We start from the raw sequence: 45875 nt of genomic DNA, 5'->3' as shown, positions 1-45875 counted from the left end.
CAGCGCCACCGCAGGGCGGGAAGGAGCCCCGCTCCTTCCCGCCCTCCCGCCACGCGGAGGCGTGGGGTCACCTGCCCTGACCGGCCTCCGGGCCCTCGCCGGCTCCCGCTCCTCCCTCGTCCTCGATCCCCGTGTCGACATGCATCGCGGCCTCCTCGGCCGCGGCCGCTCCGCCGTCGATGCCGACGTCCCGGGCGACGACGCCGACGTTCCGCCGGGGTGACGGCTCGTCCACCGGAGCCAGCCGGCCGGCGCGCGTCGCGCCCGACTCCTGGTCCACGGGTTCGCCGTCGCCGCCCGGAAGATCGCCGATTCCGTCGCCGGGCGGTGGCGCGGTGTCGGGGACCTCCTGCGCGAGGCGCTCGTCGAGCGACTCTCCCTCGCTCTGTTCCCGGCCGGTCGTACCGTGCCGGGTCACGGCGTGGGGGCGGTCGGGCGGCGCGTAGCCCTGGTCCAGCATGTCGTCGAGCTCGTCCGCGCCGATGGCGTTCTCGAGATCGAGTTCGTCGTCGGGGCGGTTGCCGACATCGGCGTTGACCGGCTGGTACACGTCGTCGCCACGTGCCTCGTCGTCCGGCACGGCCGCGTCGGCGGCAGCCTGGTCATGGGCGTCCTGGGGCATGGTCGGCTCCTTTCCTCGCACCGCCCCTCCTCGACCCGTGTCGGCGACATCACCCGGCGCCGGAGGCGTCGCCGTTCCCCGCGCGGGGCGTCGGTCGTGTCGTCCGAGCGGTGCGGTGCGGTGGGTGCGGTGGGTGCGCTACGTGGCGCGGCTGTCGTCTTTGGTGTCCGGCGGCGGTGGTCCCTGTCCGAACCGCGCGGCACCGCGGCGCAGCCGCCGGGCCGCCTCTCCCATCTCCCGGAGGAGCCGGGACGCCACCTCGTCCATGGAGTCCCGGGGTTCGGTACGGTCGCGGTCATGCTCGTGATGTACATCGTGCTCCGGAGTCACGACGCGCGCATACCCGCAAACCTCCCCGGCAGTCCTCCCGCCCCCGGGCCCGATCCCGGGGGGCCGAGCCCCCCGTCCGCCGGCGCGGCGCGGCCGCACAGGGGGCCTGACACAGACGTGCCCCGCGCCGGTCGCGCGGGGCGGGGAGGGTTCGGAGCGGGTGGGGGGACTCAGGCGGGGGTGACGTGTTCGGCCTGGGGGCCCTTGGGGCCCTGGACGACGTCGAAGGCGACCTTCTGTCCCTCGTCGAGCTCTCGGTATCCCGCGGCGTCGATGGCCGAGTAGTGGACGAAGACGTCCGGGCCACCTCCGTCCTGAGCGATGAAGCCGAAGCCCTTCTCCGCGTTGAACCACTTGACGGTGCCGGTAGCCATGTCCAAATCTCCTTCATGGGCGCGGAAGCATGTCCCACGTCGGGCGTCTTCCCGAAAATGCCCGCTCCATGACTGCGATCCCCGAGGAAGCGACCGCGAGGATGGAAGGCGGTCGACGACCGGCGGTCACCGTCCGTCGCGCGGGGTGTCAGCCGATGCGGCAGGGGTACGCGCCGCAGGACACCGGCACCTACAGCGAAGAGAAGGGCAGAGGTATCTCATGGGGACCCCACCGAACGATCCCGTACCGCCCACCCCCACTCCGGCGCCGGGCCCGGGGCCCGGGCCGCAGCCGGGGCCTGTGCCCGGGCCGGTTCCCGCGCCGGGCGGACCCGACCCGGTGCCTCCGGCGCCGCCGCAGCCCGAACCCGACCCGCAGCCGGCCCCCGCTCCCTCCCCCGAGCCGCACCCGGAGCCCGGCCCGCTGCCCGGTCCCGTGCCGGCCCCTGCACCCGTGACCTGACCACGAGAGTGCGGCGCCGGGCTCGGATCAGCGCGAAGGGGCGGCCGGCGCCGCCGTGGCCCGTACACCCGCCAACCAGTCGTCCACCAGCCGGATCTGACGCTCCGGCGGGTACTCCGCCGGAGCGAAGAGCGCCTGCACGACCAGCCCGAGGACGAAGCTCTGGGCCGCCGCGGCCAGATCCTCGGGCGCGGTGCCGGCGGGCAGTTCGCCGCGCCGCTGGGCGTCGACGACCTGGGCGGTCAGCCTGGCCCGTGACCGGCGGTAGCGCTCGGCGTGCTCGGCGGCGAGGTCGGGATCCGCCAGCGCGACGTCCCAGGAGGCCACCCAGATCCGGTTGGTCGCGGCGGCCTCGGGCGTGAGCGGCAGCACGTCGAGCATCAGGGTCCGCAGGGCGGCGGCGCCCTGCGTGGGCGCGCTGTGGCGCGGCCGCTGATCCGTCCGCTCGGCGAGCACCTCGAGGGCGGTGCGGACCAGGGCGCGCTTGTTCGGGAAGTAGTGGGTGAGCAGGCCGGTGGTCGCGCCCATCTCGCCCGCCACGGCGCGCAGGGTCAAGCCGCCGAAACCGTGTGCGGCAAGGATGCGCCAGACGGCCTCGGAGACATCGCGTCGGCGTGCCTCATGATCTCCGCGTGCGGGGGGCATGTGAGTATCCTACATAGCAAGCGTTTGGTACGTACGCGCCGCCCGCCGACTCCCGGAGCCGCCCCGATGTTCGCGATACGCCTCTCCGACACCCTCGACGCCGAACTCCGCCCGCTGGAGCCCTGGCAGGCCGAGGAGTTCCTGGACCACATGGACCGCGCCCGCGCCAACCTCGACGCGTTCATCCCCTTCGCCTCCCGCTCCACCGACCTGCCCTCGGCACGCGCCACGCTGCAGAGGTACGCCGACCAGGCGGCCGCGGACACCGCCCGGATCTACGGCATCTGGCTGGACGGCACGCTGGTCGGCGGCGCGATGTTCGCGCGCTTCGACGCCCGGACCGGCAACTGCGAGGTCGGCGTCTGGGCCGAGCCCGCGGGCGAGGGACTCGGACTGATCTCCGCGGCCGTACGCCACCTCATCGAGTACGCGGTCGTCGAACGCGGTATGCACCGCGTCGAGTGGCTCACCAGCTCCGGCAACGCGCGCAGCCGTGCGGTCGCGCAACGGGCGGGCATGCGCCTGGACGGGGTGCTCCGCTCGAAGTATCCGCACAACGGGATCCGCCACGACACGGAGGTCTGGTCCCTTCTGGCCGACGAATGGTCGGCGTCACCGGAGCGTTCCGGTGCGGACGCGGGGCGCCGGCCTCATGGACAAACGGCTCCCGTCGGCGGCTGATCGCCGGGAAGCTGGGTAGCCGCCAGCGGAACGACGCCGAGTGAGCGACGACCGCCCGGGGCGACCGGAGCCCCGGGCACTCGGCCTCGCGAAGGAGGCGAAGTGCCATGGCCGGGACTCGTGGCATGGCCCGGGGCGCGCGCACCGCGGTGCAACAGGCCGCCCTGCTGATCGGAGCCGTGTTCCTCCTGGTGGGAATCCTGGGCTTCGTCCCGGGAGTGACCACCGACTACGACGCGCTCGAGTTCGCCGAGCACCACTCGGGAGCGAAACTGCTCGGCATCTTCCAGGTGTCGATCCTCCACAACCTGGTGCACCTGCTCTTCGGCATCGCCGGAGTGCTCATGGCCCGCACGGCCCCCGGCGCCCGGCGGTATCTGATCGGCGGCGGCGTCATCTACCTGGCCCTGTGGATCTACGGCCTCGTCATCGACCTCGACAGCAAGGCGAACTTCGTCCCCGTCAACGAGGCCGACAACTGGCTCCACCTGGCCCTCGGAGTCGCCATGGTGGCGCTCGGCGTCCTGCTGACCCGTCGGCGCGGCGTCGTGTGACCCGCCGTCGTCACCCTGGCGCCCTACCGCCCCCGCCGACACCTGCCGCACCGCCGGGCGCGCGGCCCGTCAGTCCAGGCCGACGCCACCGGGCGGTCGGCAGATGTGGGCGAACAGACGGCGCAGCAAGGACTCGAGGACGAGTCGCTCGGCCGCCGAGAGAGGGGCGAGGAGGTCGTCGTCCACGGCGGTGAGTTCCGCGCTGATCCCGGTCAGGGCCGATCGGCCCTCCGGGGTCAGCGCGACCTCGATCAGCCGCCGGTCCTCGGGGCGCTGGGCGCACGTCACATAGCCCGCCTTCGCCAGGTCGCCGACGACCCGGGCGAGGTCGGTGGTGTGGATGTCGAGGCGTGCCGCCAACTCGCCCTTCACCTGCGCCCCGTACGTGTCCAGCGCCGACAGGACCGTCGCGTGCCACAGGCGCAGACCGCGCCGGGCGAGGCGCTCCGCGAGCCGCGCCCGGGCGTCCTTGCCGGTGCGCGACAGGACGTACGTACTGAGGGTCAGAAGCGTTCCGGACGTGGGGCTCATACGCTCGGGAACATCTCCGGCGTGCCCCCGGCACCCCAGTCCGCCGTGTCCTCGTCCAGGCTCCCCAGGCCGAACGCGGCCCGCAGCGCCCGCACCGCCGCGGGGACGTCCGCGGCCCGGATCACCGCCGTGACCCCGGCCGCCGTCGAGGAGATCGCCAGGATGCGGGCGTCGGCCCCGGACAGCGCCTCGGCGAAGGCAGCCGTCACGGCGGGCGCCGTGCGCAGGCCCGTACCCGTGAGCGAGACGCGCGCCACCGTCTCGTCGCACTCCAGCACGGCCCGCCCGGCACCCACGCTCAGCACGTCGAGCGCGCGGGCCGCGTCACGGCGGGCAAGGACGAAGGAGACGTCGGTGAGGCCCGGCGCACCGCGCGAAGGCCCAAGCCGCAGCATCTCGGGACGTACTCCCACCTGCCCGAGCCGCTGGACCAGACCGGCGATGTCGACCGGCTTGCCCGGGAAGCCGGTGACGGTGAGGTGAGCCAAGGACGTGTCGTACCTGATCTCCGAGACGATCGGGCGCTCCACGGCTCCCCCTTCCCTCGCACCACGGTGGACGGCCCGGCGGCGCGGCGCCCCCGGACGACCGGTCAGGCGGTTCGCCAGGAGCTCCGGCTGACGGCTCATGAGACGGCGGGCACCTTCCCGTTCGCCGCCACGGGCAGCTTCCGCGCCCGGGCGACCAGCCCCGTCGCCAGACAGCAGGTGACGACCGCGACCGCCACCGGCGCCCACGGCCCCCAGCGGTCGAGCGCCGCCCCGGCCAGCGGGTTGGCGGCCGCCGACGCCGCCGTCGTGGCGGTGGCGATCCAGCCGAACGCCTCACCGCGACGGGCCGGTCCCGCGCTGTCCGCGACATGGTCGTAGAGGGCGGCGAGAGCGGGCGGGATCACCATGCCGCCCACGGCGAGCGCCGCGGCCACCGCCCAGGGACTGCCGCCGGTCAGCGGCGTGGCCAGAGCGGGCAGGAGCAGGGCCACCCCGGCGGCCACGAGCAGCAGCCGCCGGCGCAGGTTCACCGCGCCGTCGGGCCAGAGCGTGGCGGCGAGGCCGCCCGCCGCCGACCCGGCCGCCCAGACACCGGTGAGGACACCGCCGAGGGCCGGGCTGCCGCGCTGGTGCGACCAGGAGACCAGGACGAAGTCGATGATCGCGAAGCCCGCGATGAGCGCGGTCACGGCGGCGACGGAACGCAGCACCGCCGGGTCTCGGAGCAGCGAACCCCCCGACGCGCCCGCCTCGGCCGGGTCGGCCGCGGCCGGTGCGTCGACACCCGCCCGGCGCACGGCCGCGGCCAGGCCGAACCCGCCCACGGCGGCGAGCGCCCCGCAGACGGCGACCGCGCCGCGGGCCCCCACGCCCGCGATGGCGAGGGACGCGGCGCCGGGGCCGGTGACCAGGACCAGCTCGTTGACCGTGGCCTGCAGCGTGAACGCCCGCCGCCGCAGCCCGCCTCGGGCGAGCTGGGCGACCTTGGCCCGGGAGACCTGGGTGGACGGCGGACAGGCCAGGCCGACGAGGAACGCGGCACCGGCGAGCAGTTCCCAGCCCGCCCGCGCCGGCACGGCCGCGAGCGCGGCCACACCGGCCCCGTACACCACCGACGTCCACATCAGCAGGCGGGCGGCGGGCCGCCGGTCGACGGTCCGGCCCCGGAGCGGCGCGGTGAGCCCCTGGCCGAGGACGAGCGCGCCGGAGACCAGCCCCGCGGTGGCGTACGAGCCGGTGATGTCGGCCGCCACGACCAGGAGCGCCACCAGGGTCGCGGAGAGATGGAGGCGGCCGACCAGGCTCCAGCCGAGCAGCGACAGCAGACCGGGGGCCGCGGCGAGCTCCTTGAGGGAGTTCGCCGCGGCCGGTGCGCCCGTGGTCGGGGCGCTCATGACCGCAGGGCTCCGCGGCGGCGCTGCCAGTCGGTGACACCGTCGCACCAGGCGTCCAGTTCGGCCTGGAAGAGAGCCGCGTAGTGGTCGACCAGCTCCTGCCCGAGAAGGCGGGCGGGGAGCTTCGACGTGGTGAACCGCTCCAGTGCCTGCCAGGGCGTGGTCGCAAGGCCGCCGGTCCGCTCGCCCGCCTCGGGCAGCGGAAGACCGTCCTCGATGCCGGACAGGCCGGCGGAGAGGAGCGCCGCCACGGCGAGGTGGGGCTGTGCGTCGGCACCGGGGAAACGGCATTCGAGCCGCAGCGACGGCCCGCTGCCGGCCAGCCGTACGGAGGCGGTCCGGTCGTCCACGCCCCACCGGACCTCGGTGGGGGCGAAGTCGCCAGTCCGCAGCCGTACGTACGAGTTGACCGTCGGCGCCCACACCGGGGTCAGATCGCCGGCCGCCCGCAGCACCCCGGCGAGGAAGGAGGCGAGCAGGGGGCCCGGCCGGCGCGGATCCCCCTCCTCCGCGCCGAGGTTGCGGCCCTCGGCGTCGTTGAGGGAGAGATGGACATGGCACGAACTGCCCTGCCCCGGGCCCTCGGCGGCCAGATAGGACGCCGTGACGCCGTGCCGGGCCGCCGTCTGCCGGACGAGGGTCTGCTGCACCATGGCGTCGTCGCAGGCGGCCAGCGCGTCACGGTGACGCAGCACCACCTCGTACTGGCCTGGGTGGCACTCGGCCCGCGCCGACTCCACGCCCAGCGCCGCCTCGTGGAGGGTGGCGCGCAGGTCGCGCAGGAGCGGGGCGAGCGGCTCCGTACCGCCCAGGGCGTAGTCGATGCCGTGGGAGGTGAGCGGGGCGCCTCCGGCGTCGTAGAAGGTGACCTCGTGCTCCAGGCCCACGGACGGCACGATGCCGAGCTCCTCGGCGGCGGCCAGCCGCTCCCGCAGCACGGTCCGGGGCGCGACCGGCACCGGGGCACCGTCCGGCCAGACCGCGTCGCAGACCACGTACCAACTGCCGTCCTCGCCGGGCTGCGGCAGCAGCGTCGCCGCGTCGGGACGCAGCACGAGGTCGGAGAAGGTGTCGTAGTAGCGCTGGAGCTCGGGCGCGGTGGACGTCGCGCGGTCCACCGTCCAGGCGTAGAGGTAGGTGCAGGCGCCGTATCCGTCGTCGAGCACCGACCCGAGGGCGAAGTCGCCGTCCAGGTCGACGGCCGCGAAGCGGGCGTGCGGGTCGGGCGCGAGCAGCGTGAGCCGGCGCGGGCCCCGGGCGGCGAGCTCCGCCCGGAGCCGGGAGCCGGCCTCCGCACGGGCCGCGAGGGTACGCGGCCCGGCGGGGCGCTTCCAGAAGGCGTCGGAGGTCACCGGGGTCACCAGGCGCCTTCCGGGTCGGGCGCGTGCAGGGGGTTGGGGACGCGGCCGAAGCGGACGTCGAACTCCTCGTCCCGGTCGACCCGTTCGAAGCCCTCACCCGCGAGGTGCTCGCGGTTGAGGCAGACCCGCTCGACGTCCGGGGCGAACAGGTCCAGGTCCGGGTAGCGCTTGGCGTCCTCGGGGAAGCGGTCGGCGTGGGCGCGGATGATGCCCCGGACCTGCTCCCACATCGCGGCGCGCGGATAGCCGAAGTCGTCGTGGGCGATCTCCGCGAGGAAACGGATCTGACCGGAGAAGACGGACGAGAACAGCGACTGCGCCATGAGCGGCGCGGGCCAGCGCAGCATGTCCTTGCGCGCCTCCTCGCCGAGCGTGTCGTGGATCGGGAGGTCGCTGTCGACGAGGTCGACGCCCTGCGCGAAGTCCTTGATCATCACACGGAGCGGACGGCCGTCCGGGTCGGTGATGAGGATGAGGTTCTGGCTGTGCGGGCAGAACGCGACCCCGTACCGGTAGAGCCAGTGCAGCAGCGGCGTGAGGATGAGGTCGTAGAGCTTGCCGAACCACGCCTCCGGCGTCATGCCGGACGTACGGATCAGATGGGCGACGACGCTCTCGCCCTCCTGGTCGCGGTAGGGGAGCGTGGCCAGCGAGATCGCCCGCTCGTCCGCGCCGACGCGGGTGCGCAGCGGCTCGCGCCACAGCACGCCGAGCGTCTCGTGGAAGCGGTACGGCAGATCGGGGAGCGAGCCGAAGAGCGGGTGGCGCACCGAGACCGCGGCCACCTCGCCGAGGAGGTCGAAGCGGTACTCGTCGCGCAGCAGCTCGTCGTTCTCGTGGATCGACAGCAGCCACTCGGTGACGGCGGGGCCGGCCAGCGTGGCGGCGGAGTTGAGACCGCGGTAGACGAGCGTGTTCCGCACCGAACAGGCCGTCTTCACGTCCCGCCGCGTGGGGTGGGTGACGTTCGCGAGCGTACGGACGGTCTGGTGCGGCACGTACGAGTCGGCCGAGTCGCCGAGCAGGACGATACGGCCGGTGGCGATCTCGGCGGCGTAGAGGGTGCCGATGATCTCGTCCCACTGCCAGGGGTGGATCGGCATCCACACGTAGTCGGCCGGGTCGCCGCCGGTCGCGGTGACGCGCTCGGTGAACGCCTCGCGCGTCTCCTCGTCGAGCTCCTCGGCGAGCAGCGTGTTCTCGTCCAGGCCGGGTACCGAGCGGAAGCTGGCGAGATCACGGTGGACGGCCGCCCAGCGCACCGGGAAGGGGGTGCGGGCCTCGGGGGCGAGCCGCTCCCGGTCGGCGGCGGAGAAGCCCACCCGCCCCTTGTTGACGACGATGCGCGGGTGGCCGGTGAGATGGCCGTCGGCGCGGTCGTAGGGGAGGGCGGCCAGCTCGGCGGCGCTGATCGGGGTGGCCAGGCGCAGCGCCTCGTTGGAGACGGTCGCGGTCAGCTCGCTCAGGACGTCCGCGAGCCGCATCCCGGCGAGGCCGAGCACGGCGCGGGCGTCGGTGACGAGGATCCGAGGGTCGTCGGCCGGCGCGGAGGCGCCGTCGGCGGTGTGGCGGGTGGCGGTGCCGGGGGTGACGACCCAGCAGCGGAACGCGCCGTGGCGGGCGCGGAAACGATACGTCACGCCATCGGCGAGATCGAGGCGCCAGGCCGGCTCGACGCCCTCCGAGACGGGCTCGGGGTCGGCGACCGGCTCGAAGAGGTACTCGTAGGAGAGTTCGCCGAGCATCTTCTCGGTGATCAGGGTGCCGGCCCGTCGCCAGGCAAGCGCGCGGTCCCGCGGGGATATCTGCTCGGTCACGAACGTCCTCCGGTGCTGGTGGTGGTGAGTTCGGCATCGTGGCCCGGTGCGGCGAGACCGCCGAGGCCGAAGGTGGTGAAGGCGGTGCGCTCGGGCAGGAGATAGGTCTCCTCGCCGGTGAGCGAGTTGAGGATCACGGCGGACCGCCAGGCCGCGAGCCCGAGATCGGGGGTGCCGACGCCGTGCGTGTGCCGCTCGGCGTTCTGGACGTAGACCGCTCCGCCGATCTCCGGGGCGAGCCGCAGCCGCTGCTGCTCGTCGACCTCCGGCCGGCCGGCCGCGTCGCGCACGATGTACGGCCGCAGGGCGGCGAGCAGACCGTCGACGGGCCGCTCGCGATAGCCGGTGGCGAGGACGACGGCGTCCGTGACGAGCCGGCCGCGCGCCTGCTGGTCGCCGTGCTCGACGTCCAGCTCGATCCGGTCGCCGACGCGGGTGGCCCGCTGGACGGCCACTCCGGGGGTGAGGGTGACGTCGGGCCAGGTGCCGTCCAGGCCCCGGCGGTACAGCTCGTCGTGGATCTCACCGAGCGTGTCGCCGCTGACGCCCTTGTACAGCTGCCACTGACTGGGCAGCAGCCGGTCGCGGGTGGCCTCGGGCAGGCTGTGGAAGTAGCGGGTGTAGTCCGGCGTGAACTGCTCCAGACCGATCTTGCTGTACTCCATCGGCGCGAACGCCGGGGTGCGCGCGAGCCAGGTCAGGCCCTCCTGGCCCTCCGGGCGGGCGCGCAGCAGGTCGAGCAGGACCTCCGCTCCGGACTGTCCGGAGCCGACGACCGTGACATGGCGGGCGGCGAGCAGCCGGTCCCGGTGGGCCAGGTAGTCGGCCGAGTGCAGGACGAGCGTGCCCGGGTCGTCGGCGAGCGCCCGCAGCGGCTCCGGCACGTGTGGGGCGGTACCGATGCCGAGCGCGAGGTTCCGGGCGTACGTACGGCCCACGGCCTGCGCGTCGCCGTCCGCGTCGAGACGGGTGAAGTCCACGGCGAACGCGTCCTGTCCGGCGTCCCAGCGGACGGTGTCGACCTGGTGGCCGAAGTGGACGGAGGGCAGCTCGCGGCTGGCCCAGCGGCAGTAGTGGTCGTACTCGGCGCGGTGGATGTGGAACTGCTCGGCGAAGTAGAACGGGAACAGGCGCCGCCGCGTCTTGATGTAGTTCAGGAACGACCAGCGGCTCGTCGGCTCGACCAGGCTCACCAGGTCGGCGAGGAAGGGGACCTGGAGGGTGGCGCCCTCGATCAGCAGGCCGGGGTGCCAGTGGAACGAGGGGCGCTGCTCGTAGAACGCGGTGCGCAGTCCCGGTACGCCGTCGGCCAGGGCGGCGAGCGACAGGTTGAACGGTCCTGTGCCCACCCCCAGGAGATCCAGGGGCTCTTCGGCTGGTGCGGGCGTCATCGGGGTCCTCCGGTGGGGCGGGCGTCGGCAGCGAGCGTGACGGTGCCGGAGCCGGTGGCGCCGGCGGCTGCCGCGGTCTCGGTTTCGGTCTCGGCCTGGGGCTCGGTCTGGGTCGGGGTGTGGGGGCGGTGGGCGTCCGTGCCGGAGGCGTCGGCGGTGGTGTGGCGGTGGTGGCCGGCGGTCTCGGTGACGAGTTCGAGCAGGCCGGCGAGGTCGGCGGCGCGGCTGCGCGGGTGCAGGAGGGTGGCCTTGAGCCACAGGCGCGGGGTGCCGTCCGCGTCCGCCGCCCTGGCGCGGCCGAGCACGGCCCGGCCGGCGGCCAGCAGGTCCCGCCGGACCGCCGCGACGAGCGCGTCGCCCTCGTCGTCGGGGAGCGCGTCGGCGGCCGTCGGCCGGAACAGTACGGTGCTGATGCCGATGTCCCCGGGGCGCCTGCGCAGGGCGGGATGGGCGTCCACGGCCGCCGCGAACTCCTCCGCCGTACGGACGCAGTGCTCGACGAGCGCGCCGATCCCCTGGCGGCCGAGCGACTGGAGCGTCGCCGCGATCTTGAGGGCGTCGGGGCGGCGGGAGGTACGGATCGAGCGGCCGAGCAGGTCGGGCAGCCCGGCCTCGGTGTCGTCGTCGGCGTTCAGATAGTCGGCGCGCAGGGAGAGCGCGTCGAGGGCGGCGGTGTCGGCGACGGCGAGGACTCCGGCGGCCACCGGCTGCCACCCCAGCTTGTGCAGGTCGAAGGTGACGGAGACGGCGGCGCCGAGGCCCGCCAGGCGCGGGGCGAGCCGGTCGCTGAAGAGCAGGGGGCCGCCGTAGGCGGCGTCCACATGGAGTTCGGCGCCGTGGCAGGCCGCGACCTGGGAGAGCTCCGGAAGCGGGTCGATGAGTCCTTCGTCGGTGGTGCCGGCGGTGGCGACGACCAGGGCGGGGCCCCGGCCGAGTTCGGTCAGGGCGCGGTCGAGCGCGGCCGGCACCATACGGCCCGCGCGGCACTCGACGACCACCGGAGTGGGAAGCCCCAGCATCCAGGCGGCCCGGTGGACGCTGTGGTGGGCGTTGGCTCCGGTGAGGACCTGGAGCGGACGGGCGCCGAGGGCCCGCGCCCGCTCCCGGGCGAGCAGCAGGGCGACGAGATTGGACTCCGTACCCCCGCTGGTGATCAGCGCGTCGGGTGCCGGGGCGCCCGGGTAGACCAGCGCGGCCAGGGCCTCGGTGGTGCGCTGTTCGATGACCGCGGCGGCGGGCGCCTGGTCCCAGGAGTCCATCGACGGGTTGAGCGCGGAGGCGGCGAGGTCCGCCGCGACCGCGACGGCGAGCGGCGGGCAGTGCAGATGGGCGACGCAGGACGGGTCGGACGGGTCGGCTGCGCCGGCGGCGACCGCGCGGACCAGGCCGCCGAGCGCGGCCTCGGCGCCGATCCCCTCCTCGGGCAGGACCGGCCCGCAGGCCGCGGCCATGGCGTCGGCGACCGCGTCGGGCCCGCCCGCGGGCAGCGGGCCGCTGCGGGCGGTCGCGCCCTCGGCGAGAGCGCCGAGCACGGTCCACGTCAACGAGCGCAGGACATGCGGTCCTTCGTGCCCGCCGGCGACGGCGGTCTCGATGCCCCGGGGCTGCCGGGAGTCGGGGGCGCCACCGGTGCCCCCGGTCGAACGGAGGAGCGTCACGCCGCACGCTCCACGGTCTCCACCGCCGCGCCCAGCCGGCCGAGGACGGAGTCGGCCTGGTCGTCGGTGAGGACGAGCGGCGGCAGCAGCCGCACGACGGTGTCCTCCCGGCCCCCGAGCTCCAGCATCAGGCCGTTGTCCAGGCACGCGGCGCGCAGGGCGCGGGCGAACGCGGGGTCGGCGGGCAGGGAGCCGAGGCGGTCGGGCCGGCCGTCCGGGTCGACGATCTCGACCCCGATCATCAGTCCCCGGCCCCGGACCTCGCCGAGGGCCGGGTGGGCGCAGGCGATCTCGCGCAGTCCGTGGCGGATCCGCTCGCCCAGCTTCTCCGCCCGTTCGGCGAGCTGCTGTTCGGCGACGGTGCGCAGGGTGATCTCGCCGGCGATCATGGCGAGGGTGTTGCCCCGGAAGGTGCCGGTGTGGTCACCCGGCCGCCAGGTGTCGAGGTCGGGGCGGTAGGCGATGAGGGCGAGGGGCAGTCCGCCGCCGACCGCCTTGGAGGTGACGAGGATGTCCGGGGTGACCCCGGCCCGCTCGCATGCCCAGAAGTGGCCGGTGCGGCCGATCCCGGTCTGGATCTCGTCGATGATCAGCACGACGCCGTGCTCGGCGGTGATCCGGCGGACCTCCCGGAGCCAGTGGTCCGGCCCCTCGACGACGCCGCCCTCGCCCTGGACGACCTCGAGGATGGCGGCGGCCGGCGTGGCCACGCCGCTGCTCGGGTCGGTGAGGTAGCTCTCCAGAAGACGGGCGGACAGCTCCCCGGCCTGCTCGGCTCCCACGCCGAACGGGCAGCGGTAGCCGTACGGGTAGGGCAGCCGGGTGACCGGGAGCGAATCGGCGGGCCCGGGGGTCCGCATCCGGGCGGGCCCGGAGACGGCCGAGGCGCCGAGCGTCATGCCGTGGTAGGCGCCGGTGAAGGCGATGATCCCGTGCCGTCCCGTGGCGTGCTGGGCGAGCTTGAGGGCGGCCTCGACGGCGTCGGTGCCGGCCGGGCTGCAGAAGTGCAGACGGGCGTCGTCGCGCAGGGTACCGGGCAGCCTGCGCAGCAACTCCGCGCTGAACTCGTCCTTCTGAGGGGTGATCATGTCCAGCGTGTGGAGCGGTGCGCCTGAGGTGAGGGCGGACTGGAGAGCGGCGACGACCTCGGGGTGGTTGTGGCCCAGGGCGAGCGTTCCCGCACCGGAGAGGCAGTCGAGATAAGTGCGGCCGTCCGCACCGGTGACGACCGCTCCGTCGGCGGCAACGGGTGCCACGGGCAGATTGCGGGCATAGGTGCGGGCGGAGGACTCGCGAAGCGCCTGACGTTCCAGGAGCTGAGCACGCAGCATGGCGAAGTGCCCTTCGGTCGTGGTGCCTTGGGTCGTACGTGTGACGGCATGGCGGACGCCGGCCAGTGGTGATCTCTGGTCGGTCAACGGTTAGGTTAGCCTAACCTTGCACGCTCGCAAAGGGTGTTCTCGGGCGTGACCGAAAACGGCAGCTCCGGAGAACTGCCGTTTCGGCCCTGCTGGTTGAATCTTGAAAAACCCTGAGGGTGTCAGGCGTCGGCGGACGCCGTCCTCCGGTGGTGCCGCCCCAGCGGTACGACGAGGGGAGCGCCGCACTCCTCGTCGTACCGCACCCTCGCCTCCAGGTCGAAGACCTCGCGCAGCAGGTCCTCCGACAGCACGTCCATCGGCGCGCCCTGCGCCACTATCCGGCCGTCCTTCATCGCGACGAGGCGGTCGGCGTAGCGCGCGGCGAGGGAGAGCTCGTGCAGCACCATCACCACCGTCCGGCCGGTGTCCTGGTGCAACTCCCGCACCAGGTCCAGGACATCGATCTGATGGGCCAGGTCCAGGTGGTTGGTCGGCTCGTCGAGCAGCAGGATCTCCGTGTTCTGCGCCAGGGCCATGGCGATCCAGGCCCGCTGCCGCTGACCGCCGGAGAGCTCGTCCAGGGTGCGCTCGGCCAGGTCGTACGTCCCGGTGCTGCGCAGGGCCTGCTCCACGGCGGCCTCGTCGTCGGAGGACCAGCGGCGGTACCAGCTCTGATGCGGATGCCGGCCACGCGCCACCAGGTCGGCCACCGTGATGCCCTCCGGCGCCTCGGGCGACTGGGGCAACAGGCCGACGGTTCCCGCGACACGGCGGGTCGGCAGGGTGTGGACGGGGCTTCCGTCCAGCAGGACGTGCCCGCTCCTGGGGCGCAGCAGCCGTCCGAAGGAGCGCAACAGGGTCGATTTGCCGCAGCCGTTCGGCCCGATCACGGCGGTCACCGAACCGTCCGGGATGTCCAGGTCCAGGTCATGGACGACCGTCCGCTCCCCGTAGGCCAGGCACAGCTTCTCGGCCCGCAGCCGCACGCCGGCCGTCGACGCCGTGGGCGTCGTGGTCGCCGTCGCGGTCGATGGCCGGTCCGTGTGAACCGGCCGGCTCGCGTGGCCGATCTGACCGACCTGACCGGCCTGGCTCGTCTGGCTCGTCTCCGTCATGACTTCCGGGCCTTTCCGCTCCGAACGAGCAGGTAGAGCAGGTAGGGGGCGCCGAGGGCGGCGGTGAGGATGCCCACGGGAAGCTCGATCCTCCCGAAGGCGGTACGTCCAAGGACGTCCGCCCAGACGGTGACGGCGGCGCCGAGCACGGTCGAGGCGAGCAGGGGAGGCGTGCCGGTGCGCACCAGCCGGACCGCGAGCTGGGGGCAGGCGAGGGCCACGAACGCCACCGGTCCCGCGGCGGCGGTCGCGGTCGCGGTGAGCAGGACCGCGACGAGCAGCAGGGTGGCGCGGCTGGTGTTCATCCGTACCCCCAGACCGCGCGCCGTGTCCTCGTCGAAGTTCAGCGCCCCGAAGGAGAAGGAGAGGACGAGGGCGACGGGCAGCAGGAGCGCCAGCGCCCAGCCGACGGCCCGCGCGTTGTCCCACGTACTGGCGTTGAGGCTGCCGGTGAGCCAGAGGATCGCCCGGCCCGCGTCCACGATCGAGGCCTTGACGAGCAGCCAGGAGATCACACTGGACAGGACGGCCTGCACGCCCACGCCCACCAGCAGCATCCGGTAGCCGGAGAGCCCCCGCCGCACGGCCAGGAGGTAGACGATCGCCGCGGCGAGGAGCCCGCCGCCGACGGACGCGGCGGGGACGCCGATCTCGGCGAGCGGGCCGCTGACGCTGCCGTACTCACCGCCGAGGACGATCACGGCCACCGCGCCCGCGCCCGCGCCCGCCGTCACACCCAGGATGTCCGGGCTGGCGAGCGGGTTGCGGGCGACGCCCTGCACCAGGGCGCCGGCGAGCCCGAGGGCCGCCCCCACGAACGCGCCCGTGGCGGCCCGGGGGAGACGGAAGTCGAGGACGACCAGGCGGTCCGCGTCGCCGCCGCCGCCGAACAGCACCCGGACCACGTCCGGCAGCGGGATGGCGAAGTCGCCGCGGGCCGTGCTGACGACGACGGCCGCGAAGAGCGCGACGGCCGCGGCCAGCGGTACGACGACCGTACGCGGCCGCCACACGCCGGAGGCCGGGCCGACCCGGAACGGCCTGCGCCCCGGCACCACCGGCCCGCGCCTCGCGGTGGGCATCCCGGGCGCGGTGTCCTCGCCGCTCGCCCGGGTGTTCGCTGTCGATTCCACTGTCACAGTCGCACCGGCTTTCTGCGGCGTACGAGCGAGATGAAGAGCGGTGCGCCGATGAAGGCGAGCATGATGCCGACGGGGAGCTCGCCAGGCCGGGCCACCAGGCGGCCCAGGATGTCCGCGCCCAGCATCAGGATCGCTCCGAGCAGCGCCGCGTACCCCAGTACCCAGCGGTAGTCGGGGCCGGTGAAGGACCTGCCGATATGAGTCGCCATCAGCCCGACGAAGCCGATCGGCCCGCACGCGGCGACGGCCACACCGGTGAGGAGGGTGATCGCCGCCATGCCGGTGAACCGGGTCAGACCGATGCGTACGCCGAGCGCCCTGGCCACGTCCTCGCCGAGGGAGAGGGCGTTCAGACCGGGGGCGTTGACGGCGGCGAGCAGCAGACCGACCGCGAGGAACGGCAGCATCTGGAAGGTGAGTTCCAGGGTCCGGCCGCTCACCGAGCCCACGGTCCAGAACCGGTAGACGTCCAGCGCCTGTTGATCGAAGATGACGACGCCCGCCGTCAGCGCGGTGAAGAGCGCGTGGACGGCGGCGCCCGCCAGAGCCAGGGTCACCGGGGTCGCGCCGCCCTTGGAGAAGGTGCTGACCAGGTAGACGACGACGCTGGCGAGCATCGCCCCCAGGAAGCCGAACCACACGTACCCGTACAGGGTGCTGACACCGAGCAGGAAGATGCCGGCGGTCACGAACAGGCCCGCGCCTGCGCTGACACCGAGAAGGACGGGATCGGCGATCGGGTTGCGGGTGTGGCCCTGCATCAAGGCTCCGGCGACGCCGAGCGCGACACCGGCGGCGACGGCGAGCGCCGTGCGGGGCAGCCGCAGGTTGCGCACGATGACATCGCCCTCGGTCCCGGAGGGGCTCCACACGCCGTGCCAGACCTGCGCCAGGGTCAGTGACTTCGTACCGAACACGATGCTCAGGACGGCGACGACCACGAGCAGTGCCGCCAGGACGAGAAGGCCCGTCCAGCGTCTGCGCGCGCGTTCCGCCTTCGCGGCCGGCTGCCGCGCGGCCGTCTGCCGAGGTGGCGCTGATAGCGCTTGGGTCACGATCTCCTCCGAACTGCCCCGCCATAAGTTAGGCGAGCCTATCCTTACAGCTGCACCCCCCGTGAGAGAAGGGAACCACCTGATGAGAGCCCGTTGGCTCAGCCGCTTCCGCCGCACCGTCGGAGCCGCCGCCGTCACCGCAGGACTGCTCGCCACCGCCGCCTGCGGTACCGGCTCCGAGCCGAAGGACGAGACGAAGGCCGGTGAGACCCCCGCCGCCTCGGACTCCGCTTTCCCCCGCACCGTCGAACACGCCATGGGCAAGGCCGAGGTGAAGAAGGCGCCCAAGCGTATCGTCGCCCTCGACATGACGTTCGTCGACGCCACCCTCGCGCTCAAGGGCGAGGTGGTCGGTTACACCACCATCGCGAGCAGCGGCGCGTCCCTTCCTTCCTACTTCGGTGCCGACGCCAAGACGTACGCCCCGAACGCCAAGCCGGTCGGCACCCTGGAGGAGCCGAGCCTGGAGAAGATCATCCAGCTCAAGCCGGACCTCATCCTCTCCGCGAAGGTGCGCCACGAGAAGCTGTACAAGCAGCTGAGCGCCATCGCCCCGACCGTCTTCTCCGAGACCACCGGCGGCACGTGGAAGGACAACCTGCGCCTCGTCGGCAAGGCGATGGGCCAGGAGAAGGCCGCCGACGAGCGGATCGCCGCCTTCGAGAAGCGCGCCAAGACCATCGGCGACAGCGTGCGCAAGGCCAAGGGTGCCAACCCCACGGTCTCCGTGGTGCGTTTCGTCGACGGTCCGACGCGCATCTACAAGGAGGACACCTACATCGGCGTGATCGTCAAGGACCTCGGCTTCGGCAAGCCCGCCGCGGCCACCGGCACCGGCTTCAACACCGAGGTGTCGGACGAGGAGATCGCCAAGATGGACGCCGACGACATCTTCATCACGCTCTACGCCGACGAGGCCGGACTCTCCAAGCAGACCAAGGAGAAGTTCGAGGCCAACCCGCTGTGGAAGCAGCTGAAGGGTGCCAAGCACGAGGTCGACGACAAGATCTGGATGAGCGCGGTGGGCCTGTACGGCGCCAACTCCGTGCTCGACGACGTCGCCAAGACCTACAAGGTCGACCCCGCGAAGGCGTGACCGCTCGACGGTGAGGGGGCCGGACACCGGAAGGTGCCCGGCCCCCTTTCAGCGCTTCCTGGGGCAGGTGGCGCAGAGCTCGTCCGGCCGGATCGTGTAGTACAGACAGCAGTTGGTACGGGTCCGCGTCGGCTCGCCGTCCAGGTCGGGCGACGGCCGGAACCCGGCGGCTCCCACGTACGGCGGTGTGGAGCCGGGCAGCAGCGCGTCGGCGGCCGCGGTCGCGGCGCCCGCGTCGCCCAGCGCCCGGCCCAGATGCCAGACGCCGCCCGCGAGTTGATCGGTGACCATGCCCCACAGGGCGTGATGCCTGCGCCGGACGTGCGGCTGGAAGGCGTCGAGGACCGGGGCGAGATGCTCGGCGACGGCGGACCGCAACTCGGCCCGCAGGGCCTCCGGCCCGGCGGCGGTGCGCACTCCGGGCAGCCCCTCCAGCGGGTCGCCCGGCAGGCATGTCATCGCCTCGGCGCCGACGGTCATCTCCCGCTCCCGCCAGCCGTACGCGACCAGCTCCAGCGGCACGCGCGGAACCCGCCGTTCGAGGTACCAGGGCCCGCTCATGGCGAGACAGGCGGTGAACGCGTACCGCTGGAACGCCCAGGTGGCCGCGACATCGCGCCGGGGAGCCTTTCCGTACGCCTTCTCGATGCGCCCGGACTCGGCGGCGACCAGGCGCTCGACGGCCTCGGGCTCCCGCCCGAGCCGCCGCCCCTCGACCCACTCGGCCGCCGCCTCCCGAGGGGCGGGGCCGGCCTGGATCCTCACCAGGGGGGAGATCTCGCCGAGCCGCCGGTAGACACCCGAGAGCGGCTCGACGGACGCGACGGACGCGACGGAGGGGGCCGAGGTGGCGGGGGCGGTCGAGAGCGGCACGTTACTTCCCGTCTTCCACACGAGTCACACGAGAGAGGTAAGGCTTACCTTATAACTCCTCTCGCTGAAACGCACGGTGTATCACGCGCGTGTCCGCCACATGAGCGACGAACTGGCATTCGGTGCAGGGGGTACCAGCTCGCCTTCGATAAACCGTTCGATACCGTGTCGCCTTTCCGCCTGGAACCGGACGCGCCTGAAAGGCGAGGCCCTGGAGGGATTCCCCTCCAGGGCCTCACGTGTTCCGAACCGGGGTGCTCACCCGAGTCCTCACGCGGCCCGATAAGCCGCCGTCAGCTTGCCGACGGCGCCGGTGAGATCGCCCGTCAGGAGCAGATGATCCGCCTCGGCGAACGGCTTGGCCGTCGCCTCGGTGATGTCCTGGCCGATCCGCCGCTGCACGATCATCCGGGCCTCGGCGACCAGCTTCCTGCCTTCCGCCGACGTTCCGCGACCGGTCGCCTCCAGCACCCGGGCCGCGAAGGCGATGGCCTTCAGGGCGGGTTCCCCGCCGGCGGGTGCCTTGGACAGGGTGGTCAGGCCCCACCCGTACGGGAACTGCGGGTCGTAGGCGGCGTCACCGACGTTGATCGGCAGCTGCGCCTCCGACTTGGGCCAGGTCACCGGGAGCTGCCCGGTGAAGGGGCGCTTGCCGTAGAGGACGTCGGCGACGCCGTCACCCTCGGTGCCGGGGAGCCAGGACGCGACCAGGGCGTCGATGCCGCCGAGCCGGTCCCCGATGAGCTGGGGGCGGCCGGAGACGACCAGGACCGCGCACCTCATCGCGGCGCAGACCTTGTCGACGGCCGCCTTGTCGGCCGCGCTCAGTTCGAGGTCATGGCCGTTGCCCACGTCCCCGAAGCCCTCGGCGTAGGGCGTCTCACCGACGACGACCACGCCGACGTCGTAGCCGTCGGTGGCGGCGGAGGCGTCCTTGGAGTAGGAGATCTCGGCGTCGGGGGCGGCCTTCCTCATCCCTTCGAGGATCGTGGTGCCCGTCGTCGTCCGGCCGGACGAGCCCTGCCAGCTGATGGTCCAGCCGCCGGCCTGGTTGCCGAGGTCGTCGGCGTTGGAACCGGCGACGTACACCTTCTGCGACGTCTTCAGCGGCAGCACATCGCCGTCGTTCTTCAGCAGCACCTGGGACTTGGCCACCGCCTCGCGCGCCACGGCGCGGTGCTCGGCGGAGCCGACCGTTCCGAGGTGGGTGGTGTCCGCGTACGGCCGCTCGAACAGGCCGAGCCTGAACTTCTGCGTCAGGATCCGGGACACCGCGTCGTCGACGCGCGCCCGGCCGACCCGCCCGGCCGCCACCTCGTCCGCCAGGATCCGGGTGAAGTCCTGGTAGTTCGTCGGCACCATGATCATGTCGAGGCCGGCGTTGACCGACGTACGGACATCGCTCGGATAGTCCCCGGGGATCTGGTCGATGGCCTGCCAGTCGCTGATGACGAAGCCGTCGAAGCCCATCCGGTCCTTGAGGACGCCGCTGATCATCTCGGCGTTGGCGTGCATTTTCACCGGCCCCCGGTCGTCGCCCAGGACGTCCAGCGAGGAGTACGAGGGCATGACCGTGCCCGCGCCGCGCTCGACGGCCTCGGCGAACGGCGCGAGATGCACCGCCTCCAGCTCCTCGCGGGTGACCTCGGTGACGCCCTGGTCGATCGTGTACGAGCCGGTGGTCGAGGAGCCGAACGTGGTACCGCCGTCGCCCACGAAGTGCTTGGCGCTGGTGAGCACCTTGTCGTTGCGGTCGAGGTCCTTCCCGTTCGGCGCGCCCTGCATGCCGTTGATCACGGTCTCCATCGCGGTCACCAGGGCGGGATCCTCGCCGAACGCCTCGTACGAGCGGCCCCAGCGTTCGTCGCGGGTGACGCAGAGGCAGGGCGCGAAGTCCCACGGGATGCCGGTGGCCCGCACCTCCTTCGCGGTGACGGCGCCCGTCCTCTCGGCGACCTTCGGGTCCCGGCCGGCGCCGATGCCGATGTTGTGCGGCATGATCGTCGACCCGATGACGTTGTTGTGGCCGTGCACCGCGTCCACCCCGTAGATCAGCGGGATCTGGAAGCGGGTGGCCCGGGTGCGCAGTTGGTACGCGTCGACCATCTTCGCCCACGCCTCGGGCGCGTTGGGCGTGGGCACCGAGCCGCCGCCGGAGAGCAGCGAGCCCAGGTCGTAGGAGGCGATGTCTCCTGGGGACTTGAGCGCGTTCCGCTCGGCCTGCGTCATCTGGCCGGCCTTCTCGGCGAGCGACATCCGTGCGAGGAGGTCGGCCACCCGCTTCTTCACCGGGAGCCGCTTGTCGAGGTAGGGCAGGCCGTGGGCGTCCACCACCACCTGGGGTGTCTCCGCGGGGGCCTTGGCCCCGGTGACGGTCAGCGTGAGCGGTATCGTCTCGGCGGACTCGGCGGCGCCGTCCTTCGTCGTCGCCACCGCGATCGAACGGGACGTGCCGGAGGCCGTGCCGGCCGGGAAGGTGACGCTGCCGGTGACCGGCGTGTAGTCCTCGCCGGCCTCGGCGCCGCCGCCCGCACCGCCCTCGGTCGTGTACGCGACCGTCACCGGCTCGTCGATCGGCCCGGAGCCCGTGGTGGCGACCGAGAGCCGCACCCGCGCGGTGCCGCCCTCCCGGACCGGGTACACGGCGGCGTCGGTGACGACCTTGGTGTTCAGGGCCGGTTCGGCCTTGCCGTACAGCTCCAGGCCGTCGAGGGCGAAGGAGCCGGGCGAGCCCGGCGGCAGGGTGAGGGCGTAGCCCCACATCTCGTTCAGGCCGAGGATCTGGTCGATGCCGCCGACGGGCTGGTAGTCCGCGCGGTACTGGAAGTCGGAGAACGGGATCTCGACGAGATGCCAGCCCTCCCAGTCGTCGGTGAACGACGTCGTCCACAGCTCGGACGCCTCGCCGTTCGCGCCACCGTCCTTGATCTCGAAGTGGACGCGCTTGCCCGAACCGGGCGGCAGCGGCGCGGTGTTCTGGCCGTACCACCAGAAGCGGACGCCCTTGAACGCGGTCCAGTCGTGGGCCGGTGCGTCGAAGGCGAAGTCGTGGCTGAAACCGCCCCAGCCGCTGATGTCGTAGCTGCCTTCGAGGACCTTGGCGCCCTCGGGCGCGTCGGCCCGCTCCTCGATCCGCAGGGCCGGATGGTCGTCGGCGTCGCTGCCCCAGGTGAAGATCCCCTCCGCGGGAGGGTGCGCGAAGGGGATCTCCCCCTCGAAGCGGTCGACGGCCACGGGCACGGGATCCTCGGCGGCCGCGGCGCTCGGCAGGGCGCCGGCGAGCAGACCGCCGAGGACGGCGACGGATGCGATCAACGCCGTACTCGTTCTGCTCCTGGGACGGGGGCGTGGCATTGCGTCTCCTTCGGTACGGCAGGGGCGGTGTGCGGGGTCGGGTTTCGTGCCGCGGGGCCGGCGTGTGCGGGGGAGGGGCGGGGGCGCCGTGCCCCGTGGGGGAGCGGCCGGGAGGGCGGCTCGGGAAGCGGGTGCGGAGCGGCGGGCGAGGGGCTCCCCGCACGCGGTGCGGCGAGTCAACAGTCAGGCCACCGTGCCGTCAAGACTTCACGCCGACATCGGCTGAATCCCAAGTTTCCCGCCCCTGCGGCCCGTTGTGCGTTCATCATGTGAATGCGCGAGCAGGTGGGGCTGTTCGTCACGTCACGGCGGAGAAGGGCGGGCGGTCTTGCCCCCGGAGGGTCGGAACCAGCAGCATCACCGGCATGAGCAGGGTCTATGACGATGAGCGGCTGGCCGGCGTCTACCAGAGCGGCAACGAGATGCCCGAGCGATCACTGCGCGACTGGACGCACCTCATCGGCTCCTTCACGGACCGGCCCGCGCCCGCCGTCGTGGAGATCGGAGCCGGGACGGGCATGTTCTGCGCGGCGATGGCCCGCTGGCTGAACGCGTCGACGGTGGTCGGGGTCGACGCCTCCGTGCCCATGCTCGCCCAGGCCCGGCTCCTCAACGCCCACCCCTCCGTCCGGTACGTGGTGGGCACCGCGGAGTCCGTCCCCACCGCTTCCGACCGGTTCGACCTCGCGCTGCTGTCCCGGGTGGTCCACCATCTGCCGGACCGGGTCCTGGCGGCCCGCGAGCTGGCCCGCGTCCTGCGTCCCGGCGGGGTGGTGGTCCTCCGCACGACGTTCCGCGAACGGCTGGACGCGCTGGTCTACGACTACTGGCCGCGCCTGCGTGAGCTGGACGCCCAGCGGTTTCCCTCCCGCTCCGAGGTGCTCGACGACTTCGCGGCGGCCGGCCTCACGGTCCGGACGGTCATCTCCTTCGCCCGGCCGGTCACCGCCGGTCTGCGCGACTACCACGCCCGTATGGCGTCCCGGCCGCAGTCGAAGTTCACCCGGCTCACCGCCGCGGAGTTCCAGGAGGGCCTGCGGCGTCTGCGGGCCGACGCCCAGGAGGAACCCGCGGCGCGCCCTGTCCCGGTGGTCGAGCGCTATGACGTGGCCGTGCTGTCCGCACCCTGACCCCGGCACGACGGGCACCACGGCACCACGTCCTCGCCGCCGATGCCGATTTCCCTGTTTACGTCGTTCCCCCTCTTCACAGCAGACACTGGTAGGGACAGGGCTGCGGACGACGAGGTGATCACGTGAGCGGGACGAACGGCGGAGACGACCAGGCAGCCACGGAGCGAAACCTGCTGAAGGGGCTGAGCGTGGACGACACGCACCCCGAGCAACCCGTCCTGCTCAGCGCCGCGGGCGACCCCATCCGCACCTGGCAGGAGAACTACCCGTACGACCGCAAGATCCGCCGCGGCGAGTACGAGCGGGCCAAGCGGATCCTGCAGATCGAGATGCTCAAGCTGCAGCGGTGGGCCAAGGACACCGGAGCCCGGCTGGTCGTGGTGTGCGAGGGCCGGGACGCCGCCGGCAAGGGCGGCACCATCCAGCGGTTCACCGAGAGGCTCAACCCTCGCGGCGCCCGGATCGTCGCCCTGGACAAGCCGACCGAGCGCGAGGCGGGGCAGTGGTACTTCCAGCGCTACATCGCCCACCTGCCCGCCCCCGGCGAGATCGTGTTCTTCGACCGCTCCTGGTACAACCGGGCAGGCGTCGAGCGGGTGATGAGCTTCTGCAGCGAGGAGGAGTACAGGCTCTTCCTCCAGCAGTGCCCGCTGTTCGAGCGCATGCTGGTCGAGGACGGCATCCACCTGATCAAGTTCTGGTTCTCCGTGTCGCGCTCCGAACAGCGCACCCGCTTCGCCATCCGGCAGGTGGACCCGGTGCGGCAGTGGAAACTCTCACCCACCGACCTGGCCTCGCTCGATCTCTGGGACGACTACACCACCGCCAAGGTCGCCATGTTCAGGGCAACGGACACCGAGCACGCGCCGTGGACGGTGGTCAAGAGCAACGACAAGCGACGGGCGCGCCTGGAGGCCATGCGCAGCCTGCTGTCACGCATCGACTACGCGAGCAAGGACCCGGAGGCGGTGGGCTCACCCGACCCCCTCATCGTCGGCGCCGCGGACACCCTTCTCGAACCGGGGGAGGAGACGTCCGCGCTCTCGCCCACCCCGCTGGCTCCCCTCCGGCAGGGACCGGGCGAACACCCCGGCCGTTGAGGAGCCGACGCGCGCCGCCCGGGCCGCCGCGCCTCACGCCGCCCGGGCCGTCGCGGCCTCATGACGTCCCGGGCCGGCGTGCCCGTGACGGGGTGGCCGGTGCCGGGTGCCGCGCGGCCTGCTCCAGCGTGTGGAGCAGCGTGCGCAGGGCGGGCTGGTCCAGGGTGCTCTCCCGTACCGCGGCGTGGATGATCCTGACCGGCTCCGGTCGCCGGACCCGGCGGAGGGCGACGCCGGAGCGGCGCCCGGCCGCTCCGAGGCGGGGGACGAGTCCTACGCCGAGGCCCGCGGCGACGAAACCGAGCGCGGTGGCGTAGTCCTCGCTCTCCGCCACGACGTCGGGGCTGAAGCCGGCGGCGGCACACGCCTCCAGTACGACGTCGAGGCAGGGCCCCGGCGGTTCGCTGCCGATCCACGGCTCACCGGCGAGATCGGCGAGGTCGAGCACGCGGCGCGCGGCGAGCGGGTGATCGGCGGGGATGGCGGCGAGGTACTCGTCGTCGAGCAGGTGGACCAGATGGATGCCCCGCTGCCCGCCACCGTCACGGGGCCGGACCACGATCGCCAGGTCGGCGTCGCCCTGTTCGACCTCCGCCAACGGGTCTTCGGGGTCGATCAGGCCCAGGTCGATCCGCAGCCCCTGATGCTCGCGGCGGAGCCGGGCCAGGGCGGGCGCCACGAGCGTGGGGCCCACCGAGGTGAAGTAGCGGATGGCAAGCCTTCCGGTGCGTCCGGCCCGCAGGTCGGCCAGCGCCGTCTCCGCCTCCGCGATGTTCTGACTGATGATCGCCGTGTGCTCGGTGAGAAGCCGGCCCGCCGCGGTCGGCCGTACGCCGCGTCCCACCCGTTCGAGCAGGGTGATCCCGGCTTCCTTCTCCAGCGCCGCCACCTGCTGGCTCACGGCGGAGGGCGTGTAGCCCAGGTGCGCCGCGGCGGCGGTCACCGAGCCGCTGGTGACCACCGCCCGCAGAACCTGCATCCGTCTCAGATCAAGCATGTAGCACAGCTTAATGGTCGTGCAGAACCTTTTGATTGTCCTTATGTTCGACGGGCGGCATCGTTCCTCCGGGAAGATTTGGGAGGAGAACGAGCGTGAACCGTGCGGCAGGCAGGACATGGGCCCTGGCCCGGATGGGGGTGCTCGCCCTGCTGTGGGGCTCGACCTTCCTGTGGATCGAACTGGCCCTGGAGGCCCTCTCCCCGGTCCAGGTCACCCTCGCCCGCTGCCTGCTTGGCACCGGCACGCTGCTGGTCCTTTGCCTGGCGTCCGGGCAGCGCCTCCCGCGTGAACGCGCCGTCTGGGGCCGTGTGTTCGTCGCGGCCTTCTGGTGCAACGCGCTGCCGTTCGCGATGTTCAGCATCGGCCAGCAGACGGTCGACTCCGGGGTGGCGGGGGTGTTGAACGCGACGACTCCGCTCTGGTCCCTGCTCGTCGGCATCGCCATCGGCTCGGAGCGCGGGGTCCGCCCGCTGCGCTGGGGCGGCCTGCTGCTAGGATTCGGCGGCGTGGTGCTGATCTTCGCCCCGTGGCAGGGGGTCGGGATCGTCAGCTGGGGCGCCCTCGCCATCGTCGCCGCGGCGGCGAGCTACGCGATCGGCTTCACGTACATGGGGCGCGCCCTCGTCGGAAAGGGGTACGCGACCCTCTCCCTCTCCACGGCACAGCTCCTCGCCGCGTCCGGACTCACCGCCCTGAGCCTGCCGGCCGGTGGCCTGGCGCCCGTGCACCTCGACCGGGCGGGCCTGGTCGTGGTGGTGATCCTGGGCATCTTCGCCACCGGGATCACCTTCCACCTCACGTACCGGATCATCGCCGACGAAGGCGCGACCAACGCCGCGACCGTCGGCTACCTGCTGCCCGTCGTCTCGGTCGGGCTGGGCGCCCTCGTGCTCGACGAACCCTTCAGCCTCCGGGTCGCCGCGGGGATGCTGATCGTTCTCGTCGGCGTCGCCATGACACGCCGGAAGAAGCCGGCTCCGGCCGCCTCGGCCCACCCACCGCTCCCTTCCCACCCCGCGCGGCCCTAGGTCGTGTCCCACTCCGGAAACCGCCAGAGAACAGGACAGTGTGACGTGACGATCCTTGCCGTGGCCGATCCCATCGCCGGGGCCCTGCCCGCGGACTGCGTCGTGATCGGCGTCGTGACGAGCCCCGGAGGGCCGGTTCCGGCCCCCGGCGCGGAAGCCGTGAGCGAGGCGTTCGGCGGCAGGCTCGCCGCGACGCTCGGCTGCCTCGGTATGACGGGCGCCGAGGGGGAGACGCTCAAGCTGCCCGCCCCGGCGGACCTGAAGGCCGAGACGGTCCTCGCGGTCGGCCTGGGCGAGACCGCCGACGACGGCGTGCCCACCACGGAGGCACTCCGCCGGGCCGCCGCTGTCGCCGCCCGCGCCCTGACCGGCACCGGGCGGGCGGTCCTCGCGCTTCCGGTCGCCACCGCCGAGGCGGCGGAGGCGGTGGCGCTGGGCGGCCTCCTCGGCTCCTACGCCTTCACCGCCTTCCGTACCCCCGGCGACCGTGAGGCTCCCGTCGGCGAACTGGTGATCCCGGCGGCCGAGCAGGCCCGGGACGACATCGCGGCCGCCGTCCGGCGCGGCACCGTGATCGGTGAGGAGACGAACCGTGCGCGCGACCTCGTCAACATGCCGGCGAACCACCTCACGCCGGAGACCTTCGCCGCCACCGTGACGACGGCGGGCGAGGAGTACGGGCTCGACGTCGAGGTGTTCGACGAGCGGGCGCTCGCCGAGCAGTCCTTCGGCGGCATCCTCGGCGTCGGCCAGGGCTCGGTGCGGCCGCCGCGCCTCGTCAGGATCGCCTACCGCCACCCGGACGCGCGGACCACCCTCGCCCTCGTCGGCAAGGGCATCACCTACGACTCCGGCGGCATCTCGCTCAAGCCGGTCGGCTTCAACGAGATCATGAAGCGCGACATGTCCGGCGCCGCCGCCGTCCTCGCCGCCGTGGTGGCCGCCGCCCGGCTCGGGCTGCGGGTCGGTGTCACCGGATGGCTGCCCCTCGCCGAGAACATGCCGTCCGGCTCGGCGACCAAGCCCGGCGACGTACTGCGGATGTACGGGGGAAAGACCGTCGAGGTGGTCAACACCGACGCCGAAGGACGCCTGGTCCTCGCCGACGCCCTCGTCCGCGCGGGCGAGGAGGAACCCGACGCCCTCGTGGACGTGGCCACCCTGACCGCCGCGATGAAGATGGCCCTGGGCCACCGCGTCTTCGGCGTCATGTCCGGCGACGACGCCTTCCGCGACCAGGTCGTCGACGCCGCCGGGCGCGCCGGGGAGGAGGCCTGGCCCATGCCGCTCCCCGGCCACCTGCGGGAGAGCCTCGACTCCCCGGTGGCCGACATCGCCAACACCGGTGAGCGGATGGGCGGCGGCCTGGTGGCCGGCCTCTTCCTGAAGGAGTTCGTGCCGGACGGCGTCCCCTGGGCCCATCTCGACATCGCGGGACCGGCCTTCCACGAAGGCGCGCCGTACGGCTGCACCCCCAGAGGCGGCACCGGTTCCGCGGTGCGCACCCTGGTCCGGTTGGCCGAGGACGCCGCCGCAGGCACGCTCGACCGGCCGGGGACGTACCGGTGAGCCGGTCCGGGTCGCGGGCGGGCCGCTCCCGGTGCGCGGGTCGAGGAGGCCGACCGTGAAGAGAGTCCTCTATCAGGTCGACGCCTTCACCCGGACGCCCTTCACGGGAAACCCCGCGGGCGTCGTGCTGGGCGCCGAAGGCATGACGGACGCCGAGATGCTCGCGGTCGCGCGGGAGCTCAACAACTCCGAGACCGCCTTCGTCCTGCCGCCGGACGCCGCCGACCACGACGTACGCGTCCGCTTCTTCACCCCCACGACCGAGGTGCCCACGTGCGGGCACGCCACCGTGGGGGCGCACTTCGCCCGTGCGGTGGAGTACGGGCTGCCGTCGCGATCGCTGCGGCAGAAGACGGGCACCGGGTTGATCCAACGGGTGGAGATCCACCGGGACGGGGAGAGGGTACGGATCGGCATGCACCAGGGAAGGGCGGAGTTCGGGCCCGAGCTGGACGGCGGCCGCGTGGACCGGCTGCTGCGAGCCCTGGGAGCCGGCACCGCCGACCTGGCGGAGAACGCCCCCGTCCAGACCGTGTCGACCGGCCACTCCAAGGTGCTCGTGGAGCTCCGGGACCGCGCCGTCGTCGACGCGCTGCGACCGGACCCCTCGGCGTTGACGGCGCTCAGCCGTGAGGTCGGCAGCAACGGCTTCTTCGTCTTCACCCGGGCCACCAGCGACGCCCGGCTCCTCACCTGGTCCCGTATGTTCGCACCGGCGATCGGCATCGCCGAGGACCCGGTCACCGGCAACGGACACGGCCCGCTCGGCGCCTATCTCGTACGGCACGGCATCGTGCCGGCGCCCGAGGGGCGGCTCGACTTCACCGGTCGCCAGGGGGTGGCCATGGGACGGCCCGGCGAGGTCCGGGTGCGCGTCGAGGTACGGCCCGACGGCGGGCTCGAGGTGGCCATCACCGGCGACGCGGTGACCGCGTTCCGGGCCGAGCTGGCGTCCACTCCGGCACACCCCGGTCGACCGCTCCCGGAGGTGCGCCGTCTGGAGTAAGCCGGATGCGTCGGGGCCGCGGCGGAGCCACCGTGGTCTCATGCACAGTCACCCGCCCGTCGTCGTCCATCCGCCGTCCGCGACCGGCGGCCGCCGTGTCCGAGCGGACGGACGGATCCTCGGACTGGCCGAGAGCGTGGCGGACTTAGCGGATCTGCTGGCCTCCGTGGGGCTTGAGCTGGGGCCGGACGAAGTGGCGGAGTCACCCCTCATCGAGTGGCGCGGCGGCGGCCCGGGCGTATGGGCCGAGTCGCCGCCGTGAGCTCGCCCCGCGAGCCCGGTAAGTACGCGACCCGTACGCGAGAAGTGCGCGATCCGTACGGTGGGCGGGCTAGGGTGGCCGCGGAGGTGTTCCATGTCCGAGTTGTTCGACGCCGTCGACGCGCTGATCGCGTCCGCTTCCCCGCTCCCCCCACCGGCCGAGCGCAAGCGGCTGCGCACCGCCCACGGACTGACGCTGGACCAGGTGGCCACGGCCCTCCAGGTGCGACGCGCGACCGTCAGCGGGTGGGAGGCGGGCCGGACGGAACCCAGGCCACCGGAGCGGGAGGCGTACGCCCGCCTCCTGGAGAAGCTCGCGGAACTCTACCCGGCCGCGGACACGCCGACCGCGCCGGACATGCGGGCCGCGCCGAACGCGGCGACCGCGCGGGACATGCCGGCCGAAGACATGCCGCCAGCGCGGGACACGGCGACGTCCGCGCCCGCGCCCACGACCGGCCCCGCCTCCACGACCGCGACCCGCCACGCCACGCCCGGCCCCCGCGAGGCCGAGTCCGCTCGGCCTCGTCCGCGCCCCTCGCTCCCCGACCCGGTCTCGGGCACCCCCGCCCCGGCCGCCGGGCGAACCACGCCGCGCACGGCCACTCCCGCCGCCGCCGCCGCGACGACGTCGCCGCGCCCGCGCGCCGGGAGCGCCGCACCGAAGGCCGCCCGCACCACCGCGGCGAAGCCCACCCCCGCGCCCGCCCACGCCTCAGCCTCCGCCCCCGGCGACCCGCGCTTCGAGCACGGGCCGCTCGCCGTCGTGGACGCCGAGGACGACGGGCAGGTCTTCGCGTACTGCGTCGGCGGTCTCGTCCTGGACGTGCCGGCCAAGTCCCTCCCGGCGCTTGTCGACTGGACGCTGCGTGACGCGAGACTGGGCGCGCGCAGGCTCAGCGGGGCGGGCCGGGACGCCGACCCGCTGATCGTGCTGACCGAGGCCGCCTGCCGGCGCTACGGCCTTCCGGTCCGGCTCGCTGAGGAGGAGCGCCTGTCGGGGCGGCTGCCGGACAGCCACAAGGTCGTCAGGCAACTGGCGCGCGCCGACTGGAAGCTGACGAAGCGCGGGTTCGGCCCGTGGGCGCGGATCTACCGCCCGGCGCAGGGTTCGCACCGTATGTGCGTACAGCTGTGCCTCCCCTCATGGGACGCGCTCGACACCCGGCACTGGGGCGACGCGGCCGAGCTGCCGCCCCCGGACCTCGCCCGGCTCCTGGGCACGTACGCGTCCCGGGTGATGACGCCGCGAGGCTCCACCGCCGTCACCGGCCTCGAGCTGATGACCGCCCTCCATCCGCCCACGCGGGCGAGCGAGCCGGACGAGCACGGCGTCCGGCACAGCGAGCACAACCCGGGCTCCCTGGGGAAGGACCCGGTCGACTGCGCGCCGTGCGAGGCCCCCGACGGCCACCCGCTGCTCAAGGACCTGCCGAGGTTCCACCGGCGCACCCCGGCCGAGGTGCTGATGGAGGAGGCGTACGACTGGGCGCGGCCGCTCACCGACGACGAGTGCCTCAAGCGGCACCTCGTCGGCATCGACGTGAACATGGCCTTCGCCGCGGGCGCGAACGGCACGACCGTGGGCCTGGGAGCGCCGACGCACGTCGAGAACCCCCGCTTCGACCCGAAGCTCCCCGGCTCCTGGCTGGTCGACCTCTCCCACGTCGACCTCTCCCGCGTGCTGGTCGGCAAGGAGTGGCGGCGCCTCGAAGGCGACCTGCTGCCCAGCCCGTTCACGCCCAAGGGCGAACGCCCCGAGGGTCCGGCGTGGTACGCCACGCCCACGGTGGCGTACGCGGTGGAGCTCGGCTACGACGTGGAACCGGCCGAGGCGTACGTGCGGTACGAGAACGGGCGCTATCTGGACGGCTGGTACAACCGGCTGCGCGACGCCTATGTGGCGACCATGGCCGACCTGGGCGTCACCGGCGACCTGCCACCGGAGGAGTTCCTCGCGGCCATGGAGGGCTACCGGCGGCGCGACCCGCAGCTGGCGATCGTGCTGTCCGCGATCAAGGCCACCGTGAAGGGCGGCATCGGCAAGCTCCGCGAACGTCCCCGCGGCGAGGGGTGGAAGCCGGGCGAGCCCTGGCGGGCCCTGTCCCGCCCGACCTGGCGGCCCGACATCCGCGCCGCCGTCATCTCCCGTACCCGCGTCAACATGCACCGGAAGATGGTCCGGCACGCGGCCGCCACGGGGCAGTACCCGGTCGCGGTCCTCTCCGACTGCGCTGTGTACGCCTCCGACGGGCCGTCCCCGCTGGACTTCCTGCCGTACCGGGACGGCAAGCCGCTGCCGGGCGGCTTCCGGCTCGGTGTCTCACCCGGGATGGTCAAGCACGAGGGCACCCAGAGCGTGCTGTGGGGCGAAGGCGTACGCGAGCGGTACGGCCAGGAGCTCAACCTCGCCCGCTACATCAAGGACGGCGACGTCACCACCGTGGACGACGGGGAGTAGGTAGACCACGATGAGCATGTTCGGGGACGGCCTGGAGAAGGCGGTGCAGCGGGCGTTCACCCGCCCGATCCCGAAGTCGGCCGGCGCGCGCATGCGGTACCTGGTCAAGCAGCTCAAGGGCACCAGGGCCGTCGCCCAGATGCTGCGGGTGTCCCAGCGCACCGTGGAGCGGTATGTGAAGGACGAGATCAAGAAGCCCCGCCGTGACCTCGCCGAGCGCCTGGAGCGCGAGGTGACCAAGCGGTGGCAGCCGCAGATCCGGGCCAAGGCCAGGCGGACGGCGGCCACCACGGGCGGCATCGTCATCGACACCCGGGCCCGGCTCGGCTACACCGCGCCGATCGGTACGACCGACCAGGACCGGATCCGTCATCTCACGGTGGCCCTCCCGCCGCGGTACGCCGCCCGCCTCTTCGAGGCGCAGGAGCAGGGGGCCGGCGACCAGCGGCTCAGGGAGATCGCGGCCGAGGGCCTCAAGGAGGTGTACTTCCAGGACGGCGGCCGCCGCGCCGGCGGCCTGGAGGAGGTGCGCTTCACGGACGTGGAGCACATCGACTTCGACCTCTGAGCAGGTCCACCAAGCCGACTGTGACTCCGCTCCACGAAGCCGCGAGGGCCGCCCCGGGCCCGGGCCGGACGCCCGCAGGCGTCGGCCACGGGCCGAGGAGCGGCCCCCGCGTCCGGCCCGGTGTCAGCCGGACGCGCTCTTCACCGTCGACAGCTCGGTCACATGGACCGGTTCCGTACCGGCGGAGCTGTGGCGGGCCGCCCAGTTCTCCAGCGCCATGCGGCACGCGTGGTCCAGGTGGTGCACGCCGGACAGGTCCAGCTTGATGGGACGGTCCTCGGGGAGGGCCTCCAGGCTGTCGAGGATCTTCGGCAGCCGCAGGAAGGTCGCGTTGCCCGACAGATACACCTGGACGGGCCCCGCGCCCTTGTCGACGACCTCAAGCCGGGTGTGCGAGGCCTCCCAGGCGGTCTTGGCCACGGACAGGGCGAGGCCGATCAGGACGCCCTCGAACATGTTCACGGCGACGATGCCCACAGCCGTGACCACGAGGATCACCGCCTCGCCCCGGTGCTCGCGCCACAGCGGCACGATCGTCCGCAGCGGGATCAGCTTCCAGCCCGCGTGGACGAGGATGCCGGCGAGGGCGGGCAGCGGGATCAGCGCCAGGGCGGAGGGCAGGAGCGCCGCGAAGAGCAGCAGCCACACGCCGTGCATGACCCGGGAGGCCTTGGTCTTCGCGCCCGCCTGGACGTTGGCGGAGCTGCGCACGATGACGGCGGTCATCGGCAGCGCGCCGAGCAGCCCGCACACGCTGTTGCCGGCGCCCTGGGCCATCAGCTCCTTGTCGTACTCGGTCCGCGGACCGTCGTGCAGGCGGTCGACGGCCGCCGCGCTGAACAGGCTCTCGGCGGAGGCGATCAGCGTGAACGCCAGGACGGTACCGAGCATGCCCAGGGTGGCCAGCTCGCCGAACGCGTCGAGCCCGGGCGGCTGGATGGCGCCCAGCAGCCCCTGTACCTCGACCGTGGCGACCGGCAGGCCGAACGCCAGCGAGACGAGCGTCGCCAGCACGACCGCGGCGAGCGCGCCCGGGACGGCCCGCAGGCGCCTGGGCAGACGGTTCCAGAGCACCATCACCGTGATGGTCCCCGCCCCGACGGCGAGAGAGGCGAGGGCCGCGGTGCTTCCGAGGGCGTCGATCAGAGCGTTGGGCAGTCCCGCTATCTTGCCGAGACCGGATGAGGGCGCTTCGGCGCCGGCCGCCGCGTAGAGCTGACCGGCGATGAGGACGAGGCCGATGCCGGCGAGCATGCCCTCGACGACCGAGACCGAGATGGCCCGGAACCAGCGCCCCAGTTTCAGGGCGCCCATGGCCAGTTGCAGCAGGCCGGCCGTCAGCACGATCACGCCCAGCGCGGGCAGTCCGAACGTCTGGACGGCCTCGAAGACCAGCACGGTGAGACCCGCGGCGGGTCCCGACACCTGGAGACTGCTGCCGCGCATCATGCCGGTGACGAGACCGCCGACGATGCCGGTGATCAGGCCCAGTTCCGCCGGGACACCGGAGGCGACGGCGACGCCCACGCACAGCGGCAGGGCGACGAGGAACACGACCAGCGAGGCCATGAAGTCCTGCCGCAGATGGGGGAACCTCTTCCCTCGCCGACCGACGGCGGTGCTCACAGCGCCTCGAAGGAGTCGGTGCGCGCGTCATGCGCGAGGACGGTTCCGGTGTGGACCTCGTAGAACCAGCCGCGCAGCCGCAGCCGCCCGTCCGCCAGGCGCTTCTCGACGCAGGGGTACGAGCGGAGTCTGAGCAGCTGGGTGAGGACGTGGTTCTGTACGGCCTCGGCGACGGCCGGGTCCTCGACCGTGCCTTCGGGGCGGGGAGCGGCGTGCGCGAGCCAGTCGCGCACCGCGGGCACGGCGGTCAGGTCGTCGCCGCGCAGCAGCGCGCCGACGGCGCCGCAGTGCGAGTGGCCGCAGACGACGATGTCCGTGACCCCCAGCACCTCCACCGCGTATTCGATCGTGGCCGCCTCGCCCGTGGGCTGTTGCGAGGCGTACGGGGGGACGATGTTTCCGGCGGTCCGCAGTTCGAAGAGTTCACCGGGCTTGGCGCCGGTGATCAGGGCGGGGACGACCCGGGAGTCGGAGCAGGTGATGAACAGGACCTGCGGGGACTGGCCCTGGGCCAGACGGGCGAACTCCTCAGAACGCTCGGCGGACTGCTCACGGAAGGATCGGGCGTGTTCGATGAGGGGCTGCATACCAGTGGTTCCTCCTGGCGCGCCGTTGCCGGCGCGTCGGCGTACGTACGAGAACGGGGGCGGGCGGCCACGTGGACATGACCCCACGTCCACGCGCACGGTGGTGCGGGCGGGGTGGGACCTGTGTCGGTGGACGCCGCGGATCAGCTCAGCAGCGGAAGACCTGAAGGGCCGCCGGCGAGTGAGCGGTGGAGGATCTCGATACGCGGTGGGCGTCGCCGAACGGGGAGAGTTCCACGTGCGGCCGCGCGGCGGCGGTGGCGCCTCTCAGCAGGGAACGGGAGGGAGTGTCGAGCGTGGAACCTGCCGTGCTGCGGTGCCGGTCACGCGCGGGCAGAAGTCCGTTCGTGTCGCCGTCGGGTGTGTCGCACGTGATGTGGTCCCGCACCTCTTCCGCCGCCGCGTCGGGCGTGGGCCGCTGCGGGGATTCAACGCCCGACACGGGGGCGTCGTGCGCGAAGGCGGGGGAGGTGCCGACGGCCGGGAACTGCAGGGCCAACAGGAGGGCGGTCAGGACGGTGACCACGAACCGGGTCGCCGTGGCTGGCATCTCGCGCCTCCTCTCACACTCCTGTCAATGGCTTGAAGAACGCTAACAGCCGGAAAAGCCCGTGGAGTTAACGCTGTGTGAAAAGTCTGAAAGTGTCGGTCCGGACGGCCGAATCCATGCGTGATAAATGCATGCGCGGAGAAGTGTCGCGGATGCACGCTCCCGGCCGGGAGCGTGCGGTGTCCGTGCAGGCGGGGACGGGTGCTGATGCGATTCTTATATCCCCCATCGGTGTCGGTCCATCCCATGAGGGCCATTACGGTCCTGTTGTCATTCGCACGGGGGATCGAGCCGGTGAAGTGGTGCGGGGATGCCGTAAAATAGGCGCTTTCCCCGCCTCCCGTGATAGTCGGCCGGCATATCCCGTCCGGCGAAATGTCACCGCTCGGCTTTGTCCTCCGGTCGCCCCCGGGCGCCCTTTCACCGGTGGCCGCGCTGTCTGGCGATCACCCTTGACGGCGCGTGATGATGGAGGGGTCCACGCGTCATGGGGGACGAGGCGAGGGAAGGAACGCCGCATGTGCCGATGGCTCGCCTACTCAGGTACCCCGGTGCTGCTCGACTCCCTGCTGTACCGCCCGGCGCACTCGCTGATCGATCAGAGTCTGCACTCCCGCATGGGCGTCGAGACCACGAACGGCGACGGCTTCGGGATCGGCTGGTACACCGTCGGCATGGACACCCCGGCCGTGGTGCGCGACACCGGCCCCGCGTGGAACAACCGCAATCTGCGGGAGATCTCCGCCCATGTCCGCTCCCACATGTTCTTCGCCCACATCAGGGCCTCCACGGGCTCGGCGATCCAGCAGACCAACTGCCACCCCTTCCGCCACGGGCGCTGGTTGTGGATGCACAACGGCGCGATCACCGACTTCAACCGGCTCCGCAGGGACCTGTGCCTGCGCATCGACCCGTCCCTGTTCGCCGACATCGAGGGATCGACCGATTCCGAGGTCATGTTCTTCCTGGCCCTCACCTACGGGCTCGACCAGGACCCGCCCACCGCCGTGGCGCGGATGGCCGGCCACGTGGAGACGCTCGGCCGGGAGCACGGCGTCGAGTACCCGCTCCAGATGACGATCGCGGTCACGGACGGGGAGGGGCTGTGGGCCTTCCGCTACTCCAGCGAGCGCCGCTCGCGCTCGCTGTTCTACAGCGCCGAACTGGCGACCCTCCGCGGGCTGCACCCCGACCTGACGTTCCTGGACCACTTCTCCGACCAGAGCCGGCTCGTCGTCTCCGAACCCCTCAGCGGACTGCCGGGCGCCTGGTTCGAGGTCCCCGAGTCCACCTACGGCCTTGTCCGGGGCAGCGGGAACTTCCTGAGACCCTTCGTCCCCCTGACGGAGGACTCCGTGACGGCGCTGTAGACCGTTCGTGGCCCGGCGGCGCGTCCCGGTAAGGTGCCAGGGGGGCGCGCGGGTACGCCCCCTCACCGCTGAACCAGCCCGGACCTGGGGGTTTGTCGTGCCTGTTCCTCGCCTGAGCCGTACACCTCTGCCCGGCATCGGCGTCCGCTACGACCTCACCACGCGCGAACAGCAGCCGCTGTCGGTGGTCGCCCACCGGGACGGGACCCGGACGCTGAACGCCTACCGCCGGGACGATCCCGACGAGTGCGCGCTCTCGGTGAAGCTGACATCCCGTGAGACGGAGGCGCTGATCGACGCGTTGATGCCCTCCCACCACAGCCCGAACCTGCTCTCCACCACCGACCTGGGCCTGGTGGCCGAGCGCATCGAACTCTCCTCCGCTTCGCACTGGAACGGCCGGGTGCTGGGCGAGACCCGCATACGGACCGAGACCGGCGCTTCGATCGTCGCCATCCTGCGCCGCTCGGGGGCGATACCGTCCCCGACTCCGGACTTCCGCCTGGCGGGTGGGGACACACTGATCCTGATCGGCACCCGCGAGGGCGTCGAAGCCGCCGCCGCGATCCTCGGCCGGGAGTGATCGCGTGCACTCCTCCGCCGTCTTCCTGATCGAATTCGGGGCCATCATCCTCGGCCTGGGCCTGCTGGGCCGATTCGCCGGCCGCTTCCGGTTCTCCCCGATCCCCCTCTATCTCCTCGCCGGTCTCGCCTTCGGCGAGGGCGGGCTGCTGCCGCTGGGCACGAGCGAGGAGTTCGTCGCGATCGGCGCCGAGATCGGCGTCATCCTGCTCCTGCTGATGCTCGGCCTGGAGTACACCGCCAGCGACCTCGTCTCCAACCTCAAGACCCAGTACCCAGCCGGCCTGGTCGACGCCGCCCTGAACGCCCTGCCCGGCGCCGCCATGGCGCTGCTCCTCGGCTGGGGCCCGGTCGCCGCCGTCGTACTGGCCGGAGTCACCTGGATCTCGTCCTCGGGCGTCATCGCCAAGGTCATGGGAGACCTGGGGCGGCTCGGCAACCGCGAGACTCCGGTGATCCTCAGCATCCTGGTCCTCGAAGACCTCGCCATGGCCGTCTACCTGCCCATCATCACCGCCCTGCTGGCGGGTGTGAGCTTGGCCGCCGGAAGCCTCACGCTCGCCATCGCCCTCGGGGTGGCGGGGCTCGTGCTGTTCCTCGCGGTCCGCTTCGGCCGCCACATCTCCCGCTTCGTCTCCAGCGACGACCCCGAGAAGCTCCTGCTCGTGGTCCTCGGCCTGACGCTGCTCGTCGCCGGGATCGCCCAGCAGCTCCAGGTCTCCGCCGCCGTGGGCGCCTTCCTGGTCGGCATCGCCCTCTCGGGCGAGGTCGCCGAGGGCGCGCACAGCCTCCTCAGCCCCCTGCGGGATCTGTTCGCGGCGGTGTTCTTCGTCTTCTTCGGCCTGCACACCGACCCGGCCAGCATCCCGCCCGTGATCCTCCCCGCCCTGGCCCTGGCCCTGGTCACCACCGGTACGAAGATCGCCACCGGCTACTGGGCGGCCCGGCGTGCCGGGATCTCCGTCAAGGGCCGCTGGCGGGCCGGCGGCACGCTCGTGGCGCGAGGCGAGTTCTCCATCGTCATCGCCGGGCTCGCCGTCACCGCCGGCATCGAACCCGCCCTCGGTCCGCTCGCCACCGCGTACGTCCTCGTCCTGGTCATCGCGGGCCCCCTCACCGCCCGCTACACCGAACCGGTCGCCACCTGGCTCACCGGACGCCGGAGCCGGGCGGCCGTGGTCCCGACGGGCGGCGGTGTGGACCGGGAGACGATGCCCGAGGCGCTGGAGGCCGTCGAGGACGGCACCGCAGGCCGGACCTGAGCCCCCGCCCGGTCGGGGCCACCCGGCCGGGCGGTCCGCGCCCCCTCCGAATGTTCGCTATTTCGAACGCTGTTCGGAGTTTTGCTCAAACCATTGACGGCCCCTTTCCGGCGGTCTAGCTTCGCGTCCGAAGTAGCGATCACTGTTCGTAATCTCGAACAACTCTCCGTGCGCATCTTCGGTGAAGGAGCTCCTCCATGCCCCTCGGCCGCCCCGCCCGCCGTCGCACCGCGACCCTCCTCGCCGCCGGCGCCACCGTCCTCGCCTGCCTGGCCCCCGCGGCGATCGCCGCGCCCGCGCCACCCCCGAGCGCCGGCTACCCCGATCCGCTGCCCGTCACCGGCGACACCGAGGTCCACGACCCGTCGGCGATCAGGCTCCAGGACGGCACCTACGTCGTCTACTCCACGCACGGGGGACTGGAGGCCCGCACCTCGCCGGACGGACGCCACTGGAAACGCTCCGGATCGGCCTTCACCGCCCTCCCCTCCTGGTGGCGCGCCTACTCCTCCGAGAGCGACCCCTGGGCACCCGAGATCGTCCACCGCCAGGGCCGCTACTGGCTCTACTACGCGGTGTCCTCCTTCGGCTCCAACCACTCCGCCATCGGCCTCGCCACGTCCCCCACCGGCCGGCCCGGAACGTGGACCGACCAGGGCAAGGTCTTCGAGAGCGGCTCCGCCGACCCGTACAACGCCATCGACCCCGGCATCGTCGAGGGCGACGGCAGGCTGTGGATGTCCTTCGGCTCCCACTGGACCGGCATCCGCATGGTCGAACTCGACGGCCGCACCGGCCGCCCGGTCGCGGGAGCCGCCGTGCACCACCTGGCCACCCGGCCGGACGCGCCCTACGCGGTCGAGGCGCCGTCCATCGTGCGCCGCGGCGGTCACTACTACCTCTTCGTCTCCTACGACCGCTGCTGCGCCGGCACCGACTCGACCTACAACATCCGGGTCGGCCGGTCCACCTCACCGACCGGCCCCTACACCGGACGCGACGGCACGCCGATGACCCGGGGCGGCGGAGACGTCCTCCTCGCCGGACACGGCAGGTACATCGGGCCCGGCGGCCAGTCGGTGCTCCGCGACCGGGGCCGCGACACCCTCGTCCACCACTACTACGACGCCCAGGACGGCGGCACGCCCAAGCTCGGCCTCGCCCCGCTCGCGTGGGGCCCGGACGGCTGGCCGACGCTCGCCCGCTGATCACCCCGCCCGCAGCCACCGGGCGAACCCCGTACCCCGAAAGGAAGCCATGTCCCCGACCCCGGCCCACGCGGCGCGCTTCACCCTCGACCCGGCCTTCACCGTCGGCGAGGTGAACCCCCGCCTCTTCGGATCATTCGTCGAACACCTGGGCCGCTGCGTCTACACCGGTGTCTTCGAGCCCGGCCACCCCACGGCGGACGAGACGGGGCTGCGCACCGACGTCCTCGACCTCGTACGCGAACTCGGCGTCACCGCCATCCGCTACCCCGGCGGCAACTTCGTCTCCGGCTACCGGTGGGAGGACTCCGTCGGCCCCGTCGAAGACCGGCCGCGCCGCCTCGACCTCGCCTGGCGGTCCACGGAGACCAACCGGTTCGGCCTGAGCGAGTTCATGGCGTTCCTGAAGAAGGCCGGCCCCGAGGCGGAGCCGATGATGGCCGTCAACCTCGGCACGCGCGGCGTGGCCGAGGCGATCGCACTCCAGGAGTACGCCAACCACCCCTCCGGCACCGCGCTGTCCGACCTGCGGATCGCCCACGGCGACAAGGAGCCCTACGGCATCCGGCTGTGGTGCCTGGGCAACGAGATGGACGGCCCCTGGCAGACCGGTCACAAGACGCCGGAGGAGTACGGCCGGCTCGCCGCCGAGACCGCGCGCGCCATGCGGCAGATCGACCCGGACGTCGAACTCGTCGCGTGCGGCTCGTCCAGCCAGGCCATGCCGACGTTCGCCGCCTGGGAGGCGAAGGTCCTTGAGGAGACGTACGAACTCGTCGACCACATCTCCCTGCACGCCTACTACGAGGAGAAGGACGGCGACCGCGACTCCTTCCTGGCATCCGCCGTGGACATGGAGTCGTTCATCGAGAACGTGGTAGCCACCTGCGACCACGTGGGCGCCCGGCTGAAGTCGAAGAAGAGGATCAACCTCTCCTTCGACGAGTGGAACGTCTGGTACATGAGCCGCTTCGAGGCCGAGTCGCGGGCCAGCCCGCTCGACTGGCCGGAAGCCCCCCGGCTCCTGGAGGACAACTACTCCGTCACCGACGCCGTCGTCTTCGGCTCCCTCCTCATCGCCCTGCTGCGCCACGCGGACCGGGTGACCGTCGCCTGCCTCGCCCAACTGGTCAACGTCATCGCGCCCATCATGACCGAACCGGGCGGCCCCGCCTGGCGCCAGACGACCTTCCACCCCTTCGCGCAGACCGCGCGCCACGGCCGTGGCGAAGTGCTCGACGTACGGGTCGACTCCCCGACGTACTCGACGGCGGCGTACGGAGAGGTGCCCCTGCTCCACGCGACGGCGGTCCGGGACCCGCGCACGGGCGCGATCTCCGTCTTCGCCGTCAACCGTGACCGGCGGCGGCCGCTGCCGCTGCGCGTCGCGCTCAACGGCCTGGACCTCGGCCGGATCGTCGAGCACACCGTCCTCGCCGACGCCGACCCGGAGGCCCGCAACACCCTCGACGCGCCGGACCGGGTCACGCCCCACGCCGGTGAGGGCGCGGAGCTGGCCGACTCCGCGCTGACCGTCACGCTCGAACCGCTCTCCTGGACCATGATCCGCCTGGCCTGACGGCCCGCCACACGAGCCGGCCGGACGCCGACCTCTCCGTACGGCGGGACCCGTCCCGGCCGAACGCCGACGCCCGTCGCAGCCGCCCGCCGGGCACCGGAACCTCGGCCCGTCGCGGGCACCCGGCCCCGCGCCGGCCGTGTGAAGCCCCTGTCCGGGAGCGGTCCCGCGCCGATCCCTGTGAAGCCCTGTGCGGGGGCGGCCCCGCGCCGTCCCCGGTCCCATCGCCCCGCACCCTGGGAAGACGAGCCGCTATGCAAACACCCCACCCCAGCCGGCGCCGTGTGCTCGCCGGCTCCCTGGGCGCCCTCGCCGCCACCGGCGCCCTCGGCCCGCTGGCCACCGGCTGCGCGGCGCCCTCCGCCGCGGCGTCCGGCCGCACGCTGCTGCGCTTCTGGCACCTCTTCGGCGGCGGAGACGGCGTCAACATGCAGAACATGCTGGCAGCCTTCCGCGCGGCCCGGCCGGACATCGAACTGGAGGCCACCACCCTCCAGTGGGGCGCCCCCTACTACACCAAACTCGGCATGGCCGGAGCCGGCGGACGCGCCCCCGAGGTCGCCGCCCTCCACATGGCCCGGCTCGCCGGCTTCGGGCCCGGCCGGCTGCTCGACCCCTTCCCGCCCGACCTGCTGGCCGAGGCCGGCATCCGCGCGGACGACTTCCCGCCGGACCTCTGGCGGCGCGGGCAGATCGACGGCAGGCAGTACGCCGTCCCCCTCGACACCCACCCGCTGGTCCTCTACTACCAGACAGAGATCTGCCGCGAGGCCGGCCTGATGGACGGCGACCGGCTCAAGACCGTCAAGGGCGCGGCGGAGTTCACCGAAGCGCTGCGCGCCGCCAAGAAGGTCACCGGGGCACCCGCTCTCGTCACCGAGACGCTCGGCCCCGACTGCATCACGCCCTGGCGGCTCTTCTCCACCTTCTACTCCCAGACCGGCGGAGCGGTGCTCACGCCCGACGGCCAGAGCCTCGCCCTCGACGACGCCAAGGCCCTGCGGGTCCTGGAGTTCATGGCCTCGCTCGTGGAGGAGGGGCTCTGGGCCCGCCGCGCCGACTACGGCGCCTCCGTGGGCATCTTCAGCCAGGGACGCACCGCCTTCCACCTCAACGGCGACTGGGAGGTGACCACCTTCCGCACCAACGGCACGCCCTTCTCCATGACCCGCGTCCCCGCCCTCTTCGGCCGGGCCACGACCCAGGCCGACTCCCACGCCTTCGTCCTGCCGCACCAGCGCGACCGCGACGCGGCGACGGACCGGGCGATCTGCGCCTTCGTCGCCTGGATGCTCAAGCACTCCGTGGAGTGGGCGGCAGGCGGCCATGTCCCCGCGTACCGGCCCATCCTGGCCGATCCCGCCTATCTCGCGCTCGAACCGCAGTCGGCGTACCGCGACGTCATCGACGACGTGGTGCTCGACGAGCCCGCCTGGTTCGCCGGCTCCGCTTCCCGGATGTGGATCGAACTCGGTGAGGTGTTCTCGACCCTCCTCATCGGCGCTCGCACCCCCAGCGCGGCACTGGCCGAGGCCAAGCTCCGGCTCGGACGCCTTCTCGACACCCGCAACCCCCTTCCCGGAGCCGCGTCATGACCACTCTCACCCCCAGCGCCGCCCCGGCGCGGCCGACCGCCGGGACGGGCCGCGCGGCCGGTACGGCGTCGCGGCCGGGAGCCGTCCGGCGCGGGTGGACGGAGCACGGGCTCGTCTTCGTCGCCCCCTTTCTCCTCGTCTACGGCCTCTTCCTCGTCTGGCCCCTGATCAGCGGCCTGGGCATGAGCGTGACCAGCGAGAACATCACCGGCACGGGCGGGGAGTACGTCGGCCTCGACAACTACGCGGAGGCGCTGGCCGACCCGCAGATGTGGTCCTCGCTGTGGAACACCGTGTGGTTCACCGTGCTCTCCACCGTCCCCCTCGTGGCCGCCGGCCTCGTCCTCGCCCTGCTCGCCCACCAGTTGCGCGTCGTCCAGTGGCTCTGGCGGATCAGCTGGTTCGCCCCCTTCCTGCTGCCCTCCGGCGTCGTGTGCCTCCTCTTCTCCCAGATGATCTTCCCGCCGGACTTCGGCCTGGCCGACCAGCTCCTCACGGCCGTCGGCCTGGATCCCGGCATCGGCTGGCTGAGCGACGAGCGCTACGCCATGCTGTCCATCGTCCTGACCACCGTGTGGTGGACGGTCGGCTTCAACTTCCTGCTCTACCTGGCCGCCCTGCAGGCCGTGCCGCAGCACCTGTACGAGGCGGCAGAGCTCGACGGCGCCGGCGCGTGGCAGCGGCTCCGGCTCATCACCCTTCCGCTCCTGCGCCGTACCACCGGCCTCGTCCTGGTGCTCCAGGTCCTCGCCTCGCTGAAGATCTTCGACCAGGTCTACCTGATGACCGGCGGCGGACCCGACGACTCCACCCGGCCGATCCTGCAGTACGTCTACCAGCAGGGCTTCACCGGCTACCGGATCGGCTACGCCTCCGCCGTCTCCTACATCTTCTTCGCCCTCGTCCTGACCGTCTCCCTGGTCCAGCCCTGGCTGGCCCGGCGCAAAGAGGAGGCCGGCAAGTGAGCCTCGCCACCGCCCGTGACCGTGCCGGACGCCCCGGACCGGCCGAGGGCCGACGCCCCCGCTGGACCGCCGGCCGGATCGTCCTGCTCGCCATCGCGCTCCTGACGGCCGCCGCCTGGCTGCTGCCGCTGCTCTGGGCCGTCGCCACCTCGCTCAAGCCGGAGGGGGAGACGACCAGGACGCCGCTGGAGTGGATCGGCTCGCGGATCACCTTCGAGGCGTACGCCAAGGTGTGGGAGTCCGGCACCCTGCTGCGCTGGACCGTCAACTCCTTCATCGTCTCCGGCGCCACCACCCTGCTCACCGTGGTGCTGTGCGCCATGGCCGCCTACGGCTTCACCCGCACCGACTTCCGCGGCCGCAGGCTGCTGTACGGCCTGGTCCTCGCCGGGATCGTGGTGCCGCCCCAGGTCCTCATCGCGCCGCTGTTCACCCAGATGGTCCGCATGGGGCTCGTCGACACCTACTGGGGCGTCATCCTGCCCCAGGTCGCCGTGCCGGCCATGGTGTTCATCCTGGTGAAGTTCTTCGAAGGCGTGCCGCGCGAACTGGAGGAAGCCGCCTTCGTCGACGGCGCCGGCCGCTGGCGGGTCTTCTGGACGATCGTCATGCCGCTGTCACGACCCGTGCTCGCCGCGGTCGCGATCTTCACCTTCATCTCCACGTGGAACAACTTCCTCTGGCCGTTCCTCGTGACCACGGACCCCCACGCCATGACCCTGCCCGTGGGGCTGGTCAACGTCCAGTCCGGCTTCGGAGTCCGGTACGCCCAGGTGATGGCCTCGCTGGTGATCGCGGGCCTGCCCCTGCTGATCGTCTTCACGCTGTTCCAGCGTCAGATCGTGCGCGGTATCGCGCACACCGGTCTTGCCGGTCAGTGACCACCGCCGTCGCGGGCACCGACGACGCGCCACGGCCCGCGTCCCTCTCAGGGGCGCGGGCCGTGGCGCGTCGAGCCGTCGTCACGCCGGGCGAAGGAGCTCCGCCCCCGGCGGGTCAGGCGTCCGCGGGGAACCTGCGCAGCGGACCGGGCAGACGCGAACCGAGGGGCGACATGGCGCCGTCCGCCCCGTGCCGGGCCAGCAGGTCCAGGACGAGCCTGCCGCGCCGCACCCGTTCCCTCGCCGTCGCCAGGACGGTCTCCCGCAGGTGCGCCCCCGACGGATAGACGGAAGGAGCCTTCGACAGACCGAACTTCACATAGAGGGGAGCGCCGCGGCGGATCAGCTCGGCCACCTCGTACATGCGCACATAGCCACCGAGGTCGTCGGGCGCCTCGACGTACATGTCCATCGGAGCCCCGCTCACCCGGCGGATCTCGGTGAGCTGATCGAGCGTCAGGTCGCTGGGCACATTGACCGAGTCCGCCCCCAGCCGCTCGTGCACGGCGTACGCGGCGGGGTTGACCGGACCGATCAGCGCCGACACCTTCAGGGTCGTCTCCGCCGGAAGCAGCCCCGCGGCACGCGCCCGGTGCAGCGTCCACAGCACGCCCTCGTCGGCCACCAGCAGACACCTGACCCCGAGGGAGGTGGCGCGGACGGCGTCCTCCACGCAGCCGGCGACCGCGTCATGGCCCCGGGCGCGCAGCCCGCCGCCCCGGGAGTCGGTCCGGGTGGCGGCCCCGATGTCCCAGGTGCCGCGCGGACCCGTGAACAGGCAGAGCTCCACGGAGGATTCGGCGGCGGCCTTCGCCATCTCCTCGATCTCGGCGTCGGTGAGCATCCAGACGCCGCTGCCCTGGCTGATCCGGTGGACGGGCACGTCGAGCCGCTCCGCCTCCCGGAGCACCGTGTCCAGCGCCTCGGGACCCTCGACGGAGGGAATCTCGGTGCGCCACCGCCCCCCGTCCGGGAAGGCGTGCGGGGAGGCGTCCTCGGGGGAGAGGGCCGGGGCGGCGAGGCCGAGCGGGCCGAGGATCCGCTCGCCCGGTCGGCGCGGTGGGAGGTCGGGGGAGTCGGGCACGGGGCCTCCTGGGCGTTCGGCGGTGCTCAACGGGTGGCGGGGCGGGGCTTGCGCTGCTCCCAGCCTTCGGCCCAGAGGTCGAAGCGGGCTTGTTGTTGGGGGTGTTCGGCTGCTGCGTCGGTGTCGAGTTCGATGCCGAGGCCGGGGGTGTG

General features: G+C 72.7%; 40 protein-coding genes and 1 pseudogene. 19 read left to right on the top strand and 22 right to left on the bottom strand.

Translation table 11 applies throughout. The features are described from left to right. Positions 1-67: 67 nt before the first annotated feature. From ACIRB4_RS31095 to ACIRB4_RS31085, 3 genes are all read right to left on the bottom strand, one after another. Positions 68-622: a DUF5709 domain-containing protein gene (locus tag ACIRB4_RS31095; RefSeq protein ID WP_403295888.1), complete on the bottom strand. Its 555-nt coding sequence runs from the start codon at positions 620-622 to the stop codon at positions 68-70. 500 nt (positions 623-1122) lie between these two features. Further along, entirely contained in the window at positions 1123-1326 is a 204-nt protein-coding gene (locus ACIRB4_RS31090; RefSeq protein ID WP_403295886.1) for a cold-shock protein, read from the bottom strand. Between the two features lie 490 nt (positions 1327-1816). Beyond that, on the bottom strand, positions 1817-2434 hold the full coding sequence (locus ACIRB4_RS31085) for a TetR/AcrR family transcriptional regulator (RefSeq protein WP_403295885.1): 618 nt from the start codon (positions 2432-2434) through the stop codon (positions 1817-1819). Between the two features lie 66 nt (positions 2435-2500). Here ACIRB4_RS31085 and ACIRB4_RS31080 point away from each other — a divergent pair, with 66 nt between their 5' ends. Further along, complete coding sequence (locus tag ACIRB4_RS31080; protein WP_403295883.1) at positions 2501-3115, top strand: GNAT family N-acetyltransferase; 615 nt, start codon at positions 2501-2503, stop codon at positions 3113-3115. Positions 3116-3222: 107 nt separating this feature from the next. Then, positions 3223-3669, top strand: coding sequence for a DUF4383 domain-containing protein (locus tag ACIRB4_RS31075; RefSeq protein WP_403295881.1), 447 nt, complete (start codon positions 3223-3225; stop codon positions 3667-3669). Between the two features lie 69 nt (positions 3670-3738). On the opposite strand, the gene ACIRB4_RS31070 is transcribed toward ACIRB4_RS31075, so the two are convergent. From ACIRB4_RS31070 to ACIRB4_RS31020, 11 genes are all read right to left on the bottom strand, one after another. Further along, positions 3739-4200: a MarR family winged helix-turn-helix transcriptional regulator gene (locus ACIRB4_RS31070; protein WP_403295880.1), complete on the bottom strand. Its 462-nt coding sequence runs from the start codon at positions 4198-4200 to the stop codon at positions 3739-3741. Continuing rightward, complete coding sequence (locus ACIRB4_RS31065) at positions 4197-4829, bottom strand: ACT domain-containing protein (protein ID WP_403295879.1); 633 nt, start codon at positions 4827-4829, stop codon at positions 4197-4199. The genes ACIRB4_RS31070 and ACIRB4_RS31065 overlap by 4 nt, the downstream gene beginning before the upstream one ends. Further along, positions 4826-6085, bottom strand: coding sequence for an MFS transporter (locus ACIRB4_RS31060; RefSeq protein WP_403295878.1), 1260 nt, complete (start codon positions 6083-6085; stop codon positions 4826-4828). Before ACIRB4_RS31060 ends, ACIRB4_RS31065 begins: the two co-directional genes overlap by 4 nt. Beyond that, complete coding sequence (locus ACIRB4_RS31055) at positions 6082-7446, bottom strand: glutamine synthetase family protein (protein ID WP_403295877.1); 1365 nt, start codon at positions 7444-7446, stop codon at positions 6082-6084. The genes ACIRB4_RS31060 and ACIRB4_RS31055 overlap by 4 nt, the downstream gene beginning before the upstream one ends. Further along, complete coding sequence (locus tag ACIRB4_RS31050) at positions 7443-9263, bottom strand: IucA/IucC family protein (RefSeq protein ID WP_403295876.1); 1821 nt, start codon at positions 9261-9263, stop codon at positions 7443-7445. Before ACIRB4_RS31050 ends, ACIRB4_RS31055 begins: the two co-directional genes overlap by 4 nt. Beyond that, on the bottom strand, positions 9260-10654 hold the full coding sequence (locus tag ACIRB4_RS31045) for a lysine N(6)-hydroxylase/L-ornithine N(5)-oxygenase family protein (protein WP_403295874.1): 1395 nt from the start codon (positions 10652-10654) through the stop codon (positions 9260-9262). Before ACIRB4_RS31045 ends, ACIRB4_RS31050 begins: the two co-directional genes overlap by 4 nt. Further along, positions 10651-12312 carry a pyridoxal phosphate-dependent decarboxylase family protein gene (locus ACIRB4_RS31040; RefSeq protein ID WP_403295873.1) on the bottom strand — a complete coding sequence of 554 codons (1662 nt, stop codon included), beginning with the start codon at positions 12310-12312 and terminating at the stop codon, positions 10651-10653. The genes ACIRB4_RS31045 and ACIRB4_RS31040 overlap by 4 nt, the downstream gene beginning before the upstream one ends. After that, a complete protein-coding gene (locus ACIRB4_RS31035; protein ID WP_403295893.1) occupies positions 12309-13643 on the bottom strand; it encodes a diaminobutyrate--2-oxoglutarate transaminase family protein in 1335 nt (444 codons plus the stop codon). The genes ACIRB4_RS31040 and ACIRB4_RS31035 overlap by 4 nt, the downstream gene beginning before the upstream one ends. Before the next feature lie 209 nt (positions 13644-13852). Continuing rightward, positions 13853-14788 carry an ABC transporter ATP-binding protein gene (locus ACIRB4_RS31030; protein ID WP_403295872.1) on the bottom strand — a complete coding sequence of 312 codons (936 nt, stop codon included), beginning with the start codon at positions 14786-14788 and terminating at the stop codon, positions 13853-13855. Further along, entirely contained in the window at positions 14785-15870 is a 1086-nt protein-coding gene (locus ACIRB4_RS31025; RefSeq protein ID WP_403295870.1) for a FecCD family ABC transporter permease, read from the bottom strand. The genes ACIRB4_RS31030 and ACIRB4_RS31025 overlap by 4 nt, the downstream gene beginning before the upstream one ends. Positions 15871-15923: 53 nt before the next feature. Next, positions 15924-16985, bottom strand: a complete 1062-nt coding sequence (locus ACIRB4_RS31020; protein ID WP_403295869.1) for a FecCD family ABC transporter permease — start codon at positions 16983-16985, stop codon at positions 15924-15926. Between the two features lie 82 nt (positions 16986-17067). Here ACIRB4_RS31020 and ACIRB4_RS31015 point away from each other — a divergent pair, with 82 nt between their 5' ends. Beyond that, positions 17068-18081, top strand: a complete 1014-nt coding sequence (locus ACIRB4_RS31015; protein WP_403295868.1) for an ABC transporter substrate-binding protein — start codon at positions 17068-17070, stop codon at positions 18079-18081. A gap of 48 nt (positions 18082-18129) precedes the next feature. Here the strand turns inward: ACIRB4_RS31015 and ACIRB4_RS31010 are convergent, their stop codons facing one another. Next, on the bottom strand, positions 18130-18954 hold the full coding sequence (locus ACIRB4_RS31010) for a (2Fe-2S)-binding protein (RefSeq protein WP_403295866.1): 825 nt from the start codon (positions 18952-18954) through the stop codon (positions 18130-18132). Positions 18955-19224: 270 nt separating this feature from the next. After that, the gene (locus ACIRB4_RS31005; protein ID WP_403295865.1) at positions 19225-22308 is read right to left on the bottom strand and encodes a glycoside hydrolase family 3 N-terminal domain-containing protein; all 3084 of its coding nucleotides are present in this window, start codon (positions 22306-22308) and stop codon (positions 19225-19227) included. Positions 22309-22673: 365 nt separating this feature from the next. Between ACIRB4_RS31005 and ACIRB4_RS31000 the strand changes: the two genes are divergently transcribed. Next, entirely contained in the window at positions 22674-23438 is a 765-nt protein-coding gene (locus tag ACIRB4_RS31000; RefSeq protein ID WP_403295863.1) for a methyltransferase domain-containing protein, read from the top strand. A 125-nt stretch (positions 23439-23563) separates the two neighbouring features. Continuing rightward, the gene (gene ppk2, locus ACIRB4_RS30995; protein WP_403295862.1) at positions 23564-24541 is read left to right on the top strand and encodes a polyphosphate kinase 2; all 978 of its coding nucleotides are present in this window, start codon (positions 23564-23566) and stop codon (positions 24539-24541) included. Between the two features lie 58 nt (positions 24542-24599). On the opposite strand, the gene ACIRB4_RS30990 is transcribed toward ppk2, so the two are convergent. Beyond that, positions 24600-25538, bottom strand: a complete 939-nt coding sequence (locus ACIRB4_RS30990; RefSeq protein ID WP_403295861.1) for a LysR family transcriptional regulator — start codon at positions 25536-25538, stop codon at positions 24600-24602. 134 nt (positions 25539-25672) lie between these two features. On the opposite strand from ACIRB4_RS30990, the gene ACIRB4_RS30985 reads away from it, so the two are divergent. The 6 genes from ACIRB4_RS30985 (at position 25673) to tpg (ending at position 32434) form a co-directional block, all read left to right on the top strand. Then, positions 25673-26569 (top strand): DMT family transporter, encoded by an 897-nt coding sequence (locus ACIRB4_RS30985; RefSeq protein WP_403295891.1) that lies wholly within the window; start codon positions 25673-25675, stop codon positions 26567-26569. Positions 26570-26614: 45 nt separating this feature from the next. After that, entirely contained in the window at positions 26615-28138 is a 1524-nt protein-coding gene (locus ACIRB4_RS30980) for a leucyl aminopeptidase (protein WP_403295859.1), read from the top strand. A 55-nt stretch (positions 28139-28193) separates the two neighbouring features. Then, positions 28194-29144, top strand: coding sequence for a PhzF family phenazine biosynthesis isomerase (locus ACIRB4_RS30975; protein ID WP_403295857.1), 951 nt, complete (start codon positions 28194-28196; stop codon positions 29142-29144). 40 nt (positions 29145-29184) lie between these two features. Further along, a complete protein-coding gene (locus ACIRB4_RS30970; protein WP_403295855.1) occupies positions 29185-29406 on the top strand; it encodes a hypothetical protein in 222 nt (73 codons plus the stop codon). A 93-nt stretch (positions 29407-29499) separates the two neighbouring features. Then, entirely contained in the window at positions 29500-31866 is a 2367-nt protein-coding gene (tap, locus tag ACIRB4_RS30965) for a telomere-associated protein Tap (protein WP_403295854.1), read from the top strand. 10 nt (positions 31867-31876) lie between these two features. Continuing rightward, positions 31877-32434 carry a telomere-protecting terminal protein Tpg gene (gene tpg, locus ACIRB4_RS30960; RefSeq protein WP_403295853.1) on the top strand — a complete coding sequence of 186 codons (558 nt, stop codon included), beginning with the start codon at positions 31877-31879 and terminating at the stop codon, positions 32432-32434. A 123-nt stretch (positions 32435-32557) separates the two neighbouring features. Here the strand turns inward: tpg and ACIRB4_RS30955 are convergent, their stop codons facing one another. From ACIRB4_RS30955 to ACIRB4_RS30945, 3 genes are all read right to left on the bottom strand, one after another. Next, positions 32558-34060 carry a SulP family inorganic anion transporter gene (locus ACIRB4_RS30955; protein WP_403295851.1) on the bottom strand — a complete coding sequence of 501 codons (1503 nt, stop codon included), beginning with the start codon at positions 34058-34060 and terminating at the stop codon, positions 32558-32560. Beyond that, positions 34057-34647, bottom strand: coding sequence for a carbonic anhydrase (locus ACIRB4_RS30950; RefSeq protein WP_403295850.1), 591 nt, complete (start codon positions 34645-34647; stop codon positions 34057-34059). Before ACIRB4_RS30950 ends, ACIRB4_RS30955 begins: the two co-directional genes overlap by 4 nt. A gap of 148 nt (positions 34648-34795) precedes the next feature. Further along, positions 34796-35197 (bottom strand): hypothetical protein, encoded by a 402-nt coding sequence (locus tag ACIRB4_RS30945; protein ID WP_403295848.1) that lies wholly within the window; start codon positions 35195-35197, stop codon positions 34796-34798. Between the two features lie 518 nt (positions 35198-35715). Between ACIRB4_RS30945 and ACIRB4_RS30940 the strand changes: the two genes are divergently transcribed. The 8 genes from ACIRB4_RS30940 to ACIRB4_RS30905 all read left to right on the top strand — a co-directional run bounded on the left by ACIRB4_RS30940 (position 35716) and on the right by ACIRB4_RS30905 (position 44639). Beyond that, positions 35716-36567 carry a class II glutamine amidotransferase gene (locus ACIRB4_RS30940; RefSeq protein WP_403295846.1) on the top strand — a complete coding sequence of 284 codons (852 nt, stop codon included), beginning with the start codon at positions 35716-35718 and terminating at the stop codon, positions 36565-36567. 97 nt (positions 36568-36664) lie between these two features. Further along, complete coding sequence (locus tag ACIRB4_RS30935; protein ID WP_403295844.1) at positions 36665-37150, top strand: cation:proton antiporter regulatory subunit; 486 nt, start codon at positions 36665-36667, stop codon at positions 37148-37150. Positions 37151-37154: 4 nt separating this feature from the next. Continuing rightward, on the top strand, positions 37155-38411 hold the full coding sequence (locus ACIRB4_RS30930; protein ID WP_403295843.1) for a cation:proton antiporter: 1257 nt from the start codon (positions 37155-37157) through the stop codon (positions 38409-38411). Positions 38412-38608: 197 nt separating this feature from the next. Beyond that, positions 38609-39619, top strand: coding sequence for an arabinan endo-1,5-alpha-L-arabinosidase (locus ACIRB4_RS30925; protein ID WP_403295841.1), 1011 nt, complete (start codon positions 38609-38611; stop codon positions 39617-39619). A 49-nt stretch (positions 39620-39668) separates the two neighbouring features. Next, on the top strand, positions 39669-41198 hold the full coding sequence (locus ACIRB4_RS30920) for an alpha-N-arabinofuranosidase (protein WP_403295840.1): 1530 nt from the start codon (positions 39669-39671) through the stop codon (positions 41196-41198). Between the two features lie 254 nt (positions 41199-41452). After that, positions 41453-42793: an extracellular solute-binding protein gene (locus ACIRB4_RS30915; RefSeq protein ID WP_403295839.1), complete on the top strand. Its 1341-nt coding sequence runs from the start codon at positions 41453-41455 to the stop codon at positions 42791-42793. Further along, positions 42790-43758: a carbohydrate ABC transporter permease gene (locus ACIRB4_RS30910; protein WP_403295837.1), complete on the top strand. Its 969-nt coding sequence runs from the start codon at positions 42790-42792 to the stop codon at positions 43756-43758. The genes ACIRB4_RS30915 and ACIRB4_RS30910 overlap by 4 nt, the downstream gene beginning before the upstream one ends. Continuing rightward, positions 43755-44639, top strand: a complete 885-nt coding sequence (locus ACIRB4_RS30905; protein WP_403295835.1) for a carbohydrate ABC transporter permease — start codon at positions 43755-43757, stop codon at positions 44637-44639. Before ACIRB4_RS30910 ends, ACIRB4_RS30905 begins: the two co-directional genes overlap by 4 nt. Positions 44640-44754: 115 nt before the next feature. On the opposite strand, the gene ACIRB4_RS30900 is transcribed toward ACIRB4_RS30905, so the two are convergent. Beyond that, positions 44755-45723, bottom strand: a complete 969-nt coding sequence (locus ACIRB4_RS30900; protein WP_403295833.1) for a hypothetical protein — start codon at positions 45721-45723, stop codon at positions 44755-44757. Positions 45724-45749: 26 nt separating this feature from the next. After that, positions 45750-45875, bottom strand: a pseudogene (locus ACIRB4_RS30895) (mandelate racemase/muconate lactonizing enzyme family protein); the annotation flags it as partial.

The organism is Streptomyces sp. NPDC093600 (genome assembly GCF_044764755.1).
Taxonomy (GTDB): Bacteria; Actinomycetota; Actinomycetes; order Streptomycetales; family Streptomycetaceae; genus Streptomyces.
This window is presented reverse-complemented; position numbering and strand designations above follow the sequence as displayed.

Bases quoted from the DNA above. Each gene is read 5' to 3' on its own strand.
- ACIRB4_RS30910 (WP_403295837.1), top strand. From the start codon at position 42,790: ATGACCACTCTCACCCCCAGCGCCGCCCCGGCGCGGCCGACCGCCGGG.
- tpg (WP_403295853.1), top strand. From the start codon at position 31,877: ATGAGCATGTTCGGGGACGGCCTGGAGAAGGCGGTGCAGCGGGCGTTC.
- ACIRB4_RS31065 (WP_403295879.1), bottom strand. From the start codon at position 4,829: ATGAGCCGTCAGCCGGAGCTCCTGGCGAACCGCCTGACCGGTCGTCCG.
- ACIRB4_RS31085 (WP_403295885.1), bottom strand. From the start codon at position 2,434: ATGCCCCCCGCACGCGGAGATCATGAGGCACGCCGACGCGATGTCTCC.
- ACIRB4_RS30990 (WP_403295861.1), bottom strand. From the start codon at position 25,538: ATGCTTGATCTGAGACGGATGCAGGTTCTGCGGGCGGTGGTCACCAGC.
- ACIRB4_RS31015 (WP_403295868.1), top strand. From the start codon at position 17,068: ATGAGAGCCCGTTGGCTCAGCCGCTTCCGCCGCACCGTCGGAGCCGCC.
- ACIRB4_RS31075 (WP_403295881.1), top strand. From the start codon at position 3,223: ATGGCCGGGACTCGTGGCATGGCCCGGGGCGCGCGCACCGCGGTGCAA.
- ACIRB4_RS30920 (WP_403295840.1), top strand. From the start codon at position 39,669: ATGTCCCCGACCCCGGCCCACGCGGCGCGCTTCACCCTCGACCCGGCC.
- ACIRB4_RS30970 (WP_403295855.1), top strand. From the start codon at position 29,185: ATGCACAGTCACCCGCCCGTCGTCGTCCATCCGCCGTCCGCGACCGGC.
- ACIRB4_RS31030 (WP_403295872.1), bottom strand. From the start codon at position 14,788: ATGACGGAGACGAGCCAGACGAGCCAGGCCGGTCAGGTCGGTCAGATC.
- ACIRB4_RS31025 (WP_403295870.1), bottom strand. From the start codon at position 15,870: ATGCCCACCGCGAGGCGCGGGCCGGTGGTGCCGGGGCGCAGGCCGTTC.
- ACIRB4_RS31000 (WP_403295863.1), top strand. From the start codon at position 22,674: ATGAGCAGGGTCTATGACGATGAGCGGCTGGCCGGCGTCTACCAGAGC.
- ACIRB4_RS31035 (WP_403295893.1), bottom strand. From the start codon at position 13,643: ATGCTGCGTGCTCAGCTCCTGGAACGTCAGGCGCTTCGCGAGTCCTCC.
- ACIRB4_RS30945 (WP_403295848.1), bottom strand. From the start codon at position 35,197: ATGCCAGCCACGGCGACCCGGTTCGTGGTCACCGTCCTGACCGCCCTC.
- ACIRB4_RS30925 (WP_403295841.1), top strand. From the start codon at position 38,609: ATGCCCCTCGGCCGCCCCGCCCGCCGTCGCACCGCGACCCTCCTCGCC.
- ACIRB4_RS31095 (WP_403295888.1), bottom strand. From the start codon at position 622: ATGCCCCAGGACGCCCATGACCAGGCTGCCGCCGACGCGGCCGTGCCG.
- ACIRB4_RS30915 (WP_403295839.1), top strand. From the start codon at position 41,453: ATGCAAACACCCCACCCCAGCCGGCGCCGTGTGCTCGCCGGCTCCCTG.
- ACIRB4_RS31090 (WP_403295886.1), bottom strand. From the start codon at position 1,326: ATGGCTACCGGCACCGTCAAGTGGTTCAACGCGGAGAAGGGCTTCGGC.
- ACIRB4_RS31005 (WP_403295865.1), bottom strand. From the start codon at position 22,308: ATGCCACGCCCCCGTCCCAGGAGCAGAACGAGTACGGCGTTGATCGCA.
- ACIRB4_RS30985 (WP_403295891.1), top strand. From the start codon at position 25,673: ATGGGGGTGCTCGCCCTGCTGTGGGGCTCGACCTTCCTGTGGATCGAA.
- ACIRB4_RS30950 (WP_403295850.1), bottom strand. From the start codon at position 34,647: ATGCAGCCCCTCATCGAACACGCCCGATCCTTCCGTGAGCAGTCCGCC.
- tap (WP_403295854.1), top strand. From the start codon at position 29,500: ATGTCCGAGTTGTTCGACGCCGTCGACGCGCTGATCGCGTCCGCTTCC.
- ACIRB4_RS31045 (WP_403295874.1), bottom strand. From the start codon at position 10,654: ATGACGCCCGCACCAGCCGAAGAGCCCCTGGATCTCCTGGGGGTGGGC.
- ACIRB4_RS31060 (WP_403295878.1), bottom strand. From the start codon at position 6,085: ATGAGCGCCCCGACCACGGGCGCACCGGCCGCGGCGAACTCCCTCAAG.
- ACIRB4_RS30940 (WP_403295846.1), top strand. From the start codon at position 35,716: ATGTGCCGATGGCTCGCCTACTCAGGTACCCCGGTGCTGCTCGACTCC.
- ACIRB4_RS31070 (WP_403295880.1), bottom strand. From the start codon at position 4,200: ATGAGCCCCACGTCCGGAACGCTTCTGACCCTCAGTACGTACGTCCTG.
- ACIRB4_RS31080 (WP_403295883.1), top strand. From the start codon at position 2,501: ATGTTCGCGATACGCCTCTCCGACACCCTCGACGCCGAACTCCGCCCG.